The following is a 57,671-nucleotide window of genomic DNA, read 5'->3' on the forward strand; positions in this document are numbered from 1 at the left end:
AGCTTGGACGGCGTGCCGCTGACCAGCGCAACCAGCCGCGACTGTTCGCAATTGGCGAAGTTCGGCAGGATCTGCCGGGTGGCGTAGTAGCCCAGGCCGACGACGGCATAGCCGATCTTGCGCGGCGCCGCGAAGGCCCGCGCAGAAAACCCCGCAGCGACTCCCGCCGCCGCCAGTCCCGCGCCCATTCCCAGAACCTCGCGCCGCGAACCTGTCGTCATCGTCCTGTCCCCACGTTGCCGTTCCTGCCCCACGACGGATGCGCGATCACGCGCGCGCCAGACGTCCCGCCGCGATGGCGACTTGCGTTCGGTTGCGCACGTTCAGCTTGCGCATGAGCGCCGTCATGTGGACCTTCACCGTCGCCTCGGCCATGCCGAGTTCATAGGCGATCTGTTTGTTCAAAAGCCCCGAACGCACGCAGCGCAGGACTTTGAGCTGGGTCGGCGTGAAATGGAGCGGTTCGGCCGGAGCCTCCCGCGCGGCAACATCCTGACTGACGGGAACCGTGCACAGATCTGCAACCAGGTGCATCTCTTTCTCTCCCCTAAATGACTCGGTTCTTGAGGTACCGCGCATGCCCGCTGAGAGCCTGCCGCACCGGAGTTCGTTAAGCCTAGTGATAATGGAATCAGTCTGACAGGTTCAAGAGAAATCTTACCTCTCACACTAAATTGTCTAGAATATGCCGATCTTCCAGCTATAACCTGTCCAACAGGTTTGGGTGGTATTGCCAACCCGATCACAAAGCAAAGACTAGGGAGAGGCGAGGGATGACCCTGTCATTTCGTCGAGCGCGGGCGTGTGGCCCATGGAAGAATGTCCGGTTCCCCGCAGCAGCATCGACCGCATCGGAATCGCAGGCATCATGACGCCGGAAGACATCAGGCTCGTCCTGTCCGCCATCGTCGGCATTGCGCTGTCGATTGCGCTCATCGTCCGCGGGCGACTGCATCCTTTCGTGGGACTGCTGTGCGGCGCCTTCACCGTCGGCGTGCTGGCCGGCATACCGCTGGATGAAACGGCAAAGGCCGTGGAGAAGGGCGCCGGCTCGATCCTGGGTGGCACCGGCCTGGTGGTCGCCCTGGGTCTCGGGCTTGGCGCCATGTTGCAACTGTCGAACGGCGCGGCCGGGCTGGCGCGAGCCGCGCTCGGCGTGTCGGGTGTCAAGGGCGCGCCCTGGGCCAGCCTCTTCACCGCACTGCTGATCGGGTTGCCGCTGTTCTTCGAGACCGGACTGGTGCTGCTGCTGCCGATCGTCGCCTCTGCCGCGGCGGCGCTGCCCAAGGGCCAGGACGATGACGCTTCCAAGCTGCGGCTGATGCTGCCGGCACTGGCGGGTCTCTCGGTCGTCCACGCCCTCGTGCCGCCGCACCCCGGACCGCTGCTCGCCGTGAATGCCCTTGGCGCCAACCTCGGCCTCACCCTGGCTTATGGCCTGCTGGTGGGCATTCCCACCGCGATCATCGCCGGCCCGGTGCTCGCCCGCTTTACCGCGCCCGGCGTGAAACTCAGCCCGCCGCTGCTCGCGCCCGAGACGATCGACGTGGCGACGCCCTCGGTCGGCCGCACCCTCACCGCGGTCCTGCTGCCGGTGGTACTGATCGCCGCGGGACAGGCCGTCGCCATCGCTCCGCCAGCGGTCGCCGCGAAGCTGGCCTGGCTCGGCTGGGTGAGCGATCCCGTCATCGCCCTGCTCATCGCCAACCTCGTTGCCCTGCCCCTGCTGTTCGGGGGCCGCCTCGGCGAGCGCCGCATTCAGGACGCGATCTGGCTGGAGGCCATGGCGCCCGCGGGCGGCATCCTCCTGGCCATCGGCGCCGGCGGTGCGCTCAAGCAGGTCCTCGTAACCGCCGGTCTTTCGGACATGCTGGTGCGTCTGGCGGGCGGCGGGGCGATCTCGCCCTTGCTGCTGGCCTGGGGCGTCTCGGTCTGCATCCGCCTCGCCACCGGCTCGGCCACCGTGGCGACGATCACCACGGCCGGCGTCATGGAAGGACTGGTCGCCAGTTCGGGCGTAGAACCCGAATGGATGGTACTGGCCATCGGCGCAGGCTCGCTGTTCTTCTCGCACGTCAACGATCCGGGCTTCTGGCTGGTGAAGAGCTACCTCGGCACGGACATGCCCGGAACGTTCCGCACATGGTCGATCATGGAAACCGTGGTCGCCGTGGTCGGACTGCTGCTGGTGCTTGCGGCCAGCAGCATCATCTAACAAAGGACCATCCCGATAACCGGCCCGCACTGGCGGGCCGCCGACTGCAAACGATGATGGACAAACAGGAAACTCGATGAACCAGACGCGGCTTTCCGATCAGGCCTATGCGGGCATCGTCGAGATCATCAAGTCCAGGAACCTCGGGGTCGGCTCACGCCTGCCGTCCGAGGCGGGCCTGGCAGAGATGTTCGGCGTATCGCGCGCCATCGTGCGCGAGGCCCTGGTGCGGCTGGCCTCGGACGGCATCACCGAGGCGCGGCGCGGCGCAGGCTCCTTCGTCAAGAGCCGCCCTTCCGAGCGCCTCGCCGCCTTCATGCCGATGGCAGAGCTTCCCGCCACCCTGGGCAGCTACGAAGTACGGTTCGTTCTGGAAGCGGAGGCCGCCCGCCTGGCCGCGACCCGGCGGACTTCGGTGGAAATGGTCCATGTCGAGGACGGCATGGAATTGCTGCGCAGCGCCCTGCTGTCCAACGCGCCCGCCCATGCCGAAGACATGGAACTGCACCGCCGCATCGCGGCCGCCACCGGGAACCCGGCGTTCCTGGTCGCTTTCGATGCGCTCTGGTCCGATGTCGAGAAGATCATGCGCGCCGGCGTGGACATCTCCCGGTCGCGCCCGCCCGAAGTGATCGCCACCATGCTGCGCGAACACGAAGTCATCGTCGAGGCCATTCGCGCACAGGACGCCGAAGGGGCCGCCCTGGCGATGCGCTGGCACCTCTGGGAGGGGCGCCGCCGCCTGATGCCCTGAACCTGAGAAAGGCCCCACAGGCCTTGTCAGGCGGCGTGGGGGCGTGTGCCGCCAGGCGATGTGGGGGTGTGTGCCGCCAGGCGGCGTGGGGACTGCGCCGAAGGCCGGGAGGTTCAGCCGCCGCGAAGCATGCGAAGCACGGAATCGCGCAGGATTTCCGGCGGCTGTTCGCTGGGAAGCACCACGGCCTGCTCGCGGTCCAGCGGCGCTTCGAGCGTGGCGAGCTGGCTGTCCAGCAGGCTGGCAGGCATGTAATGCCCCGGCCGGTTCTCCAGCCGCGTGACGAGATCGTTGCGGCTCGCTTCCAGCAGCACGAAGCGGGCGCCCGCCTCGATGGCCGCACGCAAGCGGTCGCGGTAGACCAGACGCAAGGCCGAGCATGCGACGATCACCCGGCCATTCTCGCAAACCGCCTCGTCCGCCGCCCGGCCCAGGCGGTCGAGCCAGGGCCAGCGGTCTTCGTCGGTCAGGGCATGTCCGGCGCGCATCTTCGCCACAGCTTCGGGCGAGTGATAGGCATCGCCTTCCAGAAAAGCGCAATCGAGCGCCTCGGCCAGCAATGCGCCGAGTGTGGACTTGCCACAACCGCTGACGCCCATGACGATGATCGCGCCGCGAGGAAAGGCGCTTCCTGAGGATTTTGGCAAAACGGGGTCCTTGCAGCCCGGGCGATGCCGCAAAGCGCACCGCGATGATGGGCGACCTATAGAAGCGCGGCGACCGACCTGGGAACTACGACCTTTGTCGCAAGTGCCAAGTCCGCCCTTCCGCATTAGCAACAGGCGAAGATAAACCGACAGGGAGGCGGGAAATGATCGGACGCGGCGGAATAACGGCGGCCTTGCTGGCGGCCAGCGCGCTCGTTCCCGCGGGCGGCGCGGCCGCTGCCGTTCCTGAGAGCGGGCCTTCCGTATTTCCTGTCGCCCCGGCCGAACCGCGCGCGGTGACCGTGAAAGCCGCTGGAGACGGCCGCACCGATGACACGGCCGCCATCCAGCAGGCCTTCGACAAGGCGCGCGACTCCAGCGGACACGGCATCGTTTTCCTGCCTTCCGGCCGCTACCGGATCACCCGCACGCTGGTGGTTCCGGCAGGAGTGCGGGTCTACGGCGTCGGGCAGGAGCGCCCCACCATCTTCCTGGCCCCGCGCACCCCCGGCTTCCAGAAGGGCGTATCGACCATGATCGTCTTCGCCGGAGACGATCAATACGCGGTCGGCCAGGTGCCCGTCCCCGTGCCCACCGTGGTTCCGCGCGACAAGACCGTGCGCGACGCCAATTCCGGCACGTTCTATTCGGCCATGAGCAATCTCGATATCGAAATCGGCGAAGGCAACCAGGCCGCCGCCGGGGTGCGCTTCCGCATGGCGCAGCACGCCTTCCTCAGCCACATGGACTTCCGCCTCGGGTCGGCCTTCGCGGGCGTCTACCAGGCCGGCAACGTGATCGAGAACGTGCGCTTCCACGGCGGCCGCTACGGCATAGTCACCGAGAAGACCTCTCCTGCCTGGCAATTCACGCTGATCGATTCCAGCTTCGACGGGCAGCGCGATGCCGCCATCCGCGAACACGAAGTTGGCCTCACCATGGTCAATGTGCTGATCCGCGACACGCCGGTGGGAATCGAGGTCGACCGCGGCTACGGCGATTCGCTCTGGGGCAAGGACGTCCGGTTCGAGAATGTCAGCCGCGCGGGCGTCGTCATCTCCAACGAGAACAACGTCTTCACCCAGATCGGCTTCGAGAATGCCCTTGCCAGCGGCACGCCGGTCTTCGCTCGTTTCCGGGACAGCGGCCGGTCGGTCGCCGGCAAGGGCAAGGCCTACAAGGTCTCCGACTTTTCCTATGGCCTCGCCGTGCCCTCGCTCGGAAGCGACGGCGATTACGCGACGAAGGCGGATATGGAGGCCCTCCCCGCCCTGCCCGCCGCGCGCAAGCCTGCGATCCGCGACTTGCCCCCGATGTCGGAATGGGTCGACGTGCACAGCCTGGGCGTCATGGGCGATGGCCGCACCGACGATACCGCCGCCCTCCAGCGCGCCATCGACGCCAATCGTGTGCTCTACCTTCCGGCCGGGTTCTACAAGGTCACCAACCGCCTGACCCTGCGGCCGGACAGCGTGCTCATCGGGCTTCATCCGGCGCTGACCCAGCTCTACATTCCGGACGGCAATCCGGCCCATGCCGGGCTCGGCGCAGTCCTCCCCATCCTCGAAAGCCCGCGCGGCGGAGACAACGTGCTCTCCGGCATCGGCCTGTTCACCGGCCGCATCAACCCGCGCGCGAGCGCCCTGCTCTGGCGCTCAGGGGAGAACAGCCTTGTCGAGGACGTGAAGATCATGGGCGGCGGCGGCACGCCCACGGCCGATGGCAAGCCCCTTGGTTCGCTCGGCGCACGCAGCGGCGATCCGGTCGCCGATGGACGCTGGGATGCCCAGTACCCCAGCATCTGGGTGACCGACGGCGGCGGCGGCACTTTCGCTGACGTGTGGAGCCCGAATACGTTCGCGCAGGCGGGCTTCATGGTGACGAACACCAGCACCCCCGGCCACGTCTACGAGATGTCGGTCGAGCATCACGCCCGCAACGAGATCGTGCTCGACAAAGTGGAGAACTGGGAGTTCCTGGCGCCCCAGACCGAGCAGGAAGTGGGCGATGGGCCGAACGCCGTTTCACTGGAAATCCGCAACTCGCGCAATCTCCTCTTCGCCAACTACCACGCCTACCGCGTGACGCGCAGCTACCACCCGGCCCGCAGCGCCGCCAAGCTGTTCAACTCGGGCGAGATCCGTTTCCGCAACGTCCACGTCAATGCCGAAAGCGGCTACGCGACCTGCGACGACGAAGGCTGCGGCACCTTCCTGCGTGCCAGCAAGTATCCCTTCGACAACGCGATCGAAGATGTGTCCAGCGGCAGCCTGGTGCGCGAGCGCGAATTCGCCAGCCTCGACATCGGCGCGCCGGGCAAGGCTGCCGGTACGCCCGCGCAACCTTCCGCGATCCCCGTGGAAAAGCTGGCGGAAGGGTTCTGGTCGATCTCGGGCGCGGCCGCGGATGCCAGGGGTTCGCTCTATTTCATCGACCGCCGCTTCCAGCGCATCCATCGCTGGACTGCGGACAAAGGCCTCGAAGTGGTGCGCGACAACGCGCTCGACCCCGTAAACCTGGCTGTCGATGCCTCGGGCCAGTTGCTGGTCCTGTCCTCGCTCGGCCCGAAGGGGGGCGTCTACGCCTTCGATCCCGATGGCCCGAAAGACGCGATGACCGTGATCGCGCCTACGCCGGTACGCGGAAAATCCGCGGCCCGCACGTTGCTCCCCGTCAACTGGTGGATCAATGGCGAATTCCGCGACCAGATCGATCCGAAGACCTACCAGTTCACCACCCTGGCCGAGATGTTCGCGCAGGATGCCGGGTCCGCCAAGGCCATGGAATATGTCTCGCCCGACGGCAGCCTGGCGCTGCCTGCCTTCCGCGTATGGCAGCAGGGGCCGGAAGACCACGTCGGCTGGCGTTGGTCGCACAGCCTCGATGCCAACGGCCTGATCGGCGGCAAGCCGGGCGAGCGCGTCTTCGTCACCAATGGTTCGCAGAACATGACTTACAGCGCCACGATCGGCAGCGGCGGCGCTCTGCAGGGCCTCAAGCCCTTCGCCGGTCGCGGCGGCGAGAGCGTGGCGGTGGACCGGCAAGGCCGCGTCTTCGTCGCGAACGGGCAAGTCTACATCTACACGCCGGACGGCAAGGAACAGGCGCGCATCGACGTACCGGACCGGCCGCTCCAGATCCTGTTCGGCGGAGCGGACGGCGGCACGCTGTTCATCCTGACACATCACGCACTTTACGCCGCACGGCCATGAACGGAACAGGCATGAACGGAACTGGCCCGAAAGCCGATCGGCCCGAACATGGTCTGCAAAATGCGTCATCAGAAAAAGGGAGGGTCGTCTTGGGAGAGACGGCCCGGAAGTAAAAGGGGAAGGACGATGAAAATGAGGACAGCAATCCATCGACAGCGCACCGGGGCCAGCCTCGTTGCGCTCGTCGCCGTAGCCCTCGCCGGCACGGCGCAGGCCCAGGAGCAGACGCAGGACGCGCCGGAAGCGGCCGCACAGGCTCCTGCTCAGACCACGCCCACAGGCGCCGCAGCCACTGACCGTCAGGCCGCGGAGATCGTGGTCACCGGCTCGCGCATCACCACCAGCGGGTTCAACGCGCCGACGCCCACGACCGTCATCGGCGAAGAACAGATCACCGCCAACGCCCAGCCGAACATCTTTACCACGATCGCCCAGCTGCCCTCGCTCCAGGGTTCGACCGGCGCGTCTACGGGCACCTTCAGCACGTCGAGCGGCCAGCAGGGCCTCAGCTCGTTCTCGCTGCGCGGCCTGCAGCCGATCCGCACGCTGACCCTGCTCGACGGGCAGCGCGTCGTCGGCGCGAACGTGACCGGCGTGCCCGATATCAGCATGTTCCCTCAGCTTCTCGTCAAGCGGGTGGACGTGGTGACAGGCGGCGCCTCCGCTTCCTATGGCTCCGACGCGGTCGGCGGCGTCGTCAACTTCATCACCGACACCCGGTTCGAAGGCTTCAAGGGCAACATCCTTGGCAGCATCACCAAGTACGGCGACGATGAGACCGCGCTCGTCCAGGCGGCATGGGGCAAGTCGTTCCTCGACGACCGCCTGCATGTGGTGGTCAGCGGCGAGTACGACCACGAAGGCGGCGTCGGCGCCGGAGACTTCGGCACCGACCTTGCGGGCAGCCGCGACTGGTATCGCGCGACCACGCTGATGAACACTGGCCAGACCAACAACGGCCTGCCGCAGTTCAACTATCGCGACTTTGCGCAGCCCTACCAATACGCCCGCTACGGCCTCATCAACAACGGCCCTCTCCAGGGCATCGCCTTCGATGCCAACGGCACGCCCTACAACTTCAACTACGGGTCGAACGGCCAGCCGCTCGGCAATGGCCAGGTCAGCAACTGCTATCGCGGCAACAGCTTCTGTGAAGGCGGCGATCTGTCCGGGGCACCGGGCTCGGGCGCCTCGCTCAAGTCCGCGCTGGAGCGCATCAACGGCTATGGCCGCATCGGTTACGACTTCGCCGAGAACAACGAAGCCTACGTCACCGTCAACATCGCCCAGGTGAAGACCCACAATCAGCCCAGCCCCGGCTACAACCGTCCTTCGCTGACGGTGCAATGCGCCAATCCGTTCCTGCCGCAGCTGGTGCGCGATCGCTGCACCGCCGCGGGTATCACGAGCTTCGGATTCGGCACCAGCAACGGCTCGTTCCCCGATCCGCGCGTCGATACCGACCGCAAGCAGTACCGCTTCGTCGGCGGTCTCAAGGGCGCGTTCGACGCGGTGGGAACCTCGTGGAACTATGACGCCTACTATGAGCACGGCATCACCATCTCGGACATCAGGGTTCGCGACATCGTGCTGCAGAACCGCTACGTGGCGGCGACCAATGCGACCACTCTGAACGGCGCCATCGTCTGCGCCGATCCGGTGGCGCGCGCCAACGGGTGCCAGCCGATCAACATCTTCGGCAACTTCGCACCTTCCGACGCCGCGCTCGCCTATGTCGCCCCGCACGAAAACGGGCCGTTCCAGCATACCAAGCTGACCCAGGACGTCCTCAGCGCGAACTTTTCGGGCAATCCCTTCGATTCCTGGGCAGGCCCGGTCTCGGTGGCGTTCGGCGGCGAATACCGACGCGAGTTCTACCGCGTGAACGCAGACCCCTATGGTGCGGGCGTCTCCGACATCAGCCCCAACAGCGCCGACTATCCGGCCGATCCGCTGCTCAACTCCACGCTCGGCAGCAACTGGGCGGCAGGCAACTACAAGAACGGCAGCGGCAAATACGACGTCTACGAAGGCTATGTCGAAGTCGACCTGCCCCTGCTCAACAGCGACTCGATCGGCCGCGCCAACCTCAACGGCGCAGCGCGTGCCACGCATTACAGCACTTCCGGCACCGTCTGGACCTGGAAAGTCGGCGGCACCTGGGACACCCCGCTCGACGGCATCCGCCTGCGCGCGGTCACCTCGCGCGACGTCCGCGCGCCGAACCTCTCCGAACTCTTCGCCGCGCCGACGGTCACCACGGTACCGAACTTCAACGACCCGTTCCGCAACCAGGCAGTACAGATCTTCCAGAACACCATCGGCAATCCCAACCTGAAGCCGGAAGTGGCGCGCAACACCGAACTGGGCATCGTGCTGTCGCGCCCCTCCTGGCTGCCGGGCCTCAGCCTCTCGTTCGACTACTATCGCATCAAGCTCGACGGCGTGGTCTCCACCCTGTCGGCCGACCAGATCGTGCGCTTCTGCTTCGAGGGTAATCAGGCCTTCTGCGGCGGCTTCCAGCTGGATGGTCCGCAGGGCACCAACTTCGTCAACGTCCAGCCGTTCAACCTCGCCTCCTGGAAGACCAGCGGTTTCGATATCGAGGCCAGCTACCAGTGGCAGCAGCCGCTGGGCCTGCCCGGCAGCTTCACCGTCCGCGCGCTGGCCACGCATATCCAGAAGTTCATCGTCAGCGCCGGCATCGCCGGGGTCGATCCGGTCGACCAGGCGGGCAACAACGCCGGTGCCACGCCCGACTGGAAATGGCTGGCGGTGCAGACCTACGACAGCGACCGCTTCAGCCTGACCCTGCAGGAACGCTGGATCAGCGACGGCACGTTCGGCAACCAGTACGTCGTGTGCCAGTCGTCCTGCCCGGTTTCGACCGGCAACCATCCGACCATCGACTACAACACCATGAAGGGCGCCTTCTACGTGGACGTCGGCGCGACGATCAAGTTCGGCGACAACCTGCAACTCTACGGCAAGATCGACAACCTGTTCGACAAGGACCCCGTCGCCTCGCCGCAGACCAACACCGGGCTCGACGTGAACCCGGCCCTCTACGACACCCTGGGGCGGATCTACCGCGCCGGCATCCGCTTCAATTTCTGAAGCTTTCGTCGTCCCGGGTCGCCCCCGGGACGACGACAGGATACACGTGCCTTGAAACCCGGAGAGAATTGACATGAAACGTGGACCGATCGGCGCCTCGACGGCCCTGCTGGCCTCCCTTGTAGCGATCCAGCCCGCCTACGCCTCGCCCTCGGTCTACACCGCAGCTCCCGATGAACCCGGTGCCTTCACCGTATCCGGCAAGGCCGATGGCCGCGCCGATGATACGGCCGCGATCCAGCAGGCCATCGACGCCGCCGCCGAAAAGGGCGGCGGCGGCATCGTGTTCTTGCCCGCCGGCACCTACCGCATCAGCCGCACCATCTTCCTCTGGCCCGGCGTGCGCATCTTCGGCATCGGCGAAAAGCGGCCGACGATCGTGCTCGGTCCGCGCACGCCCGGCTTCCAGAAGGGCGTCGGCCACATGGTGATGTTTGCTGGAGGACGCCGCGAGCGGGACCCCAAGGATGCTCGCCCCGTCGCCTTCGCGCCGCCCGGCAGCGTGCCCTTCAACAAGGACATTCCGGACGCCAACCCCGGCACGTTCTACTCCGCGCTCGGCAATATCGACTTTCGCATCATGGACGGCAATCCGGCCGCCACCGCCATCCGCTTCCACTCCGCCCAGCACAGCTTCGTCAGCCATGTCGATTTCGATATCGGCTCCGGCCTCGCGGGGCTCTATCACGTCGCCAACGAGGCCGAAGACCTGCACTTCCGCGGCGGCCGCTACGGCATCCTGGCGGAGAAGCCCTCCCCCGCCTGGCCCTTCGCCCTGGTGGACGCCACCTTCGAAGGCCAGCGCGATGCGGCGATCCGCGAGCACGAAGCGGGGCTGACCCTGCTCAACGTCGCCATCCGCGACACGCCGGTGGGCATCGAGATCGACCGCGGCTACGGCGACTGGCTCTGGGGCCAGGATGTCCGCTTCGAGAATGTCTCCAAGGCCGGCGTGCTGATTTCCAACGAGAACAACGTCTATACCCAGATCGGCTTCCAGAACGCGGTGGCCACGCATACCCCGGTCTTCGCGCGCTTCCGCGAAAGCGGAAAGACGGTCGCGGGCAAGGGAGAGACCTACAAGGTTTCCTCATTCACTCACGGCCTGACGCTGCCGGCGTTCGGGCAGATGGGCGCCTATCGCACCCAAGTCGATGCCGAGCCGCTCTCCGCCCTGCCCGCGCCGTCCGCCCCCGCCATCCGCGCGCTGCCGCCGGTCTCCGACTGGGTGAACGCCCGCAGTCTCGGTGCGAAGGGAGACAATCAGAGCGACGACACCGCCGCGCTTCAGAAGGCCATCGACACGCACCGCGTGGTCTATCTGCCTTCCGGCTTCTACAAGGTCAGCGACACCCTGCGGCTGCGGCCCGATACCGTGCTGCTGGGCCTTCATCCCAGCCTGACGCAGATCGTCCTGCCGGACGGCTCTCCCGGCTACGCCGGCGTCGGCGCGCCGAAGGCGCTGGTGGAGAGCGCCTCGGGCGGAGACGCCATCGTCGCCGGCATCGGTCTCAATGCCAACGGCAACAACCCGCGCGCCGCCGCCCTGCTGTGGAAGGCGGGGGCACGCTCGATGGTGAACGACGTGAAGTTCCAGGGCGGCCATGGCACCAATCGCTTCGACGGCACGCGGATGGATCCCTACAACAACAACGCGACGGCCGATCCCGATGCCGCGCGCCGCTGGGACGGCCAATACGCCAGTCTCTGGGTTACCCAGGGCGGCGGCGGTACTTTCGCCAATATCTGGAGCCCCAGCACTTTCGCGCACCCCGGCATCCTGATTTCCGACACGACCACGCCCGGCCGCCTGATCCAGGCCTCGGTGGAGCACCACGTCCGCACCGAGATCGGGCTCAACCGCGTCTCGAACTGGGAACTGCTGGCTCCGCAGACCGAAGGCGAGGCCGGCGAAAGCGGCGATGCGGTGGCGCTGGAAATCCGCAACTCCAGCAATATCCTGGTTGCCAATCTCCACGCCTACCGCGTCACCCGCACGCGCAAGGCGGCGCCGGCCGCCATCACGCTCTACAATTCGCAGGACATCCGTTTCCGCAACGTTCACGTCAATGCCGAGAGCGGCGTCGGGACTTGCGACGAGAACGGCTGCGCCACGTTCCTTCGCCTCACCAAGTTCCCCTTCGAGAATGCCTTGCGCGACGTGACGCATGGGCTGGACGTGCGCGAACGCGAATTCGCGGTGCTGGACGTCAAGGCCGCCCCCCAGCCCGTCGCACCCGTCACGTTCGAAGGCGCCCGCATCGAGAAACTGGCAGACGGATTCCACTCCATCGGCGGAGGCGCGGTTGACGCGCAAGGCAAGCTCTACTTCATCGACCGCCAGTTCCAGCGGATCTGGAGCTGGTCGGACAGCGGCAAGCTGGAAATCGTGCGCGATGCCGCGCTCGATCCGGTGAACCTGACGGTCGACCGCTCGGGCAACCTGCTTGTGCTGTCCTCGTTCGGGCGCAACGGCACCGTCTACAGTCTCAAGCCGGGTTCGCCCGATACCGAGCTGACAGTGATCGCGCCCCGACCGGCGGGCAAGTCGGGCAATGCCGCAACGGTGCTGCCGGTCAACTGGTGGATCAACGGCGAGTTCAAGGATCAGATCGACCCGAAGACTTACGCTTTCACCACGCTTGCCGAGATGTTCACGCGCAACATGGCGCTGCCCAAGGCCGAGGAATATGCCTCGCCCGATGGCAGCGTGGTCCTTCCCGCCTGGCGCGTGTTCGCCCAGGGTCCGGCCGATCACCGGGGCCTGCGCTTCTCGGACTCGCTGGACAGCTACGGCTTCATCCAGGGCAAGCCCGGCGCACGCGTGTTCCTGACCAACGCCTCGGAAAACCGCACGTATAGCGGCGTGGTCGGCGCGGAAGGCGCCGTCACCGGGCTCAAGCCTTTTGCCGAGCGCGGCGGAGAAGGCGTTGCCAGCGATGCGCAGGGCCGGGTCTACGTGGCCAACGGGCAAGTCTTCGTCTACTCGCCAGAGGGACAGGAGGTTGGACGGATCGACGTGCCCGAGCGGCCGCTGCAACTGGTGTTCGGCGGCGAGGACGGCAAGACGCTCTACATCCTGACGCACCACGCCCTCTATGCCGCGCGGACCGGCCGGTGACGCGCCTGATCCGCGCGCTGCTGCTCCTGCTCGCGCTCGCCTGCCCGGCGAGCGCATGGGCAGAAGCGCAGTACCGACTGCTCGTCCTCGCGATCCCGAACAAGTACCATTACGAATATATCCCGATCGCGCGCGACAGCCTGGAGCATCTTGCCCGGCTTCACGATTTCGACCTGACGTACACCAACGATCCCAAAGTCTTCGAAGGCGACCTGCAGGGCTATGCCGCGGTCATGTTCCTCAACACCCCGGGCGAGGAACTGAACCCGGCCCAGCGCCTGAACTTCGAAAGCTACATGCGCGGCGGCGGCAACGCCATCATCGTCCACCGCGCGCTCATCATGCCGCCGGGGAACTGGCCCTGGTATGAGAAGCTGGTCGGCCGCAGCTTCGTCAATCATCCGATGCTGCAGACGGGCGTTGTCACCGCCGCCGATCCCGGATTCCCGGCAACCTTCGGCCTGCCTTCGCGCTGGATATGGAGCGATGAATACTATGTGCTGACCAATCCGCACGGGATCAGGATCGAGCCGGTGCTGCGTGTCGACGAAACGAGCTACGACCCCACCCGCATCTGGCCGGGACAAGTCGCGAAACCGATGGGGGACCACCCTGTCGCCTGGTATCACCGTTTCGAAAAGGGCCGCGTCTTCGTCACCACGCTGGGCCATAGCGGGGAGGCCTACCGCGAGCCGCAATACCTCGCGCACCTGATGGGCGGGATCTACTGGGCCGCCACCGGGCTGGGCCAGCAACGCTGAGAACGCGCTTCCGCGGCGACGCGAAGTCCCCGCTCTTACCCAGGGCTTAGCGGAGGCGCCTTCTTACCTGTAGCGCCCCATCGTGACCTTCAGCCACACGGGCCGCGCGGTGAGATTGATGCCGTAATCGGTCTGGTCCCCGTTCCACACCCGGTCCGTAACCCATTCGTCCTTGGCGAAGTGCCCTTCCTCGATCCTGAGGACCATGCCGTTCGGCGGGCTGCCCGCTGCCGGTGCAAATGACACTCGGGCGTGATCGCCCGTCAGCAGGAACGTATCGGCCGAAAGCTGCGCGACGGCGATGCCGCCGACCGGCTCCGAGGCCCAGGCCGGAAGGTCGGCATCGGGGAACCATTCGCGCTGGCCGAACTGCCACTGGCCGAAGCTGGCCGTGATCTGCCAGTTGCCCATGGTCGTCTCCTGCGCCGCGCCGTCATCGGGCTTGGCGGCACCCCAGGTCGGATGCTCGAAGGCGATCTTCGCCCAAGGCCGCATCGCCTCCGACAGCACGCGGTACTTCGCGGCATAGGCGTCCAGCGTGGCCTCGTCGAAGCTCTTGGCGCCGAGCGGGAAGTTGAAATAGTCGCTGCCGTCCATGCCGAACGGCGAGAACCCGATCGCACCGCGCCCCAGCGCCGGCCAGAAGTACCGGGCATATTCGCGCGCATTGCCGATTTCCGGCACCATCAGCGCGTTGTCCGGCCGGGTGTAGAGATCGAGGTGCTTCAGGACATTGCGGCTCTTGCGGTCATAGATGTCCGGCGCCGCGAAATCGAGCGAAGGCGCCGCCGCCTTCCAGATGTCGAGGACATCGCCCTGCGGCCCGCCGCTGGCGACGCTTTGCGGATCCGGCTCCTTGAACGGGTCGGCCAGTGCGGCGTTGACGTACATCGGCAGCGGCTTGATCGCCTTGCCCGCCGCCGCCAGTTCCTCGATATAGCGCGCCGTGAACCAGGTGTTGAAGGCCCGGTCCGCCTTGTCGCCGAAGACCTGGCTCCAGGTGCCGGAGCGGCCGCCAAGCCGCCGCGTCAATGCCTGCGGCACGGCGCCTGCAAACAGCTTCTGCGCCGCTGCCCCGTAATCGCGGGGATTGCGGTAGCTTCCGACCTCGTTCTCGGGCTGGACCATGACGATGGTGTTCTGCGGATCGTGGTCCCGCACATAAGTCATGAGCGCCAGGAACGCCCGCTTGTCCGCGCGCAGCGTTTCCGCGCTGTGCGGCGTCAGGACATCGTGGTCGCTGCCATCCGGCTTCTTCATCCGCGGGAAGCGCCGATTGTCCACCTTCACCCAATCGGGCGTATAGGCGAGGCCCGTGTTCTTCCAGGCACCGAACCACAGCAGGACCACGCGCTTGTCATGGCTGCGCGCCTGGTCGAGCAGGGCCTGGACGAAGCTGAAATCGAACTGCCCCTCGCGCGGCTCCAGTTGCTGCCAGGCGACGGGAACTTCCACCGTGTTCGCGCCGATCCGGTCCAGCACCGGCCAGGCGGTCTGCAGCGGCTTGGGATAATTGGAGCTGTTGTTGACCTGCCCCGCCAGCATCAGGAACGGCGCCCCGTCGACGATCAGGGCATGGCGTCCCTGGCGCGTCTCGATATGCGGGACCTCTCCCTGAGCCAGGGCCGGGGCAGCCACGAAGGAGAGCATGGCGCTGGCCAGCAGGATTGCAGAAGATCGCATCGTGCGGGTCGTCCTCAGGGCTGTTCTTGAAGGGAAAAGATGCGGCTGGCCGCCGTCCATTTGCTGTCGGCGGCGGCCCAGGCAAGCGGACGCTGGAACTGGTCCATCAATTGCTCCCAGGCCTGCACGGCCGGGTCCGCAGCATCGGCGGCCGCCTTTTCGGCCGGATCGAAACCGGGCTCGGTCTCCATGACCATGACCAGCCGGTTCCCGGTGCGGTAGATCTCCATGTCGCGGATCCGCGCGGTGCGAATGCTCTGCACGACCGCCTCCGGCACCGCGCCCGCCGCATGCCAGGCCTCGTAGCGCGCGATGGCTTCGGCTTCGTCCGCAAGATCTATCAGCAGAACCTGTCGCATCGCCTTCCCCTCTTCCGTGGCATCGCCGGCGGCCGGCGTCATGAGCGGCCGCCTCGCCTGCGGGATAGCAAGCGAGGCGGCCGCAGCAAGCCGGATCAGTAGGTCAGGCGTGCCGTCAGGCTGACGCGGCGATCGTTCAGAACGTTCGACTGCGGCCTGCTGGCGATACCGTAGTAAGTGCGGTTCTCCGTATTGGTCAGGTTCACGCCGTCCACCGTCAACGCGAAGTTCGGCGTCACGGTATAGGTGATCGAGGCGTCAAGCTGGCCGCGCGCGTCATTGAAGATCGGCAGATTGCCGCTGCCGTTGCCACGCGTGGTCACCACGTACTTGCTGCGCCAGTTGTAGGCCACGCGGGCCGAGAGCGGCCCCCGATCGTAGAAGCCGATCAGGTTGTAGCTGTACTTCGAGAGCAGTTCGAGCGGCACCGACAGCTTGTTGCCTTCGTTGTCGGCCGCGTCGGGGCTCGGCGCCTTGCTGTCCACATAAGTGAAGTTCGCCTGGACACCGAAGCCAGACCATATGCCGGGCAGGAAGTCGAAGAAGGTGTTGCCACCGATCTCGAAGCCCTTGATCTTGCCGTTGTCGCCATTGAGCGGGCGCGTGACGTCGACGGTGAAGGGACCATTGCCGAAGTCATACGTCTCGGTGCTGGTGATGTTGGCGATGAAGCCGTCCACCTTCTTGTAGAACGCCGCGCCGTAGAGCGAGCCGGTCTGCGAGAAGTACCATTCGAGCGAGGCGTCGAACTGCTTGGCTTCCAGCGGCTTCAGGAAAGGATTGCCGCTGGAGGCAGTGCGCAGGCCGCTGCCGGAATTGAACTCGACGATGTTGATGTTGGGGTTCAGCTGCGAGAAGTCGGGGCGCGTCAGGCCCTTCGACGCGGCCAGGCGGAGCTGCAACTTGTCATTGAAGTGATAGCGCAGGTTCAGGCTCGGCAGCGCCTTGGTGTAGTTGGAATTCACGCCCAGCGCCACGTAGGAGATCGGGCCGTTGCCCGGCTGGCCGTCGATGATGACCTGGGGGGTCTGGACGATGAAGCCGTCGGTCGAGACCTTGGTCTTGATCACGCGGACGCCGATATTGCCGTCCAGCGGGAAGCCGGCATCGGCGAAGTCGAACTTGGCCAGGCCATAGGCGGTATAGGTCTTCTCGCCCTGAGTGTTGCGGTCGCTGGGGACGTAGCTCACGCCGTCAAGCAGCGACTGGCGCTGGGAATCGCTGACATAAGGCGCCAGCGCCTGGCGGGTGGCGTCGTAGTCGAGCACGATCCCGCGGCTGAAGAACACGCCGCCGTCCGGCACGCCCTGATAGCCGCGATAGAGATCGCCGCGGAACGGGTGGACCTCATAGAGGTTATCGGCCAGCGCGCTCGTGCCGTAATAGGCGTAAGTGCTGGAATCGGTGACCGCGGAACGGTCGGTATAGCGCAGGCCTGCCGAAATCGAGCGCAGGATGCTGTTGTCGAAGCGGTATTCCGCATCAAGGCGCCCGGCGTATTCCTTGCCCACCGAGTGATCGATGTGGTCCAGGTACCCGCCGCCCAGTGGGGCGTAATTGGCCACGTCGGTGACGGAGCCGTTGCCGTTGCTGGGATCGTTGTCGGGCAGGATGTCCATCGTCGGCACGCCGCTGCCGACCACCTGATAGAGCCGCTCCGCATTGGAGTGGAGGATGACGATCGAGCGCTGGCCGTCCGTGGTGCCGCGAATGTACTGGAAGTCGCCGTTGACCGACAGGTTGTTGGTCGGCGTCCACTTCAGGTTGAGCGAGAAGTCGTTGGTGACCGACTTGCGGCGCTCGAGGCTGGTGTTGGAATCGATGGGAACGCTGGCGAAAGTGCCGCTGCGGAAATTGCCGTCGTCATCAAAGGTGAACGGCTGGGTATAGTCCGGCGTGATCGGATTGTTGCCGGTATAGGCGAAGAAGCTGTAGTCGCCGTACTGGAACTTGTAGTCCGAGCGCACATATTCGCCCGTGACGAGCAGGGTGTCGGTCGGCTTCCACTGGATCGCCGCGTCCACGCCCAGGCGGCGGCGATCGCCCAGGTACTGGCCGATGCCCACGCCGTGCGGCAGGTAGGTGTCCTTGCCCAGACGGCCGAGACCGGATGCCACGGCATAGTCGGTGGCGTTGTTCGGATTGCCGTTCGCATCCAGTGACTGGTCCAGTTCATAGAACGGCTGGCTGGAGATCTGGTCCTGGCGGAACGCGGTCTTCTGGTAGGCGAAGTCCACCATGACGCCGATTTCGCCGATGCCGGTATTCCAGCGGTCGGAGAGCAGCAGGTTGGCCTGCGGCGTCGATTTTCCGTAGAGATCGTAATAGTTGATGCTGGCGCTGGCCGAGGCCTTGAACCCGTCGAAGTCGAAGGGCTTGCGCGTGCGCAAGTTGATCAGGCCGCCGATGCCGCCTTCGATCTGGTCGGCCGAGGGGTTCTTGTAGACGTCCACGCCGGCCAGAAGCTCGGAAGGCACGTCTTCGAGGCTGAGGTTGCGGCCGCCGTTGGCCGTGAACACGTCGCGGCCGTTCACTTCGGTGCGCACCTGGCTGAGCCCGCGGATGGAGACCGAGCTGCCTTCGCCGAAGCTGCGCTGAATCTGGATGCCGGTGATGCGCTGAAGCGCTTCGGCCACGTTGCGGTCAGGCAGCTTGCCGATGTCTTCCGCCACGATGGAATCGACGATCACGTCCGAGTTGCGCTTGATCGACTGCGCGTTGCTGAGGCTTGCGCGCACGCCGGTCACGACGATGTCTCCGGCCTGGCCTTCCGCATCCTGCGGCGCGGCGGCTTCCACGCCCGAAGCGTCCTGAGCGCTGGCAGGCGACATCACGCCCAGAGCGACGGTAGCAACCGAAATACTCGTAAGCAGACGCGCACGGCGCGATGCCTGATCAATCGTCCTCATGGACTTCCCTCTCCCTGGCTCCTCGGCGGAGCACATCCTCAAAAGTCGCATCGCCGGGCGGCCTTGGCCCGTTACCGACCTTGCCCGTTCCCGATCCTGCTTCGCCTTGTCCGCACGAGCGCGGTGACGACGAGCGACTCATTACTCGCAATTGACACATTGTGAAATATAAAAATTGATTTCATATGTGGATTGTGGTCGATGGCACATGGAAATTCCGCGCTCCCTCGGCGAATAAGGGGCGGGCAAGGGATCGGAGAGGATCGATGGACGGCAAGACGCGCTATCAGGCGCCCGCGCTGAAGAAGGGGCTGGAAATCCTCGAACTTCTGGCAGGTTCGAGCGAGCCACTGATCATGTCGGACATATCGGCCGCGCTGGGCCGATCGGTCAGTGAAATATTTCGAATGTTGCAGGTGCTGGAAGAGCACGGCTACATCGCGCGGGCCGAGGACGGCTACCGGCTGACCAACCGGCTGTTCGCGCTGGGCATGAGCCAACCGCCGATCCGCGACCTGGCCTCCACCGCGCTTCCGGTCATGCAGGAGCTGGCCCGCGGCGTGGGCCAGAGCTGCCACCTCGCCGTCGCATCGGGTGCGGAGATGATCGTCATCATCGCGATCGAAGCGCCGGGACTTTCGGGATTCGCCGTCAGAGTCGGCTATCGCCGTCCGCTTCACCTCTCGAACTCCGGCCGCATCCTGCTCGCCTTCCAGTCGGCCGAGTCGCGCGCCGCCATGCTGGGCGACATCCGGGGCGCAAACCCGGCCTTCGATGAGGGCGAGCTGATCGCCAGGCTCGAAAAGGTGGCCGCTGCCGGCGGCGCCAGCGAGCCCAGCCCGATGCTGACCGGGATCACCGACCTTTCGGCCCCCATCCTGTTCGGCGGGATCGCGCGCGCCGCGCTCACCGTGCCGTTCGTCGCCGGGCCTGCCAGCAAGACCACGATCGAGGAATGCAGCGCCAGTGTGCGCCAGGCAGCGGCCGCGATCGGCAATGCCATGTCCCCGATCCGCCAATGGACATCCCCGGAGCTTCAGGAGCAGACCCCGTGACCCAGTTCACCCGCCGCACCACGCTGGCCGCCGCGGCCGCGCTGACCATCCTGCCACGCCTGGCGCGTGCGCAGACCAGCGCCCAGGACGAAGTCGTGCCGCTCTGGCCCGGCGCAGCGCCCGGTGCGCCTGCCGCGCCGATCCACCGCAAGGTGGCAGATCAGTCCAGGGACCCCGCAAAGCCCGATCGCTGGGTGACGGGGATCGACCGGCCCGTCCTGGTGGTGAAGCGTCCGGCCCGGCCCAACGGCAGCGCCATGCTGATCGTGCCGGGCGGCGGCTATGGCTTTCTGTCCTACGACAACGAAGGCACGAGCCAGGCGGCCTGGCTCAATGCCAGAGGCGTGACGGCCTTCATCCTGCTCTACAGGCTCCCCGGCGAAGGTTGGAGCCAGCGCGAAGACGTTCCCTTGCAGGATGCCCAGCGCGCCATGCGCCTGATCCGCGCCGGCGCGAGCCGGTTCGGCATCGATCCCGGCAAAGTGGGTGTGCTCGGCTTTTCCGCGGGCGGCCACCTGGCCGGATCGCTCGCCACCCGCCATTCCGAGCGCGTCTACCAGCCCGTCGATCAGGCCGACAGCCAGAGCGCCGCGCCGCAAGTGGCCGGTCTGGTCTATCCCGTCGTCAGCCTGCTCGCGCCCTTCACGCATGTCGGTTCGCGGGACAACCTGCTCGGACCGGGTTCCACCCCCGCCATGCAGAAGCCCCGTTCGGTGGAAGAGCGCGTCGACGGCGCGACCTGCCCGACGTTCCTGGTCCATGCCGCCGACGACGGCCTGGTGCCGCCCGCCAACAGCATCGCCCTGTTCCAGGCCCTGCAGGAAGCCAAACGGGCGAGCGCCCTGCACATCTTCGAGAACGGCGGCCATGGCTTCGGCGTTCGCCTGCCCGCAACCATGCAGGCAGCCGCCTGGCCTTCGCTTTTCGCCAGTTTCGCCGCCACGCACGGAGTGACCGCGGCGTGAGGGCAGGCATGGCCGCCCTGGCGCTGGTTGCGGGCCTCGCTTCTGTCCAGGCGGCGGCGCAGCAATACCAAAGCTCTCCCGAGCGCAGGACCGTGGAGGAAAAGGACTGGGGCCAGTGGCTCGGGCCGTTCCGCGCGAAGCTCGTGCCCAGCCTGATGCAGGACTTCGGCGAGCGCTATCTCTATGCCCCCGCCAACGCAGCCCTTCCCGCACCGCGCCCCGGCGAAAAGCGCGTGGTCTTCCTGGGCGATTCCATCACCGATCGCTGGAACCTGACGGCCAGCTTTCCCGGCAAGCCTTACGTCAATCGCGGCATCGGCAGCCAGGTGACCGCGCAGATGGTCCTGCGTTTCCATCAGGACGTGGTCGCGCTGAAGCCTTCCGCGGTCGTCATTCTGGCGGGGATCAACGACATCCAGGGCTTCCTCCAGCACGAGACGCCCGAACAGATCGAGACGAATTGGGAGGCCCTGGCCGACCTGGCGGATCGCCACGGGATCAAGGTCGTGTTCGGCGCCCTGCTCCCGGTGAACAACTATACCCCGGCAGCGAAAGACGTCGTCAAGGAGCGCGATCCGAAGGAAATTCTGGCGCTCAATGCCTGGCTTCGCGCCTTCTGCGCCAGGCGGGGATATGGCTTCGCAGACTACCACACCCCCATGGCCGACCGTGACGGCCTGATGGCGGCGCGCTTCACCGAAGACGGCGTCCATCCGCTCGACAACGGCTATGCAGTGATGGCGCCAATCGCCCAGCGCGCCATTGAACTGGCCCTGAAAGGCAAGAAATGAAAACGAGCCGCCTGCTCCCGGTCGCCGCGCTGGCACTGGGCTTCTGTCTTGCCCACCCTGCCGCCGCGGAAACGCGCGTGCCGGGAGATCCCCACGCCGAGGATCCGGTCGGCATCGTCACCGATCCCTGCCCGGTCCATCCCGCACCTGCGGATGCCGCCGGCTGGCAACTCTGGAACCTCCACATGCTGACCCGCGATTTCGGGCAGCTCTGCCGCTATGCAGAGGCGAACCGGGCGCTGGCGGGGCAGAAGGTCCGGGTCGTCTTCATGGGCGATTCCATCACTGACAACTGGATCAACGCCGATCCGCAATTCTTCACCGGCGGCATCGTCGATCGCGGGATCAGCGGCCAGACCACCGCGCAGATGCTGGTGCGCTTCCGCCAGGACGTCGTCGACCTGAAGCCCGAGACCGTGCACATCATGGCCGGCACCAACGACATCGCGGGCAATACCGGCGCGGCGACGATCGACACGGTCATGGGCAATATCCAGAGCATGGCGGAACTGGCCCGCGCGCACGGGATCAAGGTGATCATCGCCTCCGTTCCCCCCGCCGCCGCCTTCCCGTGGAGCCCGGGCAAGCTGCCCGCGCCTCAGGTGGACGAGATGAACAGGCGGCTCTCCGCCTATGCCCGCATCAACCACTTCGGCTATGTCGACTACCACCGGGCCATGGCCCAGCCGGACGGCGCCATGAAGCCGGGCCTTGCCAGCGACGGCGTTCATCCCACGCCGGAAGGCTATGCCGTCATGCGCCCGCTGGCCCTTGCCGCCATTGCCGCCACCATTACCGGAACTTCGGGAGCCCCCAAATGATGGACCTCAAGCGACGCTCCTTCCTGGCCGGCGCCGCGGCGCTGGGCCTCGCCCGCACCGCGCGTGCCGCCAGCGCCATGGGCACGACGCCCGGGCCGGTGCAGGCCAACTGGCCCTCGCTGGTGGCAAACTACCGCTATCCCGACTGGTTCCGGGACGCGAAGCTGGGCCTCTGGGCGCACTGGGGGCCGCAGTCGGTTCCGCAGCAGGGCGACTGGTACGGGCGCTTCATGTACATGCAGGGCCACCCGATGTACGAACATCACCTCAAGACTTACGGCCATCCCTCGGTCGAGGGGATGAAGGACATCCAGAACCGCTGGACGGCGGAACGCTGGCAGCCGGAAGCGCTGGTGGAGCGCTACAAGAAGGCCGGCGCCAAGTATTTCGTCGCCCTCGCCTGCCACCATGACAACCTGGATTGCTACGACAGCCGCTACCACGCCTGGAACAGCCTGCGCGTCGGCCCGCGCAAGGACGTGGTGGGCATCTGGGAGAAAGCCGCGCGCCGGGCCGGGCTGCGCTTCGGCGTCTCCAACCACGCCGCCCACGCCTGGCACTGGTACCAGACCGCTTACGGCTACGACCCGACCGGACCGGATAAGGGCCGCCGCTACGATGCCTTCAGCCTGCGCAAGGCCGATGGCAAGGGCCAGTGGTGGGACGGGCTCGACCCGCAGGAACTCTATACCGGCGGTCACGCCGTCATGCCCGACGGGATCGACAGCATCGCCGCGATGAACGCCTGGCACGAGGCGAACGACGGCCAATGGATCGAGACCGGGCCCAAGGACGACCCGGCCTACGTCACCCGCTGGCTGCTGCGCCAGACCGACCTCATCGACAAGTACCGGCCCGACCTGGTCTATTTCGACGATTACGGACTGCCGTTCGGCCCGGTCGGGCTGGAGGCGGCGGCGGACTACTACAACCGCTCGATCCAGTGGCACGGCAAGATCGACGTCGTCCTAACCGCCAAGCAGCTCTCGCCCGAGGCGCGCTTCGGCGTGGTCCAGGACGTCGAGCGCGGCTATACCGACCATATCTGGGACGAACCCTGGCAGACCGACACCTGCATCGGCGACTGGTTCTACAACGTCGCCCGCCTCAACGACAAAAGCTACAAGACCGCCGAGGAAGTGATCCAGCGGCTGGCGGATGTCGTGTCGAAGAACGGCAACCTGCTGCTGTCGATTCCGCAGCCGGGTGACGGCTCCATCGACAGCGAGGAAGACCGGATACTCGACCAGATGTCGGAGTGGATGGAAGCCGGGGGAGAGGCGATCTTCGGCTCCCGTCCCTGGCGCCATTACGGCGAAGGCCCGAACCGTCCGGTGCTGGGCATGCAGAGCGAGGACAAGGCGAAACCCTTCACTGCGCGCGATATTCGCTTCACCACCAACAAGGGCGCGCTTTACGCGCTGGTGCTCGGCAAGCCGGAGGGCGACGTCACGATCGCGACGCTCGCTGCCGGCCGCGAACCGGGGGTGGTCGAAAAGGTGACCCTGCTTGGCGGCGGACCGCTGGTTCACCGCCGCGACGGGCAAGGGCTCCATCTTGAAATGCCGCGCGGCCACCGCGGCTTCGTACCGGTCGTCCGTATCGACGGGCGTGGATTGATCTGAATTGCAAAACGACATTGCAGGCGAACAGGGGACAAGAGGAATGATCGCAGGAAGCCTAAAAGCCCGAATGAAGGCTCAGACGACAATGGCCAGATCGATGAAGGCCAGATCGATGAAAGCCGGCGCGCTGGCAAGCGTTGCGGGCGCGGCCTGCCTCGGCCTGGCCATGCCCGCGCTGGCAGCGCCGATGGCATTGCTGGACCGCAACGGCACGCGCGTCGCCGTGGAGCCCTATGCGCCCAACATCGTGCGCGTGACCATCGCTCTCGATCCCGAACTGGCCGAAGCCGCGCCGGGCGAAGGCCCCAATGCCGCGCCGGACGCCGCAGGGTGGAACCATAGCGCCGGCACCGACGGCGACATCTTCGCATCCTCCGCGCTCAGCCTCACGGTCGATGCCAAGCCCTGGCCCAAGGCGCCGAGCCAGATGGAGCGCTATTTCGCGCCTTCGCTGCCGCCGGTCAGCCTGTCGATCCGCGACGGCCAAGGGGAGTTGCTGACGAAGATGACGGGTTGGGACATGGCCCCCGTCACCGTCAACGGCGAGAAGACCTTCAAGGTCGGCGCGACGTTCGAGGCGGTGTCGGGCGAGCATTATTACGGCCTCGGCCAGAACCAGGAAGGCGCGCTCGATCTCAAGGGCCGCCAGATCGACTGCTCGCACAGCTATGACGCGCCGGCGGGCGAAACCGTCTGCGTGCCGTTCCTCGTCACCACCAAAGCCAACGGCAAGCTCTGGGGCATCGTCTGGGACAACCCGGCGCGCACCCTGGTCTGGCCGGGCCTTCATTCGACCACCCGCTTCCAGTCGCAAGTGGGTGAGCGCGTCTCGTTCTTCGTCATCACCGGCAAGACCAGCGACGAGCTTTACGCCGGTTACGCCAAGCTGACCGGCGCCACGCCTCTGCCGCCCAAGGCCGGCTTCGGCCTGATCCAGAGCAAGGCGCGCTACGAAAGCCAGCAGGAACTGCTCGGCATCGCCAATGGCTATCGCCAGCGCGGCTATCCGCTCGACGTCATGGTGCTGGACTGGTTCTACTGGACCCGCATGGGCCAGCTCGACATCGACCGGACGTACTACCCCGATCCGAAGGGCATGAACGACACCCTGAAATCGATGGGCATGCGCTCGATCATTAGCGTCTGGCCCCGTTTCGAGCGGGAATCGCGTTACTTCGACATGCTGGCGGGCAAGGGCTGGTTCCTGAAGGACAAGGACGGCAAGCCCGTGGACGGATTGCCCATGCGCTTCGACCGGGCCGGTGCGCTGATCGACAGCACCAATCCCGAGGCCCGCGCGTGGTTCTGGGGCAAAGTGCGCGACAATATCCTTAGCCAGGGCTTCGACTGGCTCTGGCTGGATGAAACCGAGCCCGATCTCATTCCGGACGGCTATTTCTACTCCATCGGATCGGGCGATCGCTACCACAACCTGTTCCCGCTGGTGCACACCTCGGGCGCGGCGGAAGGCTCTGCGCGCGACCGGCCCGGCATGCGCAACATGATCCTGTCGCGCGCCGCCTACCTCGGTTCGCAGCGCACCGGCAGCCTGTTCTGGTCCTCGGATGTGAAGTCCACCTGGGAAGCCCTGCACCGTCAGATCCCCACCGGCCTGAACTTCACTGCCTCGGGCTTGGCCTATTGGGGCAGCGACATCGGCGGCTGGCAGTGGCCGAGCGGTCCGAAAGCCGAACATCCCGTTCTGGTCGATCCTGCCGGAGCGACCGCCATGGCGCCCGACTATCCGGACTATCCGGAACTCTTCGTGCGCTGGTTCCAGTACAGCGTCTTCACTCCAACCTTGCGCATCCACGGCCAGCGCCCAGCCACGGCGATCTGGGAATACGGCACCGCCGCCGAGCCGATCCTCGCGGACTACCTGCGCCTGCGCTACACACTCATGCCCTATATCTATTCCCTGGGACGGCACACTTACGAGACCGGCGCGCCCTTCATGCGCGCGCTGTTCATGGACTTCCCGAACGATCCCAAGGCCGCGACGCTGGGCGACGAATATATGTTCGGCCCGGCCTTCCTGGTGGCGCCGGTCACCGAGCAGGGGCAGACCCGCAAGTCGGTCTACCTCCCCGCCGGCACCGCCTGGTACGATTACTGGACCAACCAGCGCTTCGAAGGCGGACAGAGCGTGGACGTCGATGCCTCGATCTCCCGCATTCCGCTGTTCGTGAAGGCGGGCTCGATCGTGCCGATGGGCGCAGCCGTGAAGAGCACGGCGGAGCAGCAGGCGATCGAAAGCATCCGGGTCTATCCGGGCGCAGACAGCCACTTCACGCTCTACGACGATGACGGTACGACGAACGCCTATCGCAAGAGCGACGGGCGCAAGGCCGAACTGGTGTGGAACCAGGCGGCCGGAACGCTCACGAGCAAAAGCAAGCTCCCCACCGGCCAGTCCGTTTCCGGCCTGGTGCGCGTGATCGGGGCGGGTACGGCAGCACAGGAAGCAGGACAATGACTGGTATCAATCGCAGGGAACTCGGGCTGGGGCTGGCAGCAGCAGGCCTCGGCACGGCACTGGGCGCCTGGCCCGCCTCCGCGCAACCTTCCGCCCCCGGCACGGGGCCGCGGACGGATCGCGGGGCTCAGGACCCGCTGGGCTTCCCTGCCGACTTCACCTGGGGCTGCGCCACCGCGGCCTACCAGATCGAAGGCGGCGTCAAGGAAGACGGGCGCGGCGAGACCGTCTGGGACACGTATGCGCACACCCCCGGCAAGACGACGGACGGCGGCACGGGAGATGTCGCCTGCGACAGCTATCACCGCTATGCCGAGGATATCGCGCTGCTGAAAGCGCTGGGCGTGAAGGCCTACCGTTTCTCGGTGGCCTGGTCGCGCATTTTCCCAAGCGGCAAGGGCAAGCCCAACCAGAAGGGACTCGACTACTACAACCGCCTTGTCGATGGCCTGCTCGCCGCGGGCATCGAGCCGCACATGACGCTGTTCCACTGGGACCTGCCCACCGGCCTCCAAGGCGGCTGGCAATCGCGCGATACCGCCCTTGCCTTCGCGGACTATGCCGGCTTCATGGCCAGCAAGACGTCCGACCGCGTGAAGCACTTCATGACGGTGAACGAACTGCGCTGCTTCACCGACCTTGCCTACTGGAACGGCAACAAGGCCCCCGCGCTGCGGCTGCCGATGGATCAGGTCAACCAGGTGCGGCACCACGGCGTGCTCGCGCACGGGCTCGGCGTCCAGGCGATCCGCGCCCATGCCAGGGCCGGAACCCAGGTCGGCCTGGCCGACAACGCCACCATCTTCGTCCCCGCCATCGAAACGCCTGAGCACATCGAGGCGACCAAAAAGGCCATGCGCGAGGAGAACGCCATGTTCCTCACCGCGATCATGGAAGGGCGCTATATCGACAGCTACCTTGCCGCGCAGGGCAAGGACGCGCCCAAGGTGCAGGCAGGCGACATGAAGGCGATCGGCAGCCCGCTCGATTTCGTCTCGCTCAACGTCTACACCGCGAACACCGTGCGGGCTGCCGCTACGGCGAGCGGCTACGAGATCCTGCCGCATCTTGCCAATTCGCCGCGCATGGCCTCACCCTGGCTCTACGTGACCCCGGAAGCGCTGTACTGGTCGATCCGCACCGTCAGCGAACTGTGGAAGCCGAAGAAGCTCTATATTTCGGAGAACGGCTGCTCGGCCGACGATCCCGTGGCCCAGGACGGCAAAGTCTACGATGCCGACCGCGTGATGTACTTGCGCAATTACCTGACCCACCTCCAGCGGGCAGTGAGGGAAGGCTATCCCGTGGACGGCTACTTCCTCTGGAGCCTGATGGACAACTTCGAGTGGGAGGACGGCTATACCAAGCTGTTCGGGATCCACCACGTCGACTTCAAGACCCAGAAGCGCACGCCGAAGCTCAGCGCCGACTGGTACCGCGAACTGATCCGCAGCAACAAGCTGGTCTGACTGTCGCGCCCCCGGCCGGTCCTGTCCGGCCGGGGATACCGCCGCGATGGGCTCAGTCTTCTTCCCGCGGCGGCAGCCAGCCAAGTCCGGCGGAGATCTGCCGCGCCGCTTCGCCCAGCATCCGGCGCGTTTCGTTGAGATCGGTTCGCTGGGAGCCGTCGATGGTCAGGAGAAACGGCAAAGTCAGCGCGGCGCTGACCTGCCCATCGAAGCCGAAGACCGGGAAGCTGATGTCGGTCACGCCGGACGCCCGCGCACTCGGCTGCATTTCATAGCCCTGCTCGCGGACCGTATCGAGGCGCTTTTCAAGCCGCCGCAGCGCTGCCTGGCTGGCGTCCGGCAAATCGGCGATCGCGGCCGCGCGGCGCTCCGGCGAGGTGAAGGCCAGGAGGACGTGCCCGGAACAGCTCGTCATCATGTCCACCACCGTGCCCAGCCGAATGCCGAAGCCTACCGGCCCGGCGTTCTCCTGGCGGTGGATCACCGTGGCGGCAGCGCCGGTGCGGACCACCAGATGGCACGACTGGTTGGTATCGATCGACAACTGGTGCATGACCGGCGCCGCGACATTGCTCAAGGTATGTGCAGGCGTGGCCCGAAAGGCGACGTCCAGCACGCGGTAGGACACGCTGTAGCGGTCGTTGGCGGGATCCTTGCGCAGCCAGCCGCGCCGCTCCATCACGATGATGATGCGGAACACTTCGCTGATCGAACGCTCCAGCCGCTGGGCGATCTCGCTGATCGTAAGGCCGCTGGGATCGCGCGCGAAAAGTTCGAGGATCTCGATCCCTTTTTCCAGCGCGGGCGCGGAATAGGCACGCTTGCCGTCCGTCTCACCGCTTTCGGTGTCGGATCCGCGCTTTGCCCCTGATGCTCCTGTGGAGCGGACGTTGCCCAAAATCTTTGCCCTTCCTTGCTCCTGCCCGCCCCCCGCGAGCCACGCGGCGGGGACCGTCCCCGCCGCGATCATCCTTGACGGCCGTTCGCTATCAGCCGGCCGCGACCACGCGCTGGTTCTGCTCGCCCAGACCCTCGATGCCCAGGCGCACGGCCTGGCCTGCCGAGAGGAAGCGAGGCGGATCGAAGCCCAGTCCGACACCGGCGGGCGTACCCGTCGATATCACGTCGCCGGGCTGAAGGCTCATGAACTGGCTGAGATGCGAAATGATCGCCGCGACGGGGAAGATCATTTCGGCCGTGGTGCCATCCTGCACGCGCTCGCCGTCCACTTCGAGCCAGAGGCGCATGTCGTCCAGCGCCGGAGCCTCGTCGGGAGTGACCAGCCAGGGGCCGATCGGGCCGAACGTATCGCAGCCCTTGCCCTTGTCCCAGGTGCCACCGCGATCGAACTGGAAGCTGCGTTCCGACACGTCGTGAACCACGCAGTAGCCGGCAACGTGGCCCAGGGCTTCGGCTTCGGGAATGTAGACCCCGCCCTTGCCGATCACCACGCCGAGTTCGACTTCCCAGTCCATCCGGTCCGAGCCGCGCGGCTTGACGATATCGTCGTCCGGCCCGCAGATCGCGCTGGTCCACTTGTTGAACACCACCGGTTCCGACGGGATCGCCATGCCGCTTTCGCGGGCGTGATCGCGGTAGTTGAGGCCGATGCACACGAACTTGCCGACACCGCCCACGCAAGGCCCGATCCGCGCGCCCTCGGGCGCAAGCGGCAGGCTTGCCAGGTCCAGCCCGCGCAGTGCAGCCAGCCCCTCCGGCGTCAGCACGTCACCGGCGATATCCGGGACGATCTGCGATATGTCCCTGATGCGGCCTTCACCATCGAGGATTCCCGGGCGTTCCTGCCCCTTCTCACCGAACCGCACTAGCTTCACAGCATACTCCTTCGAAAGATAATCACGTCAACAGCCGGTCGAGGTGCGTATAGCCGCCGTCCGGAAATATCCATTGTCCCGTCGTGTGGCTGGCCCGCGCGGAGAGCAGAAAGACCACGGTGTCGGCCACTTCGCCGGCCATGGTCATGCGCCGCCCCAGAGGTACGCGCTCAGAAATCTCCGCCAGCTTGGCGCCGGGATCCTCGAAACTCTCGATCCACCGGGCATAGAGCGGCGTCATCACTTCGGCGGGCAGCACCGCGTTCACGCGAATGCCGTCCGCCAGCAACGCCGCCGCCCATTCGCGCGTGAGGCCGAGCTGTGCCGCCTTGGCGGCGACGTAGCCACTGGTCTGCCCCTGCCCGGTCACCGCCGTCTTGGACGAGATGTTGACGATGGCACCCCGGCTTTCGCGCAAGTGCGGCAGGCAGTGATGGGCGAGCCCGTAGTAATGCGCAAGGTTGGCGTGGACGGAGGCCATGAAGGCCTGCGTTCCGGCCTCCAACCCCACCCCGTCGTTCGCCCCGGCATTGTTGACCAGACCGTGGATCCCGCGGCCGGCGGCGGCGATCTCCGCGATCGCGTCGCGGCAGGCCTCGTCGTCAGTGACATCGACTTGCCGGAACAGCGCATCGCCTTGCAGTTCGCGCAGCTCGGCTTCGAAGTCGGCGGCCAGGGGACTGCGCCCCAGGATCGCCGGAATGGCGCCTTCGCGCGCGAGGGCCAGCGACACCGCGCCGCCGATACCCGCCCCGCCGCCGCTGACCACGACGACCTTGTCCTTCAGTTCCAGGTCCATCAGTCCACCCGGTACTGGGCGATCGATTCCGCCTTCATCTCGATGGAGAAGCCCGGACGCTCCGGCGGCATATAGGCAGCATCCCGGATCACACAGGGGTCCACGAAGTGCTCGTGCAGATGGTCGACATATTCGATCACGCGGTCCTCCATCGTGCCCGAGAAGCAGAGGTAATCGATCATCGACAGATGCTGGACATATTCGCAGAGGCCCACCCCGCCGGCATGGGGCCAGACCGGCAGGTCGTACTTCGCGGCCATGAGCAGCACGCCCAGGATCTCGTTCACCCCGCCGATGCGGCAGCTGTCGATCTGCACGACATCGATGGCCTCGCGCATCATGAACTGCTTGAACAGCATGCGGTTCTGGCACATCTCGCCCGTAGCGACACGAACCGGGTGGATCGCCTCGCGGATGGCCCGGTGCGCCTCGACATCGTCAGGACTGGTCGGCTCCTCGATGAACCAGGGCTTCGCGAAGGCCAGTGCATTGACCCAGTCGATGGCCTGCTGCCGTTCCCATATCTGGTTGGCATCGATCAGCAGGCGGCAATCCGGCCCGATCACCTCACGCGCGATGCGCACGCGGCGGATATCGTCCTCGAGATCGCGACCGACTTTCAGCTTGATCTGCCGGAAGCCTGCATCGACGGCCTCCTGCGCCAGACGGCGCAGCTTGTCGTCGGGATAGCCGAGCCAGCCTGCCGAAGTGGTGTAGCACGGGAAGCCGCTCTCCAGCAGCCGCTCCACCCGCTTGGCCTTGCCTTGCGCCTTGCGCGTCAGCAGTTCGAGCGCTTCCTCCGGGCCGATGCAATCGGTCATGTAGCGGAAGTCGATGGCCCGCACGATCTGCTCGGGGCTCATCTCGCCGATCAGCCGCCAGAGCGGCTTGCCCTCGACCTTCGCCCACCAGTCCCACACCGCATTGACGACGGCCCCGGCGGCCATGTGCATGGCGCCCTTGTCGGGACCGATCCAGCGCAACTGGCTGTCGCCGGTGACATGACGCCAGAACCGGCCCGGATCGTCCCTGATCCAGTCCAGCTCCAGCCCCACGACCAGCGGCCGCAGGGCTTCGATCGCGGCGACGCAGATCTCGTTTCCACGCCCGATGGTGAACGTGAGACCGTGCCCCTCGATATCGAGATCGTCGGTTTCCAGGATGACATAGGCCGCCGAATAATCGGGGTCGGGGTTCATGGCGTCCGATCCGTCCAGCGCCAGGCTGGTCGGGAAGCGAATGTCGGCGGTGCGCAGGGCGGTGATGCGGCTCATTCGACGGTCCATCCGCCGTCGATCACGGCCGTGGTGCCGGTCGTGAACGCGCTTTCGTCCGAAGCGAGGTAGGTCGCCAGCGCGGCAATCTCTTCCGGCCGGCCAAGCCGGCCCACCGGCTGGCGCGCGGCGAAGGCGCTGCGCGTCTCCTCGAAGGAGTTGCCGGTCGCCTCGGCCTGCGCCTTCATGCGCCCTACCAGCGACGGGCTTTCCACCGTGCCGGGACAGATCGCGTTGCAGCGGATTCCCATCTCCACGTAATCGGCCGCGATGGACTTGGTCAGCCCGATCACCGCCGCCTTGCTGGCACCGTAGGCGAAGCGATTGCGCACGCCGATGATCGAAGAGGCAACCGAGGAGATGTTGACGATGGATCCCGTTCGCTTGTCCACCATGGCCGGGAGATACTCGCGGATCACGCGGAAAGCGGCCGTGACGTTGAGATCGAGCGCCTGCGCCCATTGTTCGTCGGTGCAGTCCAGCAAAGTACCGGGATGGACGATCCCGGCGCAGTTCACCAGAATGTCGCAGCTCCCCGTCGCGCGCGCCAGCTCCCGGACAGCCCCGGCATCGGTGAGGTCGACCACATGGGTCTCCACGCCCGCCAGGTCCGCCAGCCCTTCGCGGTCCCGGTCGACGGCATGAACCGCCGCGCCTTCCGCCACGAACCTTTCCGCGATCGCGCGGCCAATCCCTGCTGCCGCAGCGGTCACGACCGCGCTCTTACCGGCAAGTCTCATCAAGTACCTCGTTCGAATGGAGTGTCGGGCGATCCGGCTGGGCGTGACGTCAAGCGCCGGTTCCCATGGCCGTTTCGCGGCAGGCAGCCAGATCGCCGTCACCGGCAAGCTGGAAATAGGCACGGCGGGCACTGCCGCCCATGATGGCGTCGCGGTCCCCCGCGCCGAGCGGCGCCAGAAGCTTCAACGCGAGCGCGTGAACCTCGCGGTAACTGGCGGCCAGTTCGCAGACCGGCCAGTCGGAGCCATAGATGAGCCGACCGGGTCCGAAGCAGTTTAGCAGATGCTCCATGTAGCGCAGCATCTGCAGCTCGCTCCAGTCCCGTCCGCGCGCCTGGGTAACGAGGCCGGACAGCTTGCAGAACACCGGAGAGGCCTGCGCGACATGGGCGATCCGGCTTGCCCAGGGCTCCCATTCGCCCGCCGCAATTCCCGGCTTGGCACCGTGATCGATGACGATGCAGCCCGGCCCCACGGCATCGAGAAAGGCGGGAACGCCCTCAAGCTGCGGCGCATGAATGAGAAGGTCGTAGGCATAACCGGCTTCCAGAACCTGCCGCACGCCGCGCCGGAAATCCGGGCGCTCCAGGAAGTCCGGATCGGGCTCGTCCTGCACATGGTGGCGAAAACCGATCAGGCGTGGCTCGTCTGCCAGCACGGCAAGACGTTCGGAAAGATCGGGAGCGGTCAGGTCTATCCAGCCCACCACGCCCACGATAGCGGCATGGTTCGCGGCCAGGTCCAGCAACCAGCGAGTCTCGCCTTCGCTCTGGCGCGCCTGGACGGCAATGGAGCCCGCGATTCCGCAAGCGGTGAGATCGTTTGCAATAAGGTCGGGAGTGAAATCCCGATCGATGCCGGAGCCCGCCTCGATCCACGGGTATTCCCCCGGATCATAGGCCCAGAAATGCTGGTGCGCATCGATATGGCCCGACATCATCGATCGGCGCTCCTCTCTCACTGCCGTATTTGACAGCATCTTCTATATGTGAAAATTTAGCGAGCGATCGGGCATAGCGCAAGCGTCAATCTTTTGTGGAAGACGGTTGCGCGCGAAAGGCCGGCGAAGCACAAGTCCTGAGGACGGGACGGAGAGGATGGAAATGGAGACGATCCTGGCGGCAGACTTGCCGGCGGTTCCACCGACGGGGCAACTTGCACCGGAAGAGCCCGGCACCCCTTCGCGCTTCGTATTTCCGGGGTTCTGGCCCGGCTTCGTGCTGGTAACGAGCGTGTTCTTCGCCTGGGCCCTGGCAAACAACCTGAACGATATCCTCATCCGCCAGTTCCAGAAGGCCCTCGCCCTCTCGCGCGGAGAGGCCGGTTTCATCCAGTTCGTGTTCTACCTCGCCTATTTCGTCTGGGCGCTCCCTGCCGGCTTCCTGCTCAAGCGCTTCGGCTACCGGGCGGGACTGCTGACAGGGCTTGGCCTCTACGCGCTGGGCGCGCTGCTGTTCTTTCCCGCGGCAGAAGTGCATCGCTACTGGGCCTTCCTGCTCGCCTTGTTCGTAATCGCCTCGGGCGCAGCATTTCTGGAAACTTCGGCAAACCCCTATGTCGCTCGCTTCGGCGACCCCTCGCGCGCCTCACAGCGGCTTACCCTGGCACAGGGCTTCAACGGGCTTGGCGCCGTGGTTGCCCCGATCCTGGGCGGGCTCTTCATCTTCTCGGGCGTAGAGCACAGCGCGGCCGACCTCTCGGCCATGACTCATGCCCAACTCGAAGCCTGGCGCGGCACCGAGGCGAACATGGTCAAGATCCCTTACTTGTGCCTTGCCGGCTTCGTCGTGATCCTCGCCGCCGGGCTGGCGCGGGTTCGCTTGCCGCGAATCGAGAGCGCGCCGAAGGATGCCCTGACCGGCGCCTCCACCGGCGGCTTGCGCACCGTGCTGGCCAATCGCCTCCTGCTCGGCGCCGTGATCGCCCAGTTCTTCTATGTCGGCGCGCAAGTCGGGATCTGGAGTTTCTTCGTGGACTTCACCAAGCACCTCGCCCCGCAGACGCCCGAGCGGACCGCTGCATTCCTGCTCTCCGGCAGCCTCGTGCTGTTCATGGCGGGCCGCTTCGTGGGCGCCGCCCTGATGCACCGCGTGCCGGCGGCAAAGTTGCTGCTGGGTTTCGCGCTCGCCAACATCGTCATGGTCGCAATGGCCATGTCGCTGAGCGGCGTAGCCGCCATCGCCTGCCTGGCGCTTACCAGCTTCTTCATGTCGATCATGTTTCCCACGATCTTTGCGCTGGGCATTCGCGATCTGGGTGCGGGCACCACGATGGGGTCTTCGCTGATCGTCATGGCCGTGATCGGCGGCGCCGTGTTCCCGCCGCTGATGGGCCTCCTCAGCGAGCGCGCGGATCTTCAGGTGGCGATGGCGCTGCCGCTGTTCTGCTTCGCCGCAGTGGCGCGCTTTGCCTGGGGCGCAGCTTCCCGTCTCTCGCCTGGATGACAATTGGCGTTAACTTCCTGGCCCTGGGAACTTTTCCGGATTGTCCCGCATTCTCAAGCCGGCAATGACAGGGCAGACAAGGCGCGGCGCCAGTGAGGACCGCAACGGTTCCCGGCGCCCGGAGGATGCAAATGAAGATCTACACCCTGAAGTTCGCACAGCCACACGGGGCTGGCGAAACCATCCATTTTGAAGCGTTCGATTTGCCCGAGGCCCTCATGCTCGCCCACCGAGAGGCCGCCACCCGCGACGCCGAGCTATGGGACGGCGAAACCCGGCTCTGTGCTATCCGCCGCTCGAAGGACGTCCCCTTGCGCCGCTCCCCCATCGTCGCGGCGCCCGATATCGACACTGACGTCGCCGCCTGAGCCTGCTCCGGACCGTCCTCGAATAGAAATCCAGCGCGGGAAGAACCGGTTTTTCCGCCACATACCGGGCACTTTGGCTCGGTATATCGGTTGAGCCTGCTGAACGCAGGCAAGGCTGGATGGGACCGGGCATGAGCAACAAGACAACATCTCGCGGCACCGCGCTGCGCCTTCGATTGGCTTCCGCGCTTGCCGTGACCAGTATCTGCGTCGCTCTCTGCGCCAACACGCCGCCGGTCCCTTCGCCTGCGGACCAGTATGGCGCCCTGTTCTCGGACGTACAGGAGCACAAGATCTTCGAGGACGGCAAGACGTTCGTCGATGCCGTGCCCCGCACTGATCCCGCAACGATCATGCGCAAGTTCGAGGCAGCGAAGCCCACGACGCCTCAGGAACTGCGCGCCTTCGTCCTGGCCGAGTTCATCGTCCCCGGCATAAACGACACCGCGCCGACCGCGATGCGCACCCACATCAAAGCACTCTGGCCGCAACTCGTCCGCCGAGACGCACAAACCCCGCGCGCGGGAGACTCCGCGATTCATCTCGAACAGCCCTACGTCGTTCCAGGCGGTCGTTTCCGCGAGATGTACTACTGGGTCGGAGGAAAGCTGTATGACGGTGTTCGCCAAGGTTCGACTGAGTAAGAATAACATCTATTTATCAGAGATTTAATCGGCTTTAGACTTCCCTGGCGTTCGATGGAACAAGCCCCGAGTTACCGCCAGAAAGCCCCTATGCGGCCCCTGGAGTTCGGGATCAGGTGAGGACTACTCAAATGCCAATCGCCAAATTGAACAGACGAACTCTCGACGCTTCCCAACCTCAGGCCGCGGAGTACGAGCTCCGGGATTCAGTTTTGCCAGGATTCCTTTGCAGGATCGCGCCAAATGGCCGAAAAACCTTCATGCTTCAGTACCGTACCACCGACGGCAGGAGACGCAAACCAGCGATCGGCGCTTACGGCGAACTTACCGCAGAACAAGCGCGGGCCATTGCTCAAAAATGGATGGCGGATGTTCGAGCCGGAGGAGACCCACTCTTCGACAAGCAGCATCGCCGCGAGACCCTCACCCTCAAGCAGCTCTTTACTGAGTTTATGGATCGCCATGTGGCAAAGCGTTGTCGTCGGACAACCTACACGACCTACGACACCGTAATCCGCAGGCATATTTTACCTGTACTCGGTCATGTGAAGATTGACGCTATATCTAAGGAAGCAATGAAGGAGGTCATCGCAGATTTCAATAATTCACGTGGAATTGGCAATGTAATTATTACATCTCTAAAAAAGATGTTCAATCAAGCTGAATATTGGGGTTACCTCGAAAAAGGTAAAAATCCTTGCAAAGGCTTTAAGCCGTTCCCAGTTCAAGAATCTACGCGGCTCCTCCTGGACGATGAGCTAGCCAGGATATTCCGATATCTTGATTTGGCACATGAACTTTGTCTGGAAAATGAAGGGGTTTTGCTGGCGGCTCGGCTTCAATTCGCTTTTTCCGCTAGGATATCCGAAATCCTCACTCTTGAATGGAGTTGGATCGACTTCAGCACTCGTCGTGTCGTTTGGCCTGACACCAAGACTGGACGCCTTTGGAAACCCCTCAGCGTTGAGGCACACAAGCTTTTGAAGAAGGCCGAGCGCAGCGCGACGTCCATTTATGTCATTCCCGCGCCCGGCGATCAGAAAAGGTGTATGCCTTATGCCACCTACTGGGCTGCTTGGGGCAGAATCTTAAAAGAAGCGAAAGTCACACATGTCGGTACTCACGCTGTTAGGCATCGTGCAGCAACTGATATCGCGAACTCAGGACTTCCCTTGAAAGTAGGCATGGCGCTCACGGGTCATAAGGACATCCATGTTTTCATGAGATATGTTCACATAGTGGACAATCAAGTTCATGATGCGATCAACCTCGTCGAGAAAAACCGCAGTGTGGCGGTCAATAACCATCGAAAATATCACCCCTAATTGGCGCAAAGCCAAGCTGTTAGATCGACGATCGCACCCAGCGACATGGCTGGTCACCACTTGCGCTACTCCAAGGATTGCCTCGTGAAAAACAACCGTAAGATCCTTCGCCTTCCCGTTGCATTCCTCGGCTTGGTGCTGTGTGGTAACGCGCCGTCACCATCGCCAGCGGATTTGTATGGTGATCTTTTCTCGGCAATCCAGGAACAACATGTGTTTGAAGACGGCAAAACCTTTGCAGATGCCGCCGCGAAAACTCCCCCTCAAGACATCGTTGCTGCTTACAATCGCGAAAAGCCAAACACACCAGCCAAGCTCCGTGCTTTCGCACTGCGGTTTTTCATTGTGCCAGGAGTGAATGACAAAAATCCTTCAAACATCCGGGAGCACGTAAGGTCACTGTGGCCAACCTTGATGCGTATAGATAAAAGTTCTCTCGCAGAAGAGAACTCATCTCTGATAAACCTCCCTCATCATTACATCGTTCCAGGCGGTCGCTTCAGAGAATCCTACTATTGGGACTCTTATTTTACCATGCTCGGCCTCGTTGCAGACAAACGTGACGATCTTGTCGAAAGCATGATCGACAACTTCACCAGTCTGATCGAACGCTTCGGCCATATTCCTAACGGAACGCGCACTTATTATCTGAGCCGTTCGCAGCCGCCGTTCTTCGCGCTCATGCTCGACCTGTCGAAGCAGGCTGACCCCGCAGTGCGTGCCCGCCGTCTTGCGGCACTGCGCAAGGAATACGCCTATTGGATGGCCGGCGAAGGTTGCGCGCTGAAATCCAAGAAACCCTGTGACCGCGTGATGCCGATGCCGGATGGCAGCCTGCTCAATCGCTACTGGGACGATCGCGATACGCCGCGCGATGAGTCCTTCGCAGAAGATCGCGCAACCGCGGCAAAAGAATCCGGCCGTCCACCCCAGCAGATGTACCGGAACCTGCGCGCCGGCGCGGAAAGCGGATGGGACTTCAGCTCACGCTGGCTTACCGATCCAAAGAATCTCTCGACGATTGAGACGACATCGATCGTGCCCATTGACCTCAATGCCTTGCTCTGGGCGATAGAGCGGCACATTGCCGAGCAATGTGCACAAACGGGCGATAGGCCCTGCGCTAACGAATTCGTCAAACGGGCCGATCTACGCAAAGCCTCCGTCGATCGGTATCTGTGGCTGGGCAAGGAGGCCCGCTACTCCGACTGGGCCTGGTACGATCGCAAGGCAACGCCCGTCCTCTCGAGCGCAACTCTCTATCCTCTGTTCGTCGGCATGGCCTCCACCGGACAAGCCAGAGCGGTTGCGAATACGACCCGGGACAAGCTGATCGCGCCAGGCGGCCTGCGCACGACAAACCTCCGCACGGGCCAACAGTGGGACGCGCCAAACGGCTGGGCTCCCCTTCAATGGGTCGCCATCGATGGTCTGGAGCGGTACGGCCACAAAGACTTGGCGCAGAACATCGCGACCCGCTGGATCAAGACGGTCGAAGTCACGTACCATGAAACCGGCAAAATGCTCGAAAAGTACGATGTCGAGGAGCGTCTGCCCGGCGGCGGCGGTGAGTATCCGCTCCAGGACGGCTTTGGCTGGACCAACGGCGTGGCAAGCGCAATCCTGGAGCGCTACCCGATCAGCACAAACTGATCGGCATGGCGGGCGGGAATGTCTGCCAGACCCGGCCAACAGGTGCATCTGATCCCGGCGGCCGAATATGAGCGTGGCCGACACCGGGCAATTTTCCGGAAAGTTGCCCGGCTGCTATCCGTTGTATCCATGTGCAGAGAACAGCTAAGTCCTTTTCTCCAGTATCGCCGAGACCGAGTCTGAGTTTAAACAAGCGATGGGAGCTAAGGCATAAGGGCACCCCCAACCTTACGCACGAAATTCGCCCGAAAGGCATACTCCTGCACCGTATCGAACATGTTAGACGATCTATTTTTCCAATATGATGCGCCTCCTTGCCCAGTCATTCAGCTCGGGAGCACCCATAATTATGGCAGCAAAAACATCCCCACATCTGACAAATTCTGAAGCGGCAGAGTTTCTTCGTCTTTCGCCTAGGACACTTGAAAAGCTGAGAGTGATCGGCGGGGGCCCACCGTTTAAAAAGTTTGGCCGTCGGGTGCTTTATTCGCTTGTGGATGTTGAGCTCTGGGCCAATCGCCGGTCATTCGATAACACCAGCCAAGCGAATTGAACTTGGCGACGCCGATGCCTAATTTCCGGAAGGCGCAACCAGGTACAGCGCGCATCGCCCCAAGTCCGCCATTCAACTCGTGAAAATGAACGGCCGCTTTCAAGCCATCCCAGCTTCGGGCGCTATGGTATCAATGTCGGGGCTAGCGGACATTCGAGAACACCGCCAAACATGATGCGAAGTGATGTCCGACGGAAGAGTAGATGAAGATTCGAGCCCTGTCTTTGATTGCGGTGCTTACGTTGACAACGGGAGGCAAGCTCTCGGCAGAATATGCGTCGCCTCACATCTACAGCGAAAATAATTGCCAACCTTCACCATCGGCCTGGATGCCGAAAGGCAGCCAATCTGGTGAACTAATGTGGTCCAATGCCATCACGATAGATGTGGATAAGCTGATGTGGAACGGCAATCACGTCAGCAATCGAGAATTTAAACGATTGCTTGCGGGCGCCGCGAGCAATCCGTTTGGCGGCATAGTCCTAATTGTTGGCCCTTCGGTGCCGTGCAATCAGGTTGATGAGTTTCGGCGAACGATCACCGAGGACATGAAGTGCGGCCCGGATCGAATTTGCGTCGAATACTCGGCGCAAGCTTGGCAGGAGACTTTGCCTCCGCCGTTACCTTCTAAACGGAGGTGAAGTTGGCGGATTCGGGAAGGCCAATCCCAGATTAAAATCCTGCAAAGCGGACGTCTGTCCGGTTCCGCGTTAAAATCCTGACAAGCCGACATTCGGCTGAGCGGCCGACCGCTTCTGGCAAGCGATATGGGCACCTTCAAAGCCGGAAAGCCGGGGGAAGCCGACTATTCAGGAAAGCTATCTGCGGCCTGCAGGCCGTTGACGGATAGGCAAGGTCACCTCGCCATGATTTTCATTCGGACAGATGGCTCAATCATATTTTAGAGCCATCGAAATTTTCCCACTATTTGCATCAATGCTTAACATGGACTCGAGCCAGAGATTTTGCCCCTGAGAGACAAAGAAAGCTCTATGCTTTTTCAAAAGGCAAAATATTTCCTCTTCTACAAGCGCAGAATCAGAAATAAACCACCCTGATGATCCATCGTTACATTCATAATTATATTTGAAGTTGGCCACATCACCTTCAGGATTAATCTTCGCTCTAAAAATGACTTTTGAAACTCCAACTGGGGAAAATCTGAGAATCTTTTTCGCAATCTCTTGTAGATATTCAATGTCGTGGGAGAAGTTCATTTTTCATCCGGCGCGCTGTATGGTTATTCAAACAGATCGTGAGCAATATCGTGTGCCCGCCTCCAAAGCGACGATTATAACGTCCGCAGTGTCGGCGTTTTTTGTTTGTCTGGAATTCACGATGATCTAGGAGAAGCTGCCGGTCGGCCAACGCCGACAAACCGGACGTTCGGCTCGCTATTTCGGCTCCTTGGAAGCGGCCTTTGGTTCATGGAATTGCGGATGAGCCTGAACGACTTGGTTTGGGACTTTCGCGACGGTCGGCTCTAGAGAAAGCGAATCCGAAAAGCTGCCATTCACGGACCGTAGAGCCCCCTCACCGTCGGAGGGCGACAGCGCGTCCCGCGCCGAACGTTCCGAGCCACCGACAGTGATCCCGGAAGCTGCCATTTGCAAAGCTTCGTATTGGCAGACACATTTCTGGGGCGACCGATACGGCTTGGGTCGAGAAAATTCTCACCACCGAGCGCGGCGACATCTCCAATTTATTGCGTGGTTCCGCAATCGTCTGGAAAGCGCCGCGGCGGCACGGTGTGCGGTCGCGGCCGACCGATACGGTAAAGGCGCAATTTGTCCACGGTAAATCTTTTTCTGCGCTCACCTCAGGCAGTACTGGTCGAACCCTATTCTGGCTTCTGGCTGTTATACTTTCAAGCCAATCTTCAGCCCTCGCCCAAACCTTAAGGGGGTATCCGGAGTGACGCCGGTCACCACGGTGCGAAACAACGAAGTCGTTGCGGAATTTCAACCCTGATTGCGGATCAAGTGACGAGAAAGCTGGCTCCGCCGCCGGGCATCCCGGCGAATAAACTTCCGGTGGTCCTGAGCCCAAAATCTTGCCTGATGGTGGAAAAGGTCGTTTCATCCCCTCGGGTTGGGTGTCCCGGTCTCGCTCACCGGAAGTGATACTTCAGCCGCGCCCCGTACATGCGTGGTTCGCCCACAGAGGCCGTTTCGAAGCCATAGGAAGCAAGCCCTGGAACGTAGGTATAGTAGTGCTCCCGCGTGACGTTCGTTGCGAACAGAGAAAGATCAACGGGCAACGACGCGACCGAATTCCAGTTCAGGTTCAGGTTCAATAGTCCGAGACTGGGCAACTTGCCCAGATTGGCCCCGAATGCCTCGTAGACGGCGGGCGTTTCATACGCATAAGTGGAGTACTGGCTGGAGCGATAGGAATATGTCCCGCTGATCGTAACTGCTCCGACGCCGGGATCGAGCGGCAAGGTATAGGCTGCCGTCACGCTGAACTTGTGCTCGGGCGAGAGGGCCAGCCGGTCTCCAGCAGAAATTTCCTGGCTAATGGCGTAATTCGGGTCCGTGGACACCAAAGGCGCAATCGAGACGATCCGCGCGTGGAGATAGGTGTAAGCACCGTCGATCGTGAACCCTTCGAATGGCTTGAGCAAGGCTTCGAGTTCGACACCATAGATGCGAGACCTGCCCGCATTGACCACGCCGGTCGTCGGCGCGGTCCCGTCTACGCCAACAAATCCGACCGAAAGTTGCTGATTGGTGAAGTTGTTATAGAAGGCGGCGACGTTGAAGGTCCCTCGTACGGGCCCATCAAACGACGTCTTTGCACCTATCTCATAGGCATCGACCTTTTCAGGGTCGAAGATCCGGTAGTTGCTCGGCGAGTTCGGGAACACTCCGCCCGCGCGGTACCCACGCGAATACTTTGCATAGAGCATGACTGTTTCAGCAGGTTTGTATTCCAAATCGACCAGCCAAGTCGGAGCACTGGATTTCGCCTTGGGCGGGGCAATCTCGCAGGTTGGTTCGCTGGATGGATAAGTGCAGGAAACCTCTGGCACATTCGGCGCAGGGAAAAAGTATTCCTTGTTGGAGACTGATGCGGTTTGACGGTCCCAAGTGTAGCGTAAACCCGCGGTTAACTTGAGCGCCTGTGTCAGTTCATAAGTGCCTTGCGCATAGATCCCGGTGCTGCGGTAAGCGGTCTTGCCGATCTTTTCGTTCACGTTGGAAGTCGGACCAAGCAGGCTCGTGCATTCCAGCGCATTGAGATTGGAACAGGAAATGAAGGTGGGATTTCGGTTTCCCGAACGCCCCAATGGATCGCTGATCTCCAGATAGACGCCGCCCTGATATTGTAAGCGCTCGTCGGTCGAGAGACCTTGCACCTGCAGTTCCTCGGTGAATGTACTCTGGCTGGCGCTATCCATTCCGGGTGCGGGATTGACGCCGGTAAACGGCAAGGGAACGCTGGGCGCCAGATACCAGTTCGTGCCGAACAGCGACGAACGCAGGAAGTTGGTGAGTTCGGCATAGCTGACGATGTTCTTGATCGTAACCGCGTCGCTCGCACGCCAGGTCGTGGTGTTGATGACTTGCCATTGACGAAGGCGCGAAACCGGATTGTCGAAGGTGCTGTTCTGAGCCGTATAGAAGCCCGTGCCACCGGCTTTCTCTGCGGCAAGCTGACCGCAGGAGAGCAGACCGAGGAAATTCGCGGCCGACAGCGCCGAGTTGCAGGCAATCAGCTTTTGCAGATCGCCATGAGTCTCCGATCGGCTGTAAGTGGCGATGAAGTAATTCTCAAGATCGCTCGTAAGTTCGCCGACCAGGCTAGCACGGACGGCGGTGTAGTCGGTATCATTGAAATCGCGCGGGCCTGTTCCGGTGTCGCTGCGAAGATAGCCGTCACGCGATTGGTGATCGACGGCCAGCCGCAACCGCATGGTGTCAGCGAGCGGAATATTGACGACACCCTGAATACGCCACATGCCCCGATTGCCCGCGGAAGCTTCCACGTAGCCTTCGAGGATTTCGGTAGGCTTCTGGGGCACGATCAGCACCGAGCCGCCGGTGGTGTTACGTCCCTGCAAAGTGCCCTGCGGGCCTTTTAGGACCTGAACATTTTGGAGGTCGAACATCATGCCGGGCCCGGCGCCGTCGCCACCGGTAGTGCCCTGCGTCGGACCGCGCGGCGTCACGACATCCGCGAAGTAGACGCCTACCGAAGGGGGTGTACCGATATCCTGCACAAATCCCCGGATCGCGAACGACGAGTTCTGCGAACCAAAGTTCGTGTTTGCCGAAAGCGAGGGAGTGAAGAGCGCAAGGTCGCTGGCGTTCGTGACGTTGCGGTTCGCCAATTGTTGCTCGTTGAAAACCGTGATCGAGATCGGCACGTCCTGCAGCAGCTCCTCTCGCCGACGCGCCGTAACGATGATGTCCTGAGTCGCCGCCTCGGGAGGGGCAGCCCGGGGAGATGTCTCCTGCTGCGCCACGGCTGGAGCGGCAAAAGTCAGGCCGCTCGTGCCGAGCAACGCGGCCATTAGTCCGGATCGCAAGGTTTTCATTTCGCTCCTCCCCAGGGCTCATATTGTTTTTTTGGTAATGGCCGGGCGCCCCAGGTTCGGATCGCCCGGAAATTTCATAAGAATCTATGCAAGGCCGGCGTAGTAGGCGAAGCTGTCGGCCACGGTCTGGCGCAGCACACCGCGATCGTAGCCGAGCAATGCGGTTTCCTCGGCGGGCGGGATATAGCTGCTCGATCCGAAATCGAGGTAAGACAGCGCGAAGTCCGGCACGAGTACGTTGCCGCGCGCGACCGGCAGGTCTCGCGGTCGGCCCGCCGCGGCGAACCAAAGCTCGAAGAACGCCTTCCAGCTCAGGTTTTCGTCCCCGATCAAGTAGGACTTACCGGACTCGCCGCGCTCGAGGCCGCCAAGCATGCACTGGGCAACGCTGCGGCTGGACATGAAGTTCGCGCCGCCCACGGGCGCGGATTCCGGCACCCCCTCCAGCGTGCCCATCGCCAGCTTGGCCAGAGCCCGCCAATGGGCCACCGGCACTCCGGGCGTGTGGCCGACGATCCACGGAAGCGCGCAGGAGCAGACGTTGAAATCGGGGCCGCTCAGCGCCCGAACCGCGGCGTCCGATAAATGGCGAGAGCGCACATAGGCGATTTTGTCGATCACTTGCGGAGCGACGAAGGAATACCAGCTGCCCATGTAGACGCTGCGCCGGATGCCTGCGCGCTTCGCCGCCTCGAAGAAGCGCGGCAGCCCCTCGATATTCGCCTTTTCAAAGAATTCGGCCTGAGAACCGTTGTCGCCTTCGACATAGTTGCCCATGTCGCTGCCGGCGCAAAACACCAGCCCATCGAAGCCCTCCAGAACGCGGCCGTCGCTAAAATCGTCTTCGATGTAGTTGCCTGCGATAAAGGGAATTTCATCCAGTCGCGAACCTGGCCTCGGCGTCGAGCGCGACATGATCGTGACCTCGTGCCCGGCATCGTGCAGCAACAGCGAGGCCGCGCTGCCGACGAAACCGGCACCACCAATAACAAGCGTTTTCATTGTATTCTCTCCACTGCCCGCGCGCTCAGGCCGGGTCCCATTCAAGATCGAGCCGATCGACGCCGATGGTATTGGTGGTATGATATTCATACCGACCGCCGGCCGGTTGACGGATGTTGCGCATGCGGCCGAGGAAGGCTTCGAGCATGATCTTCATCTCGCGCTTGGCGAGATGGACGCCGAGGCACACGTGCGGGCCCATGCCGAACGTGATGTGCCGAGGGCGCCGGTCGATGTCGATCAGGTGCGGGTTCGGCCAAGCCGTCGGATCGCGGCCCGCAAGGAAGGTCGGCAGCAGAACCGCCTCGCCCGCTTTCATCGGGATGCCATGGAAGACCATGTCGTTCGCAACGGTGCGGGACGGCGCGCTGACGCCGAAAGCACGGGTGAACTCCTCGATCGCGGCTGGGATGTCCGCCGGATTGTCCCGTAGCCGCTCCTGCATCGCCGCATCGTTCGCAAGGTGCCGCATGATCCAGCCGAGCGTCGAGGTGACGGTGTCGAGCCCGGCGACGAAGAGAAGGTAGACGATGCCCAGGATTTCCGCCTCGGTCAGCGGACGCTCTCCTGCCCGCCCGGCCAGGATCGCCTGCATAACATCGGTTGCCTCGACGCCTTTCTCACGCTGGTCGGCGATGTGCGCCTTCAGATATTCGATGACGGCTGCTCCGGCCGCAAAGCAGGCCTCCGGAGTCGCGCCGTGGACCATCTCCTCCTCCCAGGCGAGAAACTGCGGCAGGGATTCGGAAGGCAGGCCAAGCAGCGAAATGACGATCGCGTTGGGCAGGATACCGGCGAACTCGGATACGAATTCGCAGCGCCCCCGTTCCACGAAGCCGTCGATCAAACTGTCGCACAGGTCCTGCACCGCCGAGACCCTGCGCTTGATCGCCGCCGGGGTGAACAGCGGGTGGAGGATCTGGCGATATTGCTGATGCTCGGGCCGGTCCGCCTCGACCGGCAGGAGCAGCCAGCTGGAGTCCATCACCGCCGCGTTCGCGCCGCGCTTGCTGGAGAATGCGGTCCAGTCGGCAAAGGCCTCCTCGATCAGTGCATGCCGAGTCAGGACCCAGGCGGGCTGGCCGTGAGCCGCGGTCGGCACCCAGATCGCACCCGGCAGCTCGTGAAGGTGCGCGGCGGCCAGATAGGGGTCATCTCCCTGCTGAAGGAAGGCCGATAGGTCGTGGTCCCACACGCATTCGCGCGGCACGTGGTCCGGAACCTGGAGTGTGCTGGTCGGCATGACGGCTCTCCCTCAGTTCGCGGGCACGGACGCGTAGAACGCGATGCCGCTGTCGAACGGGCGGACGAATTCCAGATAGTGGCCCAGCTCCTCAGCCTTCACGTAATAGGCGTCGATGAAGCTTCCGGTCAGGGTCTTGTGGGCAATGGGCCAGGTTTGCGCCGCGAGGTCCGCCTCCAGCGAATCCCAGCCCGCCTGATCGTGAACGATAAAGCCGAGGTGGTGGAAACGGATGGCGAAAGCACCCTCAGGCAGCATTTCGTTGTAGAATTCCGTGCCGGGGCCGTTGGCCGCAATTACCTCGATGACTTGCCCGCCCGCCCACGCGAACGCGACGCGGATATGGCCCCCGCTTGGCATCACCCCTTCAATGAAGCGAAACTCTTGCACCCCGTATCGGCGGGAAAAGATCTCCACTGCCCGATCCAGATCGTTGGTGACCCAAGCGGAATGCGAATGCTCGCGTCCGAGCAACGAATGCCCAGCTTCCGGAAGCTTCCGCTTCGTCTGATGCGCCAAATTCCCCTCCCCAGGCTCTTGCCCGATTTTATTGAATTCGGGCGGCACATGTTCCTGCGCGATGTCCGAATTTCATGGAAGGATGGCGGAGTATTGCGTGCTCTGGCAATCGGCCTTCAGACGGTTATGTCCTTTATCCTCGGGTCTGCCGAAATTCACTGACGCGCCTGTCGCGGCCGAACGTGGCTTGGCGAAGTGCCCGTCAGCCTGCGGTAGGAATGCGCAAAACTGTCCGCGCTGGCGAAGCCGAGTTCGCGGGCGACCTCTTGGATGGGATGGCTGGTGGTCGTCAAAAGTCGGTGCGCCCGTTCCATCGTCGCTTCGTCCACGAAGCGACCGATCGTCGTGCCCGTCTCTGCCTTGAAGGCGCGGCCGAGCTGCCGCTCTGTAAGCCCGCAAAGCTCGGCAAGCTCGGCCAGACGGGGTGCAGCCCCCTCGGCGTAGACCCGGCCGATGATGGCCTTCATCCGCCAGCTTGCCAGCCCGCCGGTGCGCCAGCCTGTGCGGCTTGGCCGGACATCGCAGAAACGCCGCGCCAGTTCGACGCAGATCAACTCGACGCAGGCGTCGATCGCGTCTCCGCGCCCAATCCTGTTCGAGACCAGTTCGTCGTGGATGCGCATGAGATGCACTTCAATTCCCAATCCCGTTCGAGGCTCGCCACTGAACAGCCCCAGTCGGGCCCAGTCGATGGATTCGCCCGTCACGGCGGAGAATTTTTCGCGGTCGATCGCGCAGTGAAGGCAGCGGAAACTGCCGCTCGGCGCGATCAGGTGATACGGCATTCCCGGAATCATTACGAGAAGGCGCCCGGCCTCCCGCCGAGTGGGATCTTCATCGGGCGCCACCCGATCCACCCGGGTTCGCGCTGGTCTCGACGTCAGCGCCATATTGAGTACCAGATGATCGCTCAACGCATGGAGCGTCTGGTCGACCGGGCGCGACCAGAAGTAACGACGTACTTCGATGAGACCGCTTTTGGATTCATGGTGGTGCTCCACCCGAAAGCGGACAGGAACCTCGGCGAACTCGGAATCATATTGCACGCTACCGACTCCGACTTGCCTTCTCAACGTATGGCTATCCGCCTCAGCGCAAGTGCGCGGGCTCCTCAGCTAGCGGGCAGCTTGCTCGCGTTTTCCGCCAGCCATTCAGTCCCCACCGCCACACCCCGCCGAACCCCCGGACGCGCGGCAATGGCATCGCGCCAGCGAAGGACATTCGGATAGCCTTCGACATCGGCGTAGTCGCCATGCTGCACGACCCATGGCCAGCAGGCCATGTCGGCGATCGAATATTCCCCGCAGATGAAGTCCCGCCCTTCAAGCTGCCGGTCCAGCACGCCGTACAGGCGCTTCACTTCCTTGACGTAGCGGTGGATCGCCAGCGAGGTTTCCGCCGGGTCCCTGCTCGGCTTTGACGCGGCGCGGCGGAACCATGTCACTTGCCCGCTCATCGGGCCGAGCGCCGCCATCTGCCACATCAACCATGCGTCCACTTGCGTGCGGCGCGCCTCGTCCTGCGGATAGAACATCCCCGTCTTCCGACCCAGATACTGGAGAATGGCGCCGGATTCGAAAATCGTCACACGCTCGCCATCTGGCAGATCGTCGGTCAGCGCAGGTATCCGCCCGTTCGGACAGATCGCGAGGTAATGGCCGGAAAGCGCCTCGCCGTCGAAGATGTTCACTACGGCGAGTTCGTAAGGAAGCGCCATCTCTTCCAGCGCGATGCTGACCTTCCGCCCGTTCGGGGTGGGAAAATAGTAAAGCCGGATCGTCATTTGCCGCCCCTGATCGGCCTGAAATCGAGCTGCATCTTGATCCGCGCCTCTAGTCCCATGTCCGGAAAGGTCGAGACGTCATAAGCATCACGGCCGCCGATATCGTAGTAGACCGCGATCTGGGTGCCGCGGTTCTGGAGATGGTGAGGATTGGCGATCCCGGCAGGAAAACCCATGACATCGCCGGGGCGGAGTATCTCTTCGCCTTTGTCGGTAACCGCAACCAGCTCCCCCGAGACGACGACAACGACCTCATCGTTGATGCTGTGCCAGTGACGCTGGGTGGACCAGGCGCCCGGCGGAAGCTCCACGCGGTTCACGCCGAACTGCGCCAACCCCAGTTCGCGCGTCAGGGGCCAGGTCTTCCGGCCCGCCACTTGCTGGTCGAACGGCGGCGGATAACTTGAGCCGGTGCGGGCCTTGGCCTCTTCGAATTTGGGCTTCTTCACGTTCGTTCACCGTTCCCTTCGATGTTCGATTTGCACAAGTCATGCCCGTCGCGCGTGCTGATTGATAGTATATACTATCCATGAAGCGAGCGCGCGATATCTCGCTCGAAAAACCGACTGACCAAAGGGTCTCCAGTCATTCGGTAAGAAGGTATTGCCGCTCCCAAATTGCTTGAATGGCAGACGTTCAATCCATTGTCCGACGTGTCTTTGACAAAGCCCTCGCCCCCCCCACGGCGACCTCGACAGCGACGTTCGCCCTGCGCGGCCACAAGGTACCAACGATTGGCTCTGAGCGTCCCGCTGTGGCTAAGGCCAGTCTGGAGGACGCTAGAATATGCACCCGCGGTACGCGCTGGTCGCCGACTGAACCTGCCTTGCCTAGGGCATCCGCCACGGCGTCTATCATGTCGGCACGCTGTTGCCGGTCGACGCGCTGCTAATCGTTAAGCCCGGCGTCGCCGGTGTCGCCTTCGGACTGGTCGGACTGGCCTTTGCGGAAACCAATCACGCGCTCGGCGGATGGCTGAAGCGCATGGTGCCCTCTGGTCCACTGCGTCCCGTCATCGGCGGCCTAGCTGTCGTCGCATTGGTCTGGCTTTTCGGAGCGGCGTGACTATCTTGGCCTCGGTACGCTGGCAGCATCACCGGACAGTCTGACTTTCGTCGCACTGTTTGCGGGGCGGCGAATACACCCCTTGCCTGCACCTTCATGGGGATCGAGCTGTTCGGTGCCACCTATTCGGTGCCGATCGCCGTCGCGTGCTTCGTGGCCTACCCCTGTTCGGGCCCAACGGTATCTACCTGTCGCAGCGCGTCGCGGTTCCCAAGGTCCCCGCCGCGCACCTCACACCCGATACGACCCTGCGCGACGCCCGTTTCCCGCCGGCGCACGCGCACCTGATCCGCTTCCTTTGGAAAGCCCTGCCACGCCTGATCGTTTCACTGTTCGCCACCGCGAAGTCGGGATGCGGCGCATTTAGCGGACGGGCCGCACCCTGGGAGCGAAACTTGGGCGCTGAGCGACCGCTAAGGGTCGGCCTTCTCTGAAGCGTTCTACCTATGGCCGTCAGGGCCACAGGAGATGTGTCATGGGATTATCAGAGTTTGATCCCGCCGCTCGCGAGCGGGTGTCGTGGAACGCGGGGCGTAAAGTTGGAGCAAAGCGAGCGCTCAAACCCCGTCAGATATGGGCGATCCGCTTTTTTCTCGACCAGCATGGGCGGGTCCGCGACCGGGCCCTCTTTGACCTCGCCATCGACAGCAAGCTTCGCGGATGCGATCTGGTGAAAATCCGGATCAGTGACATCGTTTGCGATCGGAAAATTCGAACACGGGCTACCGTCGTACAACAGAAGACCGGCCGGCCAGTTCAGTTTGAACTGATGACCGATGCTCGCGCCAGCCTACTCAAATGGCTCGAGCTTCGAGGTGGATCCTTGGAGGACTTTGCATTTCCTAGCCGCACCGATCACGCAGCCCACATAAGCACCCGACAATATGCTCGCCTTGTCGACGAATGGGTTACCGGTATCGGCTTGCCCGGCGAAGATTACGGCACTCACTCTTTGCGCCGAACCAAGGCATCGATCATCTACAAGGCGACTGGAAATCTCCGGGCCGTCCAGATTTTGCTTGGGCACACGAAGATTGAAAGCACGGTCAGATACCTGGGCGTCGACGTGGAGGATGCTTTGACGCTCGCAGAGGGCACTGAAATCTGAGATTGTCTGGCTCCTTGCCGTTGCAAGGAGCCAGGCCCTACACGGCGGCGGCGCCTCTGCGCCCGTTGACGACCTTTAGCGGACGTTTTGCCGTTGCCGACCACATCCAGCGACGGTCGAAAGGGGGCCAAGTGTAAGCTCCATCTGGCCGCCGCGATGACCGAGTGGAGGAAGAAGGCGAAGCAAGTGCTGAGATGCCGCCGTCAAGCTCTTAGCAACGCCTGTCGTGCCAACGTGTTCATACGAGCGTTAGGATGCTCCTGGCTCGGAGCGCAGCTTTCGCAGGGCTTTGTGTTGAACGGATGGCCAAGGTTGCCCCTGATGCGAACTTGATGACCAAAAGGACTTGTTAACTAAGCCGCTTTACGTCGATTTCAGTTCGGCACGCGATTGTCGATTTCAGCAGGAGGGTAATATGCTCACGTCTGGAATGAAACGTTGCGCGTTGGTGGGAGTTTTTCTGCTTTTTCCCGCAGCTTCCGCCACCGCCTACGACGGCGCTTCGATTGCCGTGACCGGCCGCGTACCCACGGTCTGTCAGGTCAGCATCTCCGCACCGCCCGCGCATGCCATCCAAACCGGTGCCAACGATCTCGGAACGATGCGCGAACTGTGCAATAGCCTCGCCGGCTACAAGATCACGCTCAACCATCCGGCCGGACTGGTGGATGCCTGGGTGGATGTCGGCGGCGTTCGTGTACCGCTCTCACCGACGCAGACGCACACGGTGATCGTCGATAATCGCACCCCCGCCTATCGGGAGCGCCAACTCCGGCTTGTCCTAAATCAGGCGCCGGCCGTGGATATGGACTTCAGTCTCGAAGCCGAACCCAAGGGCGCAGTGTTTTAAGCTGCAAGGCCTATCAGGGGCGGACCGACGAGCATCCCTCGCCCCCCGAAAGCCCAAGGCGGGGTGAGAACGTGAGGGTGACTACGTCCGCATACTGACCTGCCGGCAGGCGATGTAGATCGTTTCCGGCAAGTTCCACCTGCACGCCGTGGCTTCGGCCACCCGGAGCCGGCGTCTGGCTGCAAGCGATCATCGAGCGGTCGGTCACCGGGAAACCCGACACCCTCAGCGCGTAAGGAAGGGCGGCGTCATCTCCGGCAAAGCGCTTCATGGTGCCGCGCTCCTTGTCCACCCGGATTTCGTAAGGCACTGTCGACTGGGCGGTCACCGTGAGACTGCGGATGACGTTGCCGCTGGAGCCGTCCACATCTCCGAAATCAATACGGCCGCGCTGCGTACCCATCGATCCGACGAACGTTGCGATAGTTTCCGGCACAGTCAGATCGACGGCGACCTGACTGCCAAGCTGCATGCCGCGATCAAGTTCGTCGCGGCCGGCAAGGCATACGAACCGCAGTTCGAGCGGCTGATAATAGTTTCCGGCGACGATTCCCTGACCCGCCGGGACCTGGATGCGGAAACTTTCGTTGACGTTGTCCCCGCTGGCGCCGGCACCGAATTGAACGACCGCCCCGTTGGTCGGATTGGGCTGTTCCGCGCCGGAAACCAAGACCATACGGCCAGCATCCCGCACCCAGCGGATATCGTAGCGTACCGAATCCCTCCGGCCCAGAGCCGCGCCGCGGTTGATCGCGCCGGGATTGGCAAGCACGAGCCGCACGGCTGTGACGCGCGGATCCAGACGCCGGACGTGAATGGTGAAGTTCCGCTCGATTTCGGCCGGATTGAACGGATCGTAGTCGAGGGTGAGTTCGCTCGCGGAGGCGCGGAAATCAGCGCAGTTGGCCCTGGCCGCCCCAGGCAGGACCAGGGTGAGGACGGCGCAGGTCAAGAGCGTGGCGGCGATCTTCATGGGGTTCCCTCGGGCTTCAATGCACCGCCGCGCTGCAATGCGGCTTCGGTTTTCGTCACGTCGATCATGTAGACGAGCTTGCCATCGTTCATGGGCATCTCGATGCGCCATTTGCCTGGACGCAGACCTTGCACAGCGAATTGGCCGCTGCGGTTGGTAAACATCTGTACCGGCTTGCGATCAGGCGCCGCGAGTTCGAAAGCGTTCCCACCCACCAACTCGAGCGGCGCGCCGCTCGGCAGCAGCAATTGGCCGGTATAAGTGACGAAGTAGTCTGACCCAATCTCTACCAGATGGCCTGAGCGATAGGGCGGCCTGAACTGGACGATGCCCGATCCGATATCGTAGCCGGCTGGCGCATCGGGCACGTCATAGGTCAGCAGCCGGGGCGAATAGGACGTCAACTGCGACATGACCGCGCCGCCGAACGTGCCGGACCTGGCGACATATTCGTCCTTGCGGGGATCGATGTAGACGGACTTGCCTTCCAGTGAGGCATGGGGCTTCACGATTGCGAAACTGTCGTAGATCGGGCGGGACAGAGCGACACTGCCGCCGGCATAGGCCACCGAGAAGGCCGTGCGCAGCGATGTGCGCTGGTCGATGATCGCGCCGCTGTTCGAGAACGATGTGTTGTGGGCCGCGCCGAGTTCCGCTCGGTTGAGGAGCACGTTCGCAGCGGCATTGACGCCTACCGAATCCTCGACCCGGTCGATGTTTGCCGAGGCATTGTAGGATCCGACACCGGTGCCGCTGGAGCGCTGGTAACTGAGGCGGGCACGCTCGCGCTGGCTATCGAGATCGGCGGTGACGCTCGAGCTCCGGTCGAAGCGGTAGATCAGCGAAACCCGGGCGCCCGGGCCGGACCTTCGTTCGCTGCTCTGGTAGGATGCTTCCGCCGTCAGCAGCAGACGCTGGTTGGGCCGCCACCCGTACGTGGCGCGGGCGGTGGACTGATCCTTCCGATCGCCGCGAGCAACCGAATAGAACCCGTCGAGGCTGAAATAGTGGTCGGCGCCGAGGGATTGGGAGTACGTTGCGCCCAGATCCAGAGCGTAGGGGGTGCTGGCGGAGAGGCTGTCCGGCAGCGCGAAGTTCCTGCTGGTCGCCTGGATGGAAGCTGTCAGCGAGCGGGCGTTGCCGCCCGTGCCAACGCGCGAAAGCTCGTAGCCGACATTGACGGCATAGCCGCTGCCGACGTCCTTGTTATGCGAGCCGGCGAGGTTGAAGGCCAGGGTGCCGACGGGCGAGGCCCAGACAACCTCGGCGCCGCCTACCCCGCCCCGGCGCTGAAGCTGGAAGTTTCCTCCGACCGTCAATTCCTCGGTCAGGCCATGGCGATAGAAGCCGGAAGCGATCGGATCGTCGCTGTAGCGGCGGCCGCCAGTACCGAACGGCGCTTTCACGCCGCCATAGAGCCCGAACTCGCTGAGGCCGGCAGCAAGCAGGGTCCGATCGAAATTGATGGAAAACGAGATCACGTTCTCGCGGCCGCTGTCGTCACGGACGATCAGCCTCACGTCGTTGGACCCTTGCGCGAAGGGAAAGTCGCCGATGTCGTAAGTGCCCGGATTGAGCCGGGTCACCTGCACCGATTGCCCGTTGACGATCGTTTCCACCGTGGAGGCACGGGTAAGGGTGAACGACCTTTGACCGCGCGGCTGGATGTTGCGCTGCGGATCGAGGTCGGCATAGACCCGCGAAAGCGAGAGGCCAGCCATCGGGCTGGATCCGGAAAACCCGCGCGATACCGGTTCCAGATCGCCCGCGGTATATCGGGCGGTGCCTCGCGCATCGTCATAGACGATACGGGTGCCTTCACGCCGGAAGCTGTCCTGGATACTGCCTTCGTTCTCGAGCACGAAACCGCTGACTCGCACTGCGCTATCGAAGACGATGTTCGGGGTCTGGAACCCGGTCCGGCTCCCCTTGTGCACGTAGTCGCTGTTAACGAAGGCGGTGAGATAGGCAGAAACATCTTCAGCAGACTGGATCGGTCCTGCCACGGGGTCGTAGCCCATGACGCGGATCGATTGTCGCACGCGAAGGGTGGGGTCCAGCGTCATCAGCAGGCCGAGGCTAGCCTGGTCGTAAGCGAGACCAATGCCTAGCGCCTGCATGTCGCCGGTAGAGATTGCAGCCTTGCTCTCGATGCCGGCTGCAACCCTTGTCCACGCGTCGGTGGAGAGAACGCCGCGCAGCAGGGCAAGCAGTTCTTTGGTGTCGACTAGAATGCGGTCGTCAGCGGTCAGCGTGTAGGACACCTCGCCTAGGACGAAGCCATTGTCGGACAGCGGCCCTCCCATCGGGATGTCGCGCCCGGTTCGGTTGAGACGCTCTGGGGAAACGGCGGGGTGTTCGCCCGGCGTGGTCGGCTTTTCGGCCCGCGAGGGCACATTCGTCTGCGCATAGGCAGCGAGTGAACCGAACAGCGTCAATCCCGGCGCCAGGCCCGCAAGGCCCAGGAGATAGAGGGAACGGCGGTTCGCCACGGCGTCATTTGCTTCCGGCTGAATTCAGTTCGACCGAAAGGGTGCCGCCGGCATCCGGGAGTTCGACGTTGATGGGAAAAATTCGACTGGCTTTAGAAGGCACCAGTCCGAGGCCCATGCTCTCGCGGATCTCTTCGGGTTCGAAGGTCTTGCGATAAGCCTCGGAACCGTCCCCGCGCCGCTCGATCAGGGTCATGCGGTTGGTGGCGACGTAGCCGTAATTGGCACCGTCGTTGGCGATCGTGATGACCGGCTGCGGCTTCCCGGCCGCATCCGTGCCGACCTTGGCTTCGACGATCTTGAGCGAAGGCATATCGCCGTTCGTCCCGACGCTGACGAGCACCTTGAAGCGGTGAAGGACCTGGATCGCGTTCTGGCTTTCCGGCATGGCAACCGGAAGCTGGGCGATGGTCACATAGAAGTGTCGGCTTTCGCCTTCCAGCGGCTGACCGATCCACTGGACGCGGAACGCCTGGGACTGGTTGCCGCCAAGGGTCGCTTGGCTGGGGAACACGAGGACATCGTCGCTTTCGACTTCCTCAGCTTCGCGCAGTTCCCCATTCACGACATTGACTGGGTGGACCGTCACTTCGACGGGCACGGTGTCGGGGAAGGTATTCTGCAACGTGACGATGGCCGAAGTCCGGCGACCTGCCGTCTGGAGGTCGACCACGACGGGCTGCACGTTCAAAGCCAGGCTGGGGCCGGTGGTCGCCATCAGTGCGAGGAACGACAGCAGCGGGCGCAATGCGCGCCGGGCAAGAGGCGTGGTCATGAGCAAGATCTCGGGAAGCAGGGTCGGGAGAAGACGGAGGCGGACGCAAGCGTCCGCCTCCGAGCAACATCAGGCAGCCGGGGTCAGCTCGATCGAGACGTAACCCGAGTAGTTACCAGCAGCCAGCCGACGATCGGTCAGCGACGACCAGTTGGTGGCGGTGCGGCTGGAGCCGCTCGAGGAGGCGACAGCGGCGCCCTGGCTGGCAGCCTTGACGAACTGGACGCGGGTAGCGGCCGAGCTGAGGCTGTCGTGGCCGCCGAAGCGCTGAGCTACGGTCGAGCCACCGTCGGTCGAGGTCGAGTCGAGGGCCAGGCCGTTGATCGAGGTGTCGAGGTTGTAACGGATGAACTGGGCGAAATCGCCCTGGGCGAGGCCGGTGCCGGAAGCGCCGTCAAGGGCGAGCACGGCGCGGGCGACGCGGACGTTGCTGCCGCCGTTGTTGCAGAAGGCAACGACGCGCGCGTCGGTCAGCTTCTGGGCGATTTCTTCGGTAACGGTCGAACGGACCTTGGCATTGGCATCGGTGAGATCGCCCAGGGTGATCGACGAAGCCTGCGAAGAGATGCCGCACTTGCTGTCGACCTGCGCATTGATGTCGATGCGCGTATCGGCGGCGTTAGCCGAACCGGCGGCGACTGCGAAAACGGCTGCCGCGCTGGCGGCGAGGATCGAACGCTTCATATTCAACTCCTTGAGTATCTTGACGCAGGAACGCGTCGGAGAATTGAAGACCGCTTTCGCGGGTCTTGCGACTTGCACCGGCTACCGGGACAGGCGGCCGATGGTTGAGCGAAGCGTCGACCCAACGCTCCGCCCTCCGTGTGGGTGGACTGCAATTATGCGCGTGGCCCAACCACCAGAATGAGGGTGTCTTTGTAGCGGCCCGCCGCAAGGCGGGGCTGGTTAAGAGCTTGCGCCGCCCAGTCGATCGAGATCACGGCATTGCGACCGACACTGATCCCGGCGCCGGACTTGAGGCCGCGTCCGGGAACGAGGCTTGCGAAAGCGCACCGTCCGCCATCCGCCATCTCGTCGGACGCACAGGGCGCGCTGCGAACGGCGCCCTTGTCGGTTTCGAGCATGACCGAAACCCGGTAGCGCTTGCTGAAGGAAAAGCCCGAGCCGTCGTCGTTCGCATCGACATTCGTCAGCGCGCCGCGCTGCGACGTTACGCCCAGGGCATAAGGTGTGTTGCAGTCGAGCCCAACTGCTAGAGCGAAGTTGGCGACGCCTTCGAGATCGCGCGGTGCGGTGATGCTGGCTGGGCCGTTGTCGGCGAAGCCGCACCGTTCCTTGATGCGGGCAACGACATCGATCGCCACGGACTCCGTGGCAGCCTTTGCTGGCTCGATGATGAGCAACGCGGCAAGCAGTACGCTGCCGGCCTTGATGGCGGCAAGCGACAGCCGCCATGAATAGTCAATCATCATCAAGCCCCCGCTTAATGTGTGAACGGCATGATTAGCCCCTGTCGTCCACATCAGTACGCCCCGCACCGGGCGCCGTCGGGGGCTTAGAAAACCTAAGCAGCGGAAGCAATTGCTATATGTTAGTTAACAACAACTTTGCTCATTTTGGGACAGTTTGTGAGCAGACTATGAAGCGACATTCTTGAATTTGCGTCGAATTCCGGGCGATTCGGCATTGCTGGGCTGATCGCTGATGAAATCAAATCCCGCCTCGTCCTTCACTATGTTAGC

General features: G+C 63.7%; 48 protein-coding genes (1 of these 48 only partly in view). 23 read left to right on the forward strand and 25 right to left on the reverse strand.

Going from position 1 to position 57,671, the window contains the following annotated elements; translation table 11 throughout:
• On the reverse strand, positions 1–221 hold the start of the coding sequence (locus EDF57_RS23085) for a Gfo/Idh/MocA family oxidoreductase (protein ID WP_134096035.1). It extends 889 nt beyond the left edge of the window; 221 of the gene's 1,110 nt are visible here — the first part of the coding sequence; the start codon lies at positions 219–221; its stop codon lies off the left edge, out of view.
• A 46-nt stretch (positions 222–267) separates the two neighbouring features.
• Complete coding sequence (locus EDF57_RS23090) at positions 268–534, reverse strand: LuxR C-terminal-related transcriptional regulator (RefSeq protein WP_132265502.1); 267 nt, start codon at positions 532–534, stop codon at positions 268–270.
• Between the two features lie 334 nt (positions 535–868).
• Between EDF57_RS23090 and EDF57_RS23095 the strand changes: the two genes are divergently transcribed.
• Together EDF57_RS23095 and EDF57_RS23100 are read left to right on the forward strand one after the other, a co-directional pair.
• Positions 869–2,215 carry a gluconate:H+ symporter gene (locus EDF57_RS23095; RefSeq protein WP_132266164.1) on the forward strand — a complete coding sequence of 449 codons (1,347 nt, stop codon included), beginning with the start codon at positions 869–871 and terminating at the stop codon, positions 2,213–2,215.
• Positions 2,216–2,291: 76 nt separating this feature from the next.
• Positions 2,292–2,969 (forward strand): FCD domain-containing protein, encoded by a 678-nt coding sequence (locus tag EDF57_RS23100; RefSeq protein WP_132265500.1) that lies wholly within the window; start codon positions 2,292–2,294, stop codon positions 2,967–2,969.
• 113 nt (positions 2,970–3,082) lie between these two features.
• Here EDF57_RS23100 and EDF57_RS23105 read toward each other — a convergent pair whose 3' ends face one another.
• Positions 3,083–3,568: a gluconokinase gene (locus EDF57_RS23105; protein WP_134096103.1), complete on the reverse strand. Its 486-nt coding sequence runs from the start codon at positions 3,566–3,568 to the stop codon at positions 3,083–3,085.
• Positions 3,569–3,780: 212 nt separating this feature from the next.
• Here EDF57_RS23105 and EDF57_RS23110 point away from each other — a divergent pair, with 212 nt between their 5' ends.
• The 4 genes from EDF57_RS23110 to EDF57_RS23125 all read left to right on the forward strand — a co-directional run bounded on the left by EDF57_RS23110 (position 3,781) and on the right by EDF57_RS23125 (position 13,827).
• On the forward strand, positions 3,781–6,828 hold the full coding sequence (locus tag EDF57_RS23110) for a glycosyl hydrolase family 28-related protein (protein ID WP_134096036.1): 3,048 nt from the start codon (positions 3,781–3,783) through the stop codon (positions 6,826–6,828).
• Positions 6,829–6,954: 126 nt separating this feature from the next.
• Complete coding sequence (locus EDF57_RS23115) at positions 6,955–9,945, forward strand: TonB-dependent receptor (RefSeq protein ID WP_134096037.1); 2,991 nt, start codon at positions 6,955–6,957, stop codon at positions 9,943–9,945.
• Between the two features lie 73 nt (positions 9,946–10,018).
• Positions 10,019–13,066, forward strand: a complete 3,048-nt coding sequence (locus EDF57_RS23120; RefSeq protein ID WP_134096038.1) for a glycosyl hydrolase family 28-related protein — start codon at positions 10,019–10,021, stop codon at positions 13,064–13,066.
• Positions 13,063–13,827 (forward strand): ThuA domain-containing protein, encoded by a 765-nt coding sequence (locus EDF57_RS23125; protein ID WP_134096039.1) that lies wholly within the window; start codon positions 13,063–13,065, stop codon positions 13,825–13,827. Before EDF57_RS23120 ends, EDF57_RS23125 begins: the two co-directional genes overlap by 4 nt.
• A 63-nt stretch (positions 13,828–13,890) precedes the next feature.
• Here the strand turns inward: EDF57_RS23125 and EDF57_RS23130 are convergent, their stop codons facing one another.
• The 3 genes from EDF57_RS23130 to EDF57_RS23140 all read right to left on the reverse strand — a co-directional run bounded on the left by EDF57_RS23130 (position 13,891) and on the right by EDF57_RS23140 (position 18,778).
• Positions 13,891–15,510 (reverse strand): DUF5597 domain-containing protein, encoded by a 1,620-nt coding sequence (locus EDF57_RS23130; RefSeq protein WP_134096040.1) that lies wholly within the window; start codon positions 15,508–15,510, stop codon positions 13,891–13,893.
• Positions 15,511–15,524: 14 nt separating this feature from the next.
• Positions 15,525–15,869: an L-rhamnose mutarotase gene (locus tag EDF57_RS23135; protein ID WP_132266159.1), complete on the reverse strand. Its 345-nt coding sequence runs from the start codon at positions 15,867–15,869 to the stop codon at positions 15,525–15,527.
• A gap of 95 nt (positions 15,870–15,964) precedes the next feature.
• Positions 15,965–18,778: a TonB-dependent receptor gene (locus tag EDF57_RS23140; protein WP_134096041.1), complete on the reverse strand. Its 2,814-nt coding sequence runs from the start codon at positions 18,776–18,778 to the stop codon at positions 15,965–15,967.
• Between the two features lie 266 nt (positions 18,779–19,044).
• Here EDF57_RS23140 and EDF57_RS23145 point away from each other — a divergent pair, with 266 nt between their 5' ends.
• From EDF57_RS23145 to EDF57_RS23175, 7 genes are all read left to right on the forward strand, one after another.
• Positions 19,045–19,833, forward strand: a complete 789-nt coding sequence (locus EDF57_RS23145) for an IclR family transcriptional regulator (RefSeq protein WP_134096042.1) — start codon at positions 19,045–19,047, stop codon at positions 19,831–19,833.
• Positions 19,830–20,798 carry an alpha/beta hydrolase gene (locus EDF57_RS23150; RefSeq protein ID WP_134096043.1) on the forward strand — a complete coding sequence of 323 codons (969 nt, stop codon included), beginning with the start codon at positions 19,830–19,832 and terminating at the stop codon, positions 20,796–20,798. The genes EDF57_RS23145 and EDF57_RS23150 overlap by 4 nt, the downstream gene beginning before the upstream one ends.
• Positions 20,795–21,589 carry a GDSL-type esterase/lipase family protein gene (locus EDF57_RS23155; RefSeq protein WP_243841250.1) on the forward strand — a complete coding sequence of 265 codons (795 nt, stop codon included), beginning with the start codon at positions 20,795–20,797 and terminating at the stop codon, positions 21,587–21,589. Before EDF57_RS23150 ends, EDF57_RS23155 begins: the two co-directional genes overlap by 4 nt.
• On the forward strand, positions 21,586–22,410 hold the full coding sequence (locus tag EDF57_RS23160) for an SGNH/GDSL hydrolase family protein (protein WP_134096044.1): 825 nt from the start codon (positions 21,586–21,588) through the stop codon (positions 22,408–22,410). The genes EDF57_RS23155 and EDF57_RS23160 overlap by 4 nt, the downstream gene beginning before the upstream one ends.
• Positions 22,407–24,035, forward strand: a complete 1,629-nt coding sequence (locus tag EDF57_RS23165; protein ID WP_134096045.1) for an alpha-L-fucosidase — start codon at positions 22,407–22,409, stop codon at positions 24,033–24,035. Before EDF57_RS23160 ends, EDF57_RS23165 begins: the two co-directional genes overlap by 4 nt.
• Positions 24,036–24,132: 97 nt before the next feature.
• Entirely contained in the window at positions 24,133–26,511 is a 2,379-nt protein-coding gene (locus EDF57_RS23170) for a TIM-barrel domain-containing protein (protein WP_134096046.1), read from the forward strand.
• Positions 26,508–27,980, forward strand: coding sequence for a GH1 family beta-glucosidase (locus EDF57_RS23175; protein WP_134096047.1), 1,473 nt, complete (start codon positions 26,508–26,510; stop codon positions 27,978–27,980). The genes EDF57_RS23170 and EDF57_RS23175 overlap by 4 nt, the downstream gene beginning before the upstream one ends.
• Before the next feature lie 52 nt (positions 27,981–28,032).
• On the opposite strand, the gene EDF57_RS23180 is transcribed toward EDF57_RS23175, so the two are convergent.
• The 6 genes from EDF57_RS23180 to EDF57_RS23205 all read right to left on the reverse strand — a co-directional run bounded on the left by EDF57_RS23180 (position 28,033) and on the right by EDF57_RS23205 (position 33,565).
• Positions 28,033–28,878 (reverse strand): IclR family transcriptional regulator, encoded by an 846-nt coding sequence (locus EDF57_RS23180; RefSeq protein ID WP_243841251.1) that lies wholly within the window; start codon positions 28,876–28,878, stop codon positions 28,033–28,035.
• 91 nt (positions 28,879–28,969) lie between these two features.
• A complete protein-coding gene (locus EDF57_RS23185; protein WP_134096049.1) occupies positions 28,970–29,815 on the reverse strand; it encodes a fumarylacetoacetate hydrolase family protein in 846 nt (281 codons plus the stop codon).
• Positions 29,816–29,837: 22 nt separating this feature from the next.
• On the reverse strand, positions 29,838–30,614 hold the full coding sequence (locus tag EDF57_RS23190; RefSeq protein ID WP_134096050.1) for an SDR family oxidoreductase: 777 nt from the start codon (positions 30,612–30,614) through the stop codon (positions 29,838–29,840).
• The gene (locus EDF57_RS23195; RefSeq protein ID WP_134096051.1) at positions 30,614–31,888 is read right to left on the reverse strand and encodes an L-fuconate dehydratase; all 1,275 of its coding nucleotides are present in this window, start codon (positions 31,886–31,888) and stop codon (positions 30,614–30,616) included. The genes EDF57_RS23190 and EDF57_RS23195 overlap by 1 nt, the downstream gene beginning before the upstream one ends.
• On the reverse strand, positions 31,885–32,628 hold the full coding sequence (locus tag EDF57_RS23200) for an SDR family oxidoreductase (protein WP_134096052.1): 744 nt from the start codon (positions 32,626–32,628) through the stop codon (positions 31,885–31,887). The genes EDF57_RS23195 and EDF57_RS23200 overlap by 4 nt, the downstream gene beginning before the upstream one ends.
• A gap of 49 nt (positions 32,629–32,677) precedes the next feature.
• Positions 32,678–33,565 (reverse strand): amidohydrolase family protein, encoded by an 888-nt coding sequence (locus EDF57_RS23205; RefSeq protein WP_134096053.1) that lies wholly within the window; start codon positions 33,563–33,565, stop codon positions 32,678–32,680.
• 166 nt (positions 33,566–33,731) lie between these two features.
• Here EDF57_RS23205 and fucP point away from each other — a divergent pair, with 166 nt between their 5' ends.
• The 7 genes from fucP (at position 33,732) to EDF57_RS23240 (ending at position 40,256) form a co-directional block, all read left to right on the forward strand.
• The gene (fucP, locus tag EDF57_RS23210; protein WP_134096054.1) at positions 33,732–35,072 is read left to right on the forward strand and encodes an L-fucose:H+ symporter permease; all 1,341 of its coding nucleotides are present in this window, start codon (positions 33,732–33,734) and stop codon (positions 35,070–35,072) included.
• Positions 35,073–35,203: 131 nt separating this feature from the next.
• Complete coding sequence (locus EDF57_RS23215; RefSeq protein ID WP_134096055.1) at positions 35,204–35,440, forward strand: hypothetical protein; 237 nt, start codon at positions 35,204–35,206, stop codon at positions 35,438–35,440.
• Between the two features lie 131 nt (positions 35,441–35,571).
• Complete coding sequence (locus EDF57_RS23220) at positions 35,572–36,084, forward strand: trehalase family glycosidase (RefSeq protein ID WP_134096056.1); 513 nt, start codon at positions 35,572–35,574, stop codon at positions 36,082–36,084.
• A 131-nt stretch (positions 36,085–36,215) separates the two neighbouring features.
• On the forward strand, positions 36,216–37,409 hold the full coding sequence (locus tag EDF57_RS23225) for a site-specific integrase (protein WP_134096057.1): 1,194 nt from the start codon (positions 36,216–36,218) through the stop codon (positions 37,407–37,409).
• An 84-nt stretch (positions 37,410–37,493) separates the two neighbouring features.
• Positions 37,494–39,062, forward strand: coding sequence for an alpha,alpha-trehalase TreF (gene treF / locus EDF57_RS23230; RefSeq protein ID WP_243841252.1), 1,569 nt, complete (start codon positions 37,494–37,496; stop codon positions 39,060–39,062).
• A gap of 349 nt (positions 39,063–39,411) precedes the next feature.
• Positions 39,412–39,615, forward strand: coding sequence for a helix-turn-helix domain-containing protein (locus EDF57_RS23235; protein WP_243841253.1), 204 nt, complete (start codon positions 39,412–39,414; stop codon positions 39,613–39,615).
• A gap of 203 nt (positions 39,616–39,818) precedes the next feature.
• Positions 39,819–40,256: a hypothetical protein gene (locus tag EDF57_RS23240; protein WP_134096060.1), complete on the forward strand. Its 438-nt coding sequence runs from the start codon at positions 39,819–39,821 to the stop codon at positions 40,254–40,256.
• 249 nt (positions 40,257–40,505) lie between these two features.
• Here EDF57_RS23240 and EDF57_RS23245 read toward each other — a convergent pair whose 3' ends face one another.
• From EDF57_RS23245 to EDF57_RS23280, 8 genes are all read right to left on the reverse strand, one after another.
• Entirely contained in the window at positions 40,506–40,832 is a 327-nt protein-coding gene (locus EDF57_RS23245; protein WP_134096061.1) for a hypothetical protein, read from the reverse strand.
• Between the two features lie 893 nt (positions 40,833–41,725).
• Complete coding sequence (locus EDF57_RS23250) at positions 41,726–44,158, reverse strand: TonB-dependent receptor (protein ID WP_134096062.1); 2,433 nt, start codon at positions 44,156–44,158, stop codon at positions 41,726–41,728.
• Positions 44,159–44,242: 84 nt separating this feature from the next.
• On the reverse strand, positions 44,243–45,205 hold the full coding sequence (locus EDF57_RS23255; protein WP_166675367.1) for an NAD-dependent epimerase/dehydratase family protein: 963 nt from the start codon (positions 45,203–45,205) through the stop codon (positions 44,243–44,245).
• On the reverse strand, positions 45,186–46,403 hold the full coding sequence (locus EDF57_RS23260; protein ID WP_134096064.1) for a cytochrome P450: 1,218 nt from the start codon (positions 46,401–46,403) through the stop codon (positions 45,186–45,188). The genes EDF57_RS23255 and EDF57_RS23260 overlap by 20 nt, the downstream gene beginning before the upstream one ends.
• Before the next feature lie 12 nt (positions 46,404–46,415).
• A complete protein-coding gene (locus EDF57_RS23265) occupies positions 46,416–46,922 on the reverse strand; it encodes a VOC family protein (protein WP_166675368.1) in 507 nt (168 codons plus the stop codon).
• A 155-nt stretch (positions 46,923–47,077) separates the two neighbouring features.
• The gene (locus EDF57_RS23270; protein WP_134096066.1) at positions 47,078–47,968 is read right to left on the reverse strand and encodes a helix-turn-helix transcriptional regulator; all 891 of its coding nucleotides are present in this window, start codon (positions 47,966–47,968) and stop codon (positions 47,078–47,080) included.
• Positions 47,969–48,033: 65 nt separating this feature from the next.
• On the reverse strand, positions 48,034–48,705 hold the full coding sequence (locus EDF57_RS23275; RefSeq protein WP_134096067.1) for a glutathione S-transferase N-terminal domain-containing protein: 672 nt from the start codon (positions 48,703–48,705) through the stop codon (positions 48,034–48,036).
• Positions 48,702–49,154: a cupin domain-containing protein gene (locus EDF57_RS23280; RefSeq protein WP_134096068.1), complete on the reverse strand. Its 453-nt coding sequence runs from the start codon at positions 49,152–49,154 to the stop codon at positions 48,702–48,704. The genes EDF57_RS23275 and EDF57_RS23280 overlap by 4 nt, the downstream gene beginning before the upstream one ends.
• A 421-nt stretch (positions 49,155–49,575) precedes the next feature.
• On the opposite strand from EDF57_RS23280, the gene EDF57_RS26105 reads away from it, so the two are divergent.
• From EDF57_RS26105 to EDF57_RS23295, 3 genes are all read left to right on the forward strand, one after another.
• Positions 49,576–49,770: a hypothetical protein gene (locus tag EDF57_RS26105; protein WP_243841254.1), complete on the forward strand. Its 195-nt coding sequence runs from the start codon at positions 49,576–49,578 to the stop codon at positions 49,768–49,770.
• A 475-nt stretch (positions 49,771–50,245) separates the two neighbouring features.
• Entirely contained in the window at positions 50,246–50,878 is a 633-nt protein-coding gene (locus EDF57_RS23290; RefSeq protein ID WP_134096069.1) for a tyrosine-type recombinase/integrase, read from the forward strand.
• Between the two features lie 415 nt (positions 50,879–51,293).
• Positions 51,294–51,728, forward strand: a complete 435-nt coding sequence (locus EDF57_RS23295) for a hypothetical protein (protein WP_134096070.1) — start codon at positions 51,294–51,296, stop codon at positions 51,726–51,728.
• Between the two features lie 13 nt (positions 51,729–51,741).
• Here the strand turns inward: EDF57_RS23295 and EDF57_RS23300 are convergent, their stop codons facing one another.
• From EDF57_RS23300 to EDF57_RS23320, 5 genes are all read right to left on the reverse strand, one after another.
• Complete coding sequence (locus EDF57_RS23300) at positions 51,742–52,701, reverse strand: hypothetical protein (RefSeq protein WP_134096071.1); 960 nt, start codon at positions 52,699–52,701, stop codon at positions 51,742–51,744.
• Positions 52,698–55,193 (reverse strand): fimbria/pilus outer membrane usher protein, encoded by a 2,496-nt coding sequence (locus tag EDF57_RS23305; RefSeq protein ID WP_134096072.1) that lies wholly within the window; start codon positions 55,191–55,193, stop codon positions 52,698–52,700. Before EDF57_RS23305 ends, EDF57_RS23300 begins: the two co-directional genes overlap by 4 nt.
• Before the next feature lie 4 nt (positions 55,194–55,197).
• On the reverse strand, positions 55,198–55,968 hold the full coding sequence (locus tag EDF57_RS23310; RefSeq protein ID WP_134096073.1) for a molecular chaperone: 771 nt from the start codon (positions 55,966–55,968) through the stop codon (positions 55,198–55,200).
• Between the two features lie 69 nt (positions 55,969–56,037).
• Positions 56,038–56,652, reverse strand: a complete 615-nt coding sequence (locus EDF57_RS23315; RefSeq protein ID WP_134096074.1) for a hypothetical protein — start codon at positions 56,650–56,652, stop codon at positions 56,038–56,040.
• A 155-nt stretch (positions 56,653–56,807) separates the two neighbouring features.
• Positions 56,808–57,398 carry a hypothetical protein gene (locus EDF57_RS23320; protein ID WP_134096075.1) on the reverse strand — a complete coding sequence of 197 codons (591 nt, stop codon included), beginning with the start codon at positions 57,396–57,398 and terminating at the stop codon, positions 56,808–56,810.
• Positions 57,399–57,671 lie beyond the last annotated feature (273 nt).

It is taken from the genome of Novosphingobium sp. PhB55 (genome assembly GCF_004368805.1).
Taxonomy (GTDB): Bacteria; Pseudomonadota; Alphaproteobacteria; order Sphingomonadales; family Sphingomonadaceae; genus Novosphingobium.

Coding starts and splice junctions, on each gene's coding strand:
- EDF57_RS23130 (WP_134096040.1), bottom strand. CDS start 15,510: ATGCGATCTTCTGCAATCCTGCTGGCCAGCGCCATGCTCTCCTTCGTG.
- EDF57_RS23295 (WP_134096070.1), top strand. CDS start 51,294: ATGCTCACGTCTGGAATGAAACGTTGCGCGTTGGTGGGAGTTTTTCTG.
- EDF57_RS23145 (WP_134096042.1), top strand. CDS start 19,045: ATGGACGGCAAGACGCGCTATCAGGCGCCCGCGCTGAAGAAGGGGCTG.
- EDF57_RS23195 (WP_134096051.1), bottom strand. CDS start 31,888: ATGAGCCGCATCACCGCCCTGCGCACCGCCGACATTCGCTTCCCGACC.
- EDF57_RS23175 (WP_134096047.1), top strand. CDS start 26,508: ATGACTGGTATCAATCGCAGGGAACTCGGGCTGGGGCTGGCAGCAGCA.
- EDF57_RS23140 (WP_134096041.1), bottom strand. CDS start 18,778: ATGAGGACGATTGATCAGGCATCGCGCCGTGCGCGTCTGCTTACGAGT.
- EDF57_RS23290 (WP_134096069.1), top strand. CDS start 50,246: ATGGGATTATCAGAGTTTGATCCCGCCGCTCGCGAGCGGGTGTCGTGG.
- EDF57_RS23300 (WP_134096071.1), bottom strand. CDS start 52,701: ATGAAGATCGCCGCCACGCTCTTGACCTGCGCCGTCCTCACCCTGGTC.
- EDF57_RS23090 (WP_132265502.1), bottom strand. CDS start 534: ATGCACCTGGTTGCAGATCTGTGCACGGTTCCCGTCAGTCAGGATGTT.
- EDF57_RS23315 (WP_134096074.1), bottom strand. CDS start 56,652: ATGAAGCGTTCGATCCTCGCCGCCAGCGCGGCAGCCGTTTTCGCAGTC.
- EDF57_RS23320 (WP_134096075.1), bottom strand. CDS start 57,398: ATGATTGACTATTCATGGCGGCTGTCGCTTGCCGCCATCAAGGCCGGC.
- EDF57_RS23225 (WP_134096057.1), top strand. CDS start 36,216: ATGCCAATCGCCAAATTGAACAGACGAACTCTCGACGCTTCCCAACCT.
- EDF57_RS23105 (WP_134096103.1), bottom strand. CDS start 3,568: ATGGGCGTCAGCGGTTGTGGCAAGTCCACACTCGGCGCATTGCTGGCC.
- EDF57_RS23160 (WP_134096044.1), top strand. CDS start 21,586: ATGAAAACGAGCCGCCTGCTCCCGGTCGCCGCGCTGGCACTGGGCTTC.
- EDF57_RS23310 (WP_134096073.1), bottom strand. CDS start 55,968: ATGACCACGCCTCTTGCCCGGCGCGCATTGCGCCCGCTGCTGTCGTTC.
- EDF57_RS23115 (WP_134096037.1), top strand. CDS start 6,955: ATGAAAATGAGGACAGCAATCCATCGACAGCGCACCGGGGCCAGCCTC.
- EDF57_RS23095 (WP_132266164.1), top strand. CDS start 869: ATGACGCCGGAAGACATCAGGCTCGTCCTGTCCGCCATCGTCGGCATT.
- EDF57_RS23235 (WP_243841253.1), top strand. CDS start 39,412: ATGGCAGCAAAAACATCCCCACATCTGACAAATTCTGAAGCGGCAGAG.
- EDF57_RS23165 (WP_134096045.1), top strand. CDS start 22,407: ATGATGGACCTCAAGCGACGCTCCTTCCTGGCCGGCGCCGCGGCGCTG.
- EDF57_RS23135 (WP_132266159.1), bottom strand. CDS start 15,869: ATGCGACAGGTTCTGCTGATAGATCTTGCGGACGAAGCCGAAGCCATC.
- EDF57_RS23260 (WP_134096064.1), bottom strand. CDS start 46,403: ATGCCGACCAGCACACTCCAGGTTCCGGACCACGTGCCGCGCGAATGC.
- EDF57_RS23245 (WP_134096061.1), bottom strand. CDS start 40,832: ATGAACTTCTCCCACGACATTGAATATCTACAAGAGATTGCGAAAAAG.
- EDF57_RS23190 (WP_134096050.1), bottom strand. CDS start 30,614: ATGGACCTGGAACTGAAGGACAAGGTCGTCGTGGTCAGCGGCGGCGGG.
- EDF57_RS23205 (WP_134096053.1), bottom strand. CDS start 33,565: ATGTCGGGCCATATCGATGCGCACCAGCATTTCTGGGCCTATGATCCG.
- EDF57_RS23240 (WP_134096060.1), top strand. CDS start 39,819: ATGAAGATTCGAGCCCTGTCTTTGATTGCGGTGCTTACGTTGACAACG.
- EDF57_RS23275 (WP_134096067.1), bottom strand. CDS start 48,705: ATGACGATCCGGCTTTACTATTTTCCCACCCCGAACGGGCGGAAGGTC.
- EDF57_RS23170 (WP_134096046.1), top strand. CDS start 24,133: ATGAAGGCCAGATCGATGAAAGCCGGCGCGCTGGCAAGCGTTGCGGGC.
- EDF57_RS23220 (WP_134096056.1), top strand. CDS start 35,572: ATGAGCAACAAGACAACATCTCGCGGCACCGCGCTGCGCCTTCGATTG.
- EDF57_RS23200 (WP_134096052.1), bottom strand. CDS start 32,628: ATGAGACTTGCCGGTAAGAGCGCGGTCGTGACCGCTGCGGCAGCAGGG.
- fucP (WP_134096054.1), top strand. CDS start 33,732: ATGGAGACGATCCTGGCGGCAGACTTGCCGGCGGTTCCACCGACGGGG.
- EDF57_RS23110 (WP_134096036.1), top strand. CDS start 3,781: ATGATCGGACGCGGCGGAATAACGGCGGCCTTGCTGGCGGCCAGCGCG.
- EDF57_RS23250 (WP_134096062.1), bottom strand. CDS start 44,158: ATGAAAACCTTGCGATCCGGACTAATGGCCGCGTTGCTCGGCACGAGC.
- EDF57_RS23215 (WP_134096055.1), top strand. CDS start 35,204: ATGAAGATCTACACCCTGAAGTTCGCACAGCCACACGGGGCTGGCGAA.
- EDF57_RS23100 (WP_132265500.1), top strand. CDS start 2,292: ATGAACCAGACGCGGCTTTCCGATCAGGCCTATGCGGGCATCGTCGAG.
- EDF57_RS23120 (WP_134096038.1), top strand. CDS start 10,019: ATGAAACGTGGACCGATCGGCGCCTCGACGGCCCTGCTGGCCTCCCTT.